Source organism: Alicyclobacillus sp. ALC3, from assembly GCF_028751195.1.
In the GTDB taxonomy this organism is placed as follows: domain Bacteria; phylum Bacillota; class Bacilli; order Alicyclobacillales; family Alicyclobacillaceae; genus Alicyclobacillus_L.
The window spans coordinates 865,072-922,742 of the sequence record NZ_CP066784.1; the positions used below are offsets into that span (position 1 = coordinate 865,072).

53 protein-coding genes, 1 tRNA gene, 5 pseudogenes and 2 riboswitches (2 of these 61 only partly in view) are annotated in these 57,671 nt (G+C 51.3%); of the genes and pseudogenes, 17 read left to right on the top strand and 42 right to left on the bottom strand.

Annotated features, from left to right (window positions below):
• The 10 genes from JC200_RS04125 to JC200_RS04170 form a co-directional block, all read right to left on the bottom strand.
• A protein-coding gene (locus JC200_RS04125; RefSeq protein WP_274434912.1) for an ABC transporter permease crosses the window boundary here: on the bottom strand, positions 1-246 show its 5' end (the start). Its footprint begins 720 nt before the window's first position; only the first 246 of its 966 coding nucleotides appear in the window; the start codon lies at positions 244-246; its stop codon lies off the left edge, out of view.
• The gene (locus JC200_RS04130) at positions 243-1,232 is read right to left on the bottom strand and encodes an ABC transporter permease (RefSeq protein ID WP_274434913.1); all 990 of its coding nucleotides are present in this window, start codon (positions 1,230-1,232) and stop codon (positions 243-245) included. Before JC200_RS04130 ends, JC200_RS04125 begins: the two co-directional genes overlap by 4 nt.
• A 91-nt stretch (positions 1,233-1,323) precedes the next feature.
• Positions 1,324-3,006: an ABC transporter substrate-binding protein gene (locus JC200_RS04135; RefSeq protein ID WP_274434914.1), complete on the bottom strand. Its 1,683-nt coding sequence runs from the start codon at positions 3,004-3,006 to the stop codon at positions 1,324-1,326.
• Between the two features lie 525 nt (positions 3,007-3,531).
• Positions 3,532-4,326: an IclR family transcriptional regulator gene (locus JC200_RS04140; protein WP_274434915.1), complete on the bottom strand. Its 795-nt coding sequence runs from the start codon at positions 4,324-4,326 to the stop codon at positions 3,532-3,534.
• Positions 4,311-5,504: an acyl-CoA dehydrogenase family protein gene (locus tag JC200_RS04145; protein WP_274434916.1), complete on the bottom strand. Its 1,194-nt coding sequence runs from the start codon at positions 5,502-5,504 to the stop codon at positions 4,311-4,313. The genes JC200_RS04140 and JC200_RS04145 overlap by 16 nt, the downstream gene beginning before the upstream one ends.
• Positions 5,497-6,678 (bottom strand): CaiB/BaiF CoA transferase family protein, encoded by a 1,182-nt coding sequence (locus tag JC200_RS04150; protein WP_274434917.1) that lies wholly within the window; start codon positions 6,676-6,678, stop codon positions 5,497-5,499. The genes JC200_RS04145 and JC200_RS04150 overlap by 8 nt, the downstream gene beginning before the upstream one ends.
• A gap of 206 nt (positions 6,679-6,884) precedes the next feature.
• Positions 6,885-8,792 (bottom strand): ABC1 kinase family protein, encoded by a 1,908-nt coding sequence (locus tag JC200_RS04155; RefSeq protein ID WP_274434918.1) that lies wholly within the window; start codon positions 8,790-8,792, stop codon positions 6,885-6,887.
• An 81-nt stretch (positions 8,793-8,873) separates the two neighbouring features.
• Positions 8,874-9,107, bottom strand: coding sequence for a hypothetical protein (locus JC200_RS04160; RefSeq protein WP_274434919.1), 234 nt, complete (start codon positions 9,105-9,107; stop codon positions 8,874-8,876).
• A 159-nt stretch (positions 9,108-9,266) separates the two neighbouring features.
• Positions 9,267-10,739, bottom strand: coding sequence for a purine-cytosine permease family protein (locus JC200_RS04165; protein WP_274434920.1), 1,473 nt, complete (start codon positions 10,737-10,739; stop codon positions 9,267-9,269).
• A 173-nt stretch (positions 10,740-10,912) separates the two neighbouring features.
• Positions 10,913-11,012: riboswitch (purine riboswitch) on the bottom strand.
• Between the two features lie 47 nt (positions 11,013-11,059).
• Positions 11,060-11,518: a PaaI family thioesterase gene (locus JC200_RS04170; protein WP_274434921.1), complete on the bottom strand. Its 459-nt coding sequence runs from the start codon at positions 11,516-11,518 to the stop codon at positions 11,060-11,062.
• Positions 11,519-11,554: 36 nt separating this feature from the next.
• Between JC200_RS04170 and JC200_RS04175 the strand changes: the two genes are divergently transcribed.
• Positions 11,555-11,842, top strand: coding sequence for a hypothetical protein (locus JC200_RS04175; protein ID WP_274434922.1), 288 nt, complete (start codon positions 11,555-11,557; stop codon positions 11,840-11,842).
• A 396-nt stretch (positions 11,843-12,238) separates the two neighbouring features.
• Positions 12,239-12,460: a CLC_0170 family protein gene (locus JC200_RS04180; RefSeq protein WP_274434923.1), complete on the top strand. Its 222-nt coding sequence runs from the start codon at positions 12,239-12,241 to the stop codon at positions 12,458-12,460.
• Here the strand turns inward: JC200_RS04180 and JC200_RS04185 are convergent.
• The 4 genes from JC200_RS04185 to JC200_RS04200 form a co-directional block, all read right to left on the bottom strand.
• Positions 12,457-13,653: a Ger(x)C family spore germination protein gene (locus JC200_RS04185; protein WP_274434924.1), complete on the bottom strand. Its 1,197-nt coding sequence runs from the start codon at positions 13,651-13,653 to the stop codon at positions 12,457-12,459. The two genes, JC200_RS04180 and JC200_RS04185, sit on opposite strands and share 4 nt — an antisense overlap.
• Entirely contained in the window at positions 13,650-14,777 is a 1,128-nt protein-coding gene (locus JC200_RS04190) for a GerAB/ArcD/ProY family transporter (RefSeq protein WP_274434925.1), read from the bottom strand. The genes JC200_RS04185 and JC200_RS04190 overlap by 4 nt, the downstream gene beginning before the upstream one ends.
• A 52-nt stretch (positions 14,778-14,829) precedes the next feature.
• Positions 14,830-16,356, bottom strand: coding sequence for a spore germination protein (locus tag JC200_RS04195; RefSeq protein ID WP_274434926.1), 1,527 nt, complete (start codon positions 16,354-16,356; stop codon positions 14,830-14,832).
• 482 nt (positions 16,357-16,838) lie between these two features.
• Positions 16,839-17,732 (bottom strand): putative bifunctional diguanylate cyclase/phosphodiesterase, encoded by an 894-nt coding sequence (locus JC200_RS04200; RefSeq protein WP_274434927.1) that lies wholly within the window; start codon positions 17,730-17,732, stop codon positions 16,839-16,841.
• 433 nt (positions 17,733-18,165) lie between these two features.
• Positions 18,166-18,252: riboswitch (cyclic di-GMP riboswitch) on the bottom strand.
• 304 nt (positions 18,253-18,556) lie between these two features.
• Here JC200_RS04200 and JC200_RS24315 point away from each other — a divergent pair.
• Positions 18,557-18,832, top strand: coding sequence for an RNA polymerase sigma factor (locus JC200_RS24315; RefSeq protein WP_443111866.1), 276 nt, complete (start codon positions 18,557-18,559; stop codon positions 18,830-18,832).
• Between the two features lie 391 nt (positions 18,833-19,223).
• On the opposite strand, the gene JC200_RS24320 is transcribed toward JC200_RS24315, so the two are convergent.
• From JC200_RS24320 to JC200_RS04215, 4 genes are all read right to left on the bottom strand, one after another.
• Positions 19,224-19,541, bottom strand: coding sequence for a transposase (locus JC200_RS24320; protein WP_443111867.1), 318 nt, complete (start codon positions 19,539-19,541; stop codon positions 19,224-19,226).
• Between the two features lie 6 nt (positions 19,542-19,547).
• Complete coding sequence (locus JC200_RS04205) at positions 19,548-19,808, bottom strand: IS1595 family transposase (RefSeq protein WP_338000213.1); 261 nt, start codon at positions 19,806-19,808, stop codon at positions 19,548-19,550.
• A gap of 42 nt (positions 19,809-19,850) precedes the next feature.
• Positions 19,851-19,964 carry a transposase gene (locus JC200_RS24325; protein WP_443111896.1) on the bottom strand — a complete coding sequence of 38 codons (114 nt, stop codon included), beginning with the start codon at positions 19,962-19,964 and terminating at the stop codon, positions 19,851-19,853.
• A 536-nt stretch (positions 19,965-20,500) separates the two neighbouring features.
• Positions 20,501-21,811, bottom strand: a complete 1,311-nt coding sequence (locus JC200_RS04215; RefSeq protein ID WP_274434929.1) for a helix-turn-helix transcriptional regulator — start codon at positions 21,809-21,811, stop codon at positions 20,501-20,503.
• A 21-nt stretch (positions 21,812-21,832) separates the two neighbouring features.
• Between JC200_RS04215 and JC200_RS04220 the strand changes: the two genes are divergently transcribed.
• The 3 genes and pseudogenes from JC200_RS04220 to JC200_RS04230 all read left to right on the top strand — a co-directional run.
• Positions 21,833-21,955: a hypothetical protein gene (locus tag JC200_RS04220; protein WP_274434930.1), complete on the top strand. Its 123-nt coding sequence runs from the start codon at positions 21,833-21,835 to the stop codon at positions 21,953-21,955.
• A 293-nt stretch (positions 21,956-22,248) separates the two neighbouring features.
• A complete protein-coding gene (locus JC200_RS04225; RefSeq protein ID WP_274436460.1) occupies positions 22,249-22,734 on the top strand; it encodes an IS1595 family transposase in 486 nt (161 codons plus the stop codon).
• Positions 22,626-23,087, top strand: a pseudogene (locus tag JC200_RS04230) (IS1595 family transposase); the annotation flags it as partial. The gene JC200_RS04225 and the pseudogene JC200_RS04230, both read left to right, overlap by 109 nt.
• Positions 23,088-24,204: 1,117 nt before the next feature.
• Here JC200_RS04230 and JC200_RS04235 read toward each other — a convergent pair.
• Positions 24,205-25,548, bottom strand: coding sequence for a radical SAM/SPASM domain-containing protein (locus JC200_RS04235; RefSeq protein WP_274434931.1), 1,344 nt, complete (start codon positions 25,546-25,548; stop codon positions 24,205-24,207).
• A 236-nt stretch (positions 25,549-25,784) separates the two neighbouring features.
• Between JC200_RS04235 and JC200_RS04240 the strand changes: the two genes are divergently transcribed.
• Both JC200_RS04240 and JC200_RS24330 read left to right on the top strand, forming a co-directional pair.
• Positions 25,785-26,672: a tyrosine-type recombinase/integrase gene (locus JC200_RS04240; protein ID WP_274434932.1), complete on the top strand. Its 888-nt coding sequence runs from the start codon at positions 25,785-25,787 to the stop codon at positions 26,670-26,672.
• A pseudogene (locus JC200_RS24330) lies at positions 26,665-27,797 on the top strand (IS91 family transposase). Before JC200_RS04240 ends, JC200_RS24330 begins: the two are co-directional and overlap by 8 nt.
• 298 nt (positions 27,798-28,095) lie before the next feature.
• Here JC200_RS24330 and JC200_RS04250 read toward each other — a convergent pair.
• The 7 genes and pseudogenes from JC200_RS04250 to JC200_RS04280 form a co-directional block, all read right to left on the bottom strand.
• Positions 28,096-28,557, bottom strand: a pseudogene (locus tag JC200_RS04250) (IS1595 family transposase); the annotation flags it as partial.
• Positions 28,449-28,934, bottom strand: a complete 486-nt coding sequence (locus JC200_RS24335) for a transposase (protein ID WP_443111897.1) — start codon at positions 28,932-28,934, stop codon at positions 28,449-28,451. The gene JC200_RS24335 and the pseudogene JC200_RS04250, both read right to left, overlap by 109 nt.
• Positions 28,935-29,063: 129 nt before the next feature.
• Complete coding sequence (gene tnpB, locus JC200_RS24340) at positions 29,064-29,297, bottom strand: IS66 family insertion sequence element accessory protein TnpB (protein WP_443111868.1); 234 nt, start codon at positions 29,295-29,297, stop codon at positions 29,064-29,066.
• A gap of 135 nt (positions 29,298-29,432) precedes the next feature.
• Positions 29,433-29,615, bottom strand: coding sequence for an IS66 family insertion sequence element accessory protein TnpA (gene tnpA / locus JC200_RS04260; RefSeq protein ID WP_274434935.1), 183 nt, complete (start codon positions 29,613-29,615; stop codon positions 29,433-29,435).
• A gap of 562 nt (positions 29,616-30,177) precedes the next feature.
• Complete coding sequence (locus tag JC200_RS04270) at positions 30,178-30,903, bottom strand: hypothetical protein (protein ID WP_274434936.1); 726 nt, start codon at positions 30,901-30,903, stop codon at positions 30,178-30,180.
• Positions 30,904-30,919: 16 nt separating this feature from the next.
• Positions 30,920-32,578: an ATP-binding cassette domain-containing protein gene (locus tag JC200_RS04275; protein ID WP_274434937.1), complete on the bottom strand. Its 1,659-nt coding sequence runs from the start codon at positions 32,576-32,578 to the stop codon at positions 30,920-30,922.
• Between the two features lie 1,024 nt (positions 32,579-33,602).
• Positions 33,603-34,946, bottom strand: a complete 1,344-nt coding sequence (locus tag JC200_RS04280; RefSeq protein ID WP_274434931.1) for a radical SAM/SPASM domain-containing protein — start codon at positions 34,944-34,946, stop codon at positions 33,603-33,605.
• Between the two features lie 223 nt (positions 34,947-35,169).
• On the opposite strand from JC200_RS04280, the pseudogene JC200_RS04285 reads away from it, so the two are divergent.
• Together JC200_RS04285 and JC200_RS04290 are read left to right on the top strand one after the other, a co-directional pair.
• Positions 35,170-35,304: pseudogene (locus JC200_RS04285) on the top strand (transposase); the annotation flags it as partial.
• Between the two features lie 272 nt (positions 35,305-35,576).
• Positions 35,577-36,074: an IS1595 family transposase gene (locus tag JC200_RS04290; protein WP_274436461.1), complete on the top strand. Its 498-nt coding sequence runs from the start codon at positions 35,577-35,579 to the stop codon at positions 36,072-36,074.
• A 732-nt stretch (positions 36,075-36,806) separates the two neighbouring features.
• Here the strand turns inward: JC200_RS04290 and JC200_RS04295 are convergent.
• The 4 genes and pseudogenes from JC200_RS04295 to JC200_RS04310 form a co-directional block, all read right to left on the bottom strand.
• On the bottom strand, positions 36,807-36,980 hold the full coding sequence (locus tag JC200_RS04295) for a hypothetical protein (protein WP_274434938.1): 174 nt from the start codon (positions 36,978-36,980) through the stop codon (positions 36,807-36,809).
• A 55-nt stretch (positions 36,981-37,035) separates the two neighbouring features.
• Positions 37,036-37,254 (bottom strand): annotated as a pseudogene (locus tag JC200_RS04300) (transposase domain-containing protein); the annotation flags it as partial.
• A 626-nt stretch (positions 37,255-37,880) separates the two neighbouring features.
• Entirely contained in the window at positions 37,881-38,447 is a 567-nt protein-coding gene (locus JC200_RS04305; protein WP_274436462.1) for a tyrosine-type recombinase/integrase, read from the bottom strand.
• Positions 38,448-38,517: 70 nt separating this feature from the next.
• A complete protein-coding gene (locus JC200_RS04310) occupies positions 38,518-38,841 on the bottom strand; it encodes a site-specific integrase (RefSeq protein ID WP_274434939.1) in 324 nt (107 codons plus the stop codon).
• Positions 38,842-39,077: 236 nt separating this feature from the next.
• Here JC200_RS04310 and JC200_RS04315 point away from each other — a divergent pair, with 236 nt between their 5' ends.
• Both JC200_RS04315 and JC200_RS04320 read left to right on the top strand, forming a co-directional pair.
• Entirely contained in the window at positions 39,078-39,227 is a 150-nt protein-coding gene (locus JC200_RS04315) for a hypothetical protein (protein ID WP_274434940.1), read from the top strand.
• 412 nt (positions 39,228-39,639) lie between these two features.
• Positions 39,640-40,155: a hypothetical protein gene (locus JC200_RS04320; protein WP_274434941.1), complete on the top strand. Its 516-nt coding sequence runs from the start codon at positions 39,640-39,642 to the stop codon at positions 40,153-40,155.
• A gap of 319 nt (positions 40,156-40,474) precedes the next feature.
• Here the strand turns inward: JC200_RS04320 and JC200_RS04325 are convergent, their stop codons facing one another.
• Entirely contained in the window at positions 40,475-41,599 is a 1,125-nt protein-coding gene (locus JC200_RS04325) for a DUF6788 family protein (RefSeq protein ID WP_274434942.1), read from the bottom strand.
• A gap of 132 nt (positions 41,600-41,731) precedes the next feature.
• On the opposite strand from JC200_RS04325, the gene JC200_RS04330 reads away from it, so the two are divergent.
• A complete protein-coding gene (locus tag JC200_RS04330) occupies positions 41,732-42,229 on the top strand; it encodes a restriction endonuclease (protein ID WP_274434943.1) in 498 nt (165 codons plus the stop codon).
• Positions 42,230-42,444: 215 nt separating this feature from the next.
• Positions 42,445-43,212 carry a hypothetical protein gene (locus JC200_RS04335; RefSeq protein WP_274434944.1) on the top strand — a complete coding sequence of 256 codons (768 nt, stop codon included), beginning with the start codon at positions 42,445-42,447 and terminating at the stop codon, positions 43,210-43,212.
• 25 nt (positions 43,213-43,237) lie between these two features.
• Here the strand turns inward: JC200_RS04335 and JC200_RS04340 are convergent, their stop codons facing one another.
• From JC200_RS04340 to JC200_RS04385, 10 genes are all read right to left on the bottom strand, one after another.
• Positions 43,238-43,798 carry a GNAT family N-acetyltransferase gene (locus JC200_RS04340; protein ID WP_274434945.1) on the bottom strand — a complete coding sequence of 187 codons (561 nt, stop codon included), beginning with the start codon at positions 43,796-43,798 and terminating at the stop codon, positions 43,238-43,240.
• 108 nt (positions 43,799-43,906) lie between these two features.
• Positions 43,907-45,067 (bottom strand): tyrosine-type recombinase/integrase, encoded by a 1,161-nt coding sequence (locus JC200_RS04345; protein WP_274434946.1) that lies wholly within the window; start codon positions 45,065-45,067, stop codon positions 43,907-43,909.
• Between the two features lie 193 nt (positions 45,068-45,260).
• Positions 45,261-45,336 (bottom strand) — tRNA-Lys (locus tag JC200_RS04350).
• 120 nt (positions 45,337-45,456) lie between these two features.
• Positions 45,457-46,407 (bottom strand): ABC transporter permease, encoded by a 951-nt coding sequence (locus tag JC200_RS04355; protein WP_274434947.1) that lies wholly within the window; start codon positions 46,405-46,407, stop codon positions 45,457-45,459.
• A 39-nt stretch (positions 46,408-46,446) separates the two neighbouring features.
• Positions 46,447-47,334: an ABC transporter permease gene (locus JC200_RS04360; protein ID WP_274434948.1), complete on the bottom strand. Its 888-nt coding sequence runs from the start codon at positions 47,332-47,334 to the stop codon at positions 46,447-46,449.
• Positions 47,335-47,410: 76 nt separating this feature from the next.
• Positions 47,411-49,162 carry a peptide ABC transporter substrate-binding protein gene (locus JC200_RS04365; RefSeq protein WP_274434949.1) on the bottom strand — a complete coding sequence of 584 codons (1,752 nt, stop codon included), beginning with the start codon at positions 49,160-49,162 and terminating at the stop codon, positions 47,411-47,413.
• 141 nt (positions 49,163-49,303) lie between these two features.
• Positions 49,304-50,269, bottom strand: a complete 966-nt coding sequence (locus JC200_RS04370; protein ID WP_274434950.1) for an ABC transporter ATP-binding protein — start codon at positions 50,267-50,269, stop codon at positions 49,304-49,306.
• Entirely contained in the window at positions 50,262-51,248 is a 987-nt protein-coding gene (locus JC200_RS04375; protein ID WP_274434951.1) for an ABC transporter ATP-binding protein, read from the bottom strand. Before JC200_RS04375 ends, JC200_RS04370 begins: the two co-directional genes overlap by 8 nt.
• A 416-nt stretch (positions 51,249-51,664) precedes the next feature.
• Complete coding sequence (locus JC200_RS04380; RefSeq protein ID WP_274434952.1) at positions 51,665-52,531, bottom strand: 2-oxoacid:ferredoxin oxidoreductase subunit beta; 867 nt, start codon at positions 52,529-52,531, stop codon at positions 51,665-51,667.
• Positions 52,531-54,285: a 2-oxoacid:acceptor oxidoreductase subunit alpha gene (locus tag JC200_RS04385; RefSeq protein WP_274434953.1), complete on the bottom strand. Its 1,755-nt coding sequence runs from the start codon at positions 54,283-54,285 to the stop codon at positions 52,531-52,533. Before JC200_RS04385 ends, JC200_RS04380 begins: the two co-directional genes overlap by 1 nt.
• A 265-nt stretch (positions 54,286-54,550) precedes the next feature.
• On the opposite strand from JC200_RS04385, the gene JC200_RS04390 reads away from it, so the two are divergent.
• Positions 54,551-54,997, top strand: a complete 447-nt coding sequence (locus JC200_RS04390) for a 3D domain-containing protein (protein ID WP_274434954.1) — start codon at positions 54,551-54,553, stop codon at positions 54,995-54,997.
• Here the strand turns inward: JC200_RS04390 and hepT are convergent.
• Positions 54,973-55,359: a type VII toxin-antitoxin system HepT family RNase toxin gene (gene hepT / locus JC200_RS04395; protein WP_274434955.1), complete on the bottom strand. Its 387-nt coding sequence runs from the start codon at positions 55,357-55,359 to the stop codon at positions 54,973-54,975. The two genes, JC200_RS04390 and hepT, sit on opposite strands and share 25 nt — an antisense overlap.
• Positions 55,360-55,599: 240 nt before the next feature.
• On the opposite strand from hepT, the gene JC200_RS04400 reads away from it, so the two are divergent.
• Both JC200_RS04400 and JC200_RS04405 read left to right on the top strand, forming a co-directional pair.
• The gene (locus JC200_RS04400; protein ID WP_274434956.1) at positions 55,600-57,324 is read left to right on the top strand and encodes a 2-oxoacid:acceptor oxidoreductase subunit alpha; all 1,725 of its coding nucleotides are present in this window, start codon (positions 55,600-55,602) and stop codon (positions 57,322-57,324) included.
• Positions 57,325-57,671: the 5' end (the start) of a 2-oxoacid:ferredoxin oxidoreductase subunit beta gene (locus JC200_RS04405; protein WP_274434957.1), read on the top strand. 520 nt of this gene lie beyond the right edge of the window; the window shows 347 of its 867 coding nt (coding positions 1-347); the start codon lies at positions 57,325-57,327; its stop codon lies off the right edge, out of view.

The following is a 57,671-nucleotide window of genomic DNA, read 5'->3' on the forward strand; positions in this document are numbered from 1 at the left end:
CGTACCAAACAGATGGGCGCGCGATGGCTTGAGAAGGGTGGCAAATGTCGTTGCTTCTGGGTGATACGGCGCGATGACGGGTGCAAACACGGCCAGAATCACGAACACCATGAAAAGTCCAAAGCCTGTAGCCGCGCGGGGGTCCTGAAAGAACCCGCTCCATGCGGATGTCCCTGATCGGCCTTTTTTCGGGCTGCTCTGGACCGGTAAGCTGTCATCCGCAATGACAGGTGTCTCTGCACTCACGACGTCGCACCTCTCCTTCTTACCCTCGGGTCCAACCAGCCGTATAGAATGTCTACGATGAAGTTGAACACCAGGGCGACGACCGCAATAATCAGAAACATACCCTGGATTAACGGATAGTCTTCACTGGACACTGCAGTCGTGAGCGCGAATCCGATGCCCGGGTAGGAAAACACCTGCTCGATGAGAATCTGTCCGCCTATCAGGGTAGACAACGCAATCGCCATCGACGTCAACTGCGGCAACATCGCATTACGAGCGGCATAACTGAAGACCAGACGGCGCGTTGAAACACCTTTTGCTTCCGCAAACACCACGTAGTCCTCGCCGAGGGTGGACATCATGTTGTTTCGCATACCGACAACCCAGCCACTGATGGTACTCGCGAACACGACGATACCGGGCAGGATGCCGTGGTATATGAGACTCTTGATGTAAGGCGCCGTGAAACCGGGTGAGATGTTGTTCGACACGCCATGCGCGAGCGGGAAAAACGGGTGCCGGAAGGCGAGAAAGTAAATCAGCACCAGCCCCAGCCAGAATACAGGAATAGACTGGCCGAACATGGTCACGACAGGCAGAACGTTGTCCGCTACGCCCCCGCGCCGCCACGCGATCCAAATCCCAGCCAGGGTACCTACAATGATGGCGATGACCGTCACGACTCCGAGAAGCACCAGAGTCCAAGGGAGGCTACTGGCGATGATGTTGATAACCGGCGTAGGGAAGTACTGAAATGAGTCTCCCCATCGCCCCTCCACAAGGTGTTGAACATACTGCCAGTACTGGACGATTATCGGTCCATTCGACAGGCCCAATTGCTGGCGGATCGCATTCAAAGCGTTCGGATTGATATTTCCGGCCTGCTTCGCGATCATGCTGGCAGCCGGGTCTCCTGGCATGAGCCGAGGCAAGATGAAATTCAACGTAATGGCGGCCCAGATGGAGAGGACCAAGAAACCGACCCGGTTGAGATAGTACCGCATGAATCCCACTTCTTTCTCCACGAATCATTCGAAGGCGAGGAGGTCAATCGCAATCCGTCTCCTCGCCCACAAGAGAAAAAAACACCACAGGCTACTTTGCAGGCCGTAAATGGTCGAGCACAATGGCGGCAGCTTGATACGTATACGGCGATGGGTCGATCCACAAATTGCTCTGATTCGACCAGCCCGTCCAGCCAGAGTTGTTGTACTCGAACCACAACGCTCCGTTCAGCAGTGGAATGACAGGGAGTTGATTCACCATCACCTGCTGAATTTTGTTTATGACCTGTTTCTGCGTCGCGGTGTTCGTGGTGGCGGAAAACTGGTTAAACAGTTGATCGACCTGGCTGTTGCTGTAGCCCTCCAAGTTAAAAGCGCCCTTCGAATCGAGCATGTCATAGTACGTGCGGTACGGCGTCGGTCCGGTATCGGTATACGACATGGCAAGCTGGTAATTCGGCGTCTTTCCAGAGCCGGGGTTCACCTGTGTGTAATAGGCACTGAAGGTGGGTTCCTGGACGGTAATCTTCATGCCGATTTTGTCCAGCTCTTGAGAAATGAGCAGCTGGTCCTCATTCCAGTCACTCCAACCACTCGGCGCGATTAAGGTGAAACTAAGCTCCTGCCCGTTCTTCGCGTAAATACCATTCGAATCCTTCCGAAAACCGGCATTTTTCAGGATTTGCTGCGCTTTCGCATCGTTCAAGGTAAACTTGAGCGCCGATGAAGGCAAACTGGTGTTGAGCCACGCTTGTTGAGGCGGCAACACCAACCCTGTCGGTGAGGCCGGCATCTCATATCCGCTTTCGCCTTTGGAAGCCAGAGTCTGTCGGTTGATTGCGAGGTTCATCGCCTGTCTTACGGCTAATTGACTGAGCAGAGGATTGTGCAAGTTCGCATACAGCATCACAGGCTCATTGGGTGGAAAGTAGTAGTGGTTATTTTTATTCCGATTTACATAGGTCGTTTGGATGTTCGGAATATCTACGCCAGCCCACTGAACCTGTCCGCTGGCAAGCGCCAAGTCAGCGCTGGAATTACTGGCGAACGCCGGGTAATTGAGCACAGGTACTTTGGGAACCCCTAGGTAATAGTACTTATTGGGGACGAACTTGTAGTCCTGCGTCGAAAAGGAGGAGAGCACATAGGGTCCGGTGCCAATGGCTTTCTTGTAAGTAATGTCAACCTTCGACGGGTCTCCGTACTGGCTCCACTGATATTTCGGTACGATGAAAGTTTCGCCGAGGACGTACTGCTCTGCGAATGGGATGTTGGCCTGCTTGAAATTGAAGACGACTTCGTTGGGGTTCGGAGCTGTGACGCTGGTCAGTTGCTGCCAGAGACCATTTGTGTCGGCGTCAGAATACTTCTTCAGGTCGTTAAAGGTAAACACGACATCTGCCGCACTGAAAGTCTTTCCGTTCGACCACTTGACATTGGAACGCAACTGTACCGTCAGGGTCTTGTTTCCGTTGGAGAACGCGAAGCTCTTGCCTAACAAATTAAATTGCTTGCCCGTGGTGCCATCAAAGTAAAACAAGGTTTCGTAGATATTCCCCTGCGTGCCTGCCATGTTTGTGGAGCCATATGGATTGAAGTTATCAGAGAAACTCGCTGTAACGTTCGGAACAATCGTGAGTGAAGATGCCGTTGTCTTTGCACCCGACGAATTTCCTGTGCCGTTTGACCCAGGATTCGCTCCCGCTGAGCCGCATCCCACAACGCCCAAAATGGTGGTAGCCGCCAAAGCACCAAGCACGTACTTTTTGGACACTTGAAACCCCCCTGCCTATTTGGCCGAATCTGTCGCCATCTCCGAAAACCTTTCCGGAAAAACAGCTAGACACCCCCGTAAATTCCGACATTTGTTACAATGGGTACATCATATAACTAAACTGAAACGCTTTCAAGCACGATTTTTGATATTTTTCTGATGTTTAACCCCGAATATCTACTCTGAAATGGAAAATAAGTATGCTAAAATCGTTTTCGATCATTTTCGAAACACCTGCCCAAGCAGCCCTACACAAAGGCGTTGCGGAAGGTTTTGCAGTGGAAAACGAAGCATTTACATGGAATGTGATCGGAGGATTCAGTCAAATGGCAGACAAAGACGCGGCAGCCCTTGTCCTGCCGGGGTGGTTTCAGTCCTGTACGGGTCTGTAGTGAGGCATAGGCTGCGTCATACACGGCCACGGCGGAGACGATTTCGCAGCTCATTTCGACGCAGCCGACCTCGGCTGTACGCGCAAAAGGCAAAAGGCAAACAGAGGCCAGTCGGTTAATCCACGCCAAGGTGTCAGATTGACCCGGGAGCGATGAGCCGCGCAATGTCACCTGCCGCCCCGAGCACGGCGTCGATGAACCTCCGGCGCGCGGTTTCTGTTCTTCGGAATACGGGTCCTGCGACGGCGACACCGGCCAGAAGGGCCCCACCCGGCGACAACACAGGGGCCGCTATGGCATAGGCCCCTTCATCCAACTCCTCTACACTTTCAGCAAACCCGTTTTCGCAAATCTCCGCAAGCTCCCGCCGCAGCTTTGTGAGTTCTGCCGGAGACAGGTCAATCTGAGCCCGTACTAACACCGCTTCCTGGTCGTGTTGCTCTGCAAAGGCGAGCAACACTTTGCGCGTCGCCCCCCAGTACAACGGCCGGACGCTGCCGACGCGAGTCGTCAGTTTAATCTGCGCCGGGCTGTCAATGGAAGCAATGCACACGCCTTCCAAACTCGCCAGGTCAATCACGTTCAAGCTCACCGTCTCCCCCGTCTGCGTGGCCAGTCGCTCAAGCACCGGATGCGCGATACGACGCAGTTCCTCAGCCGGGTTGGCTCTGAGTCCGAGCAAGTACGCACGAAGACCAAGACGGTATTGACGGGTGACTGGCTGTTGCACCAGGTAACCGGCCTCAACCAACGTGGCGACCAGTCTCGCTACGTTGGTCTGCGGCAGGTTCAGTCGACCCGCCAAGTCTTTAATCCCGAGTTCGCGCTCGACACCTGTCAGGAAGCAGTCAAGCACCTGCAGCCCACGTGCCAGCGTCTGGCTCGTCCGCGCGCGCTCGGACCCCGGCCGATTCACTGCCCGTTCCACGCCGGGAGCATCTTGTTGAGCGGTCTATCTTGGCGATACCCAAGCGCGTACTCAGCCTGCATCACGGTGTGAATTTCTCGGGTGCCCTCGTAAATCACCAGCGCCTTGGCGTTTCGCATGTAGCGCTCGACCGGGTACTCGTTGGAATACCCGTAGGCGCCGTGTACTTGAATGGCGTCAGAGGCACTCTCGAATGCGATGTCCGACGAAATCCACTTAGCAAGCGATGTCTCGCGCGTGTTTCGCACACCCTGGTTCTTCAGCCAGCCAGCCCGATAGACCAGTAGTTGCGACGTCTGGTAGCCAGCCTCCATCTTGGCGATCATCTGCTGAACGAGTTGATGCTTGCCGATCTCGACGCCAAACGTGTGGCGCTCATGCGCGTATTTCACCGACGCATCGAGGCACGCGCGCGTGAGTCCCGTTGCTCCGGCAGCGACAGTGAAGCGCCCGTTATCGAGGGCAGACATGGCAATTTTGAACCCTTCTCCTTCTTCACCAAGCCGATTCGCTGCAGGCACGCGCACATCCTCGAGAATGACCTCGCCGGTGTTGCCGCCGTGAATGCCGAGCTTTCCCTTAATCGGCCTCGTCGTGACGCCCGGAAACTCCCGCTCGACAATGAACGCCGTGATGCCGCGGTGTTTCTTGTCCGGGTCAACTGTCGCAAAGATGAGGAAGTTGTCCGCGTAGTCGGCCATCGAGATCCAAATCTTCGCCCCGTTCAAGATGTAGCTGTCGCCATCTTTGATGGCTCGAGTCTGGAGCGCCCCCGCATCGGACCCTGCGTTTGGCTCGGTCAACCCGAATGCGGCCACCTTCTTGCCTTCCGCCTGCGGCTTCAGGTACTGTTCCTTCTGTTCTTCGCTGCCCCACTGCAAAAGTGTCATGCTGTTGAGACCGGTGTGCACGGAGACGGCCGTGCGGTATGCGGTGTCGCCGTACTCGAGTTCCTCGCAGACAATCGCGAGCGCATTGTAGTCCATACCGGCCCCGCCGTACTGCTCCGGAATGCAGACGCCCATCAAACCGAGGTCGGCCAGTTTGTTGACAACGCCGAGGTCAAAGTGATGGTCCTCGTCCCACTGTTGCATGAACGGCGAAATCTCCGCCTTCGTAAACTTGCGTACCATCGACTGCAGTTCGAGTTGTTCCGCGCTGAGAGAGAAATCAATCATGGACAATAACCCCTTTCGCTTGCATGGACTGTATGTCCGTGTCGTTGAAACCAAGTTCGCGCAGAATTGCCGCTGTGTGTTCGCCATGTACTGGCGGCGGCAGGCGCAGTTCAGGCGGTGTCTCAGACAGCTTGAGCGGACTACCGACGAGGCGAATTTGTCCGGACAGTGTGTGCACCGTTTCCCAGATTAAATCCCGTTCGGCGGTCTCTGGCGCTGACAGTGCCTCTGCGACAGTGCGCACAGGCCCACATGGAACGCTGGCCCGTTCCAGTCGCGAGAGGACGTCGTCTGTTTCAAGCGCTGCGATGTGCGACTCAAGCAGAGGACAGAGGTTGTCGCGGTTTGCCACCCGGGCAGGGTTGGTGGCGTAGCGCTCGTCTTCGTAGAGCTTCGGCAAATCCAAGTGATCGCAGAAACTGCGAAACTGCCTGTCATTCCCGACCGTCGCAATCACAGCGCCGTCCTTCGTCTGAAACAACTGATAGGGGACAATGTTTGGGTGTCCGTTGCCAAGCCGCTGTGCGTCTTTGCCACCGATGAGAACGTTGCTTGCGACGTTGGCGAGCATCGCAATCTGCGCGTCGTAGAGCGCCATGTCAATCGCTTGGCCCATCCCCGTCTGTGTGCGGTGAATGAGCGCTGCTTGCACGGCAACGGTCGCGTACAGCCCGGTGAACAGGTCAGTGATAGCAACGCCGACTTTCATCGGCTGTCCAGCGGGATGTCCTGTGATGCTCATCAGTCCTCCCATCGCCTGCAGGATATAGTCGTAACCTGGTCGGCTAGACGCCTGCCCATAACCGGAAATGGCGAGGTAAACGACATCAGGGCGGATACTGCGGACTTGTTCATACGAGAGGCCCAGCTTCTCTGCGGACTTCGGTAGAAAGTTGTGCAGGACAACATCAGCTTCTGCGATCAATCGACGCGCCACAGAGTTCCCTGCCTCTGTCTGGAGGTCGATCGCGATTGAGCGCTTGTTGCGATTCACGCATAAGAAGTAGGCGCTTTCCCCACTGGCGAACGGCGGGCCCCAACCGCGTGTCTCGTCGCCAGCGAGAGACTCCACTTTAATCACGTCTGCCCCGAGGTCCGCGAGGTTCATGGTGCAGAATGGCCCGGCCAGTACGCGGGTAAAATCCAGAACACGCACCCCTGACAGTGGAAGCAACCGTTTCCACCCCTCTCCAGTCTGCTCGTCTTCCTTTTTAATTCCGATAATCGGAACTAAATTCCTATAATTAATGTTAGCTAAATTTCAGATAGATGGCAAGAGAAACATGTAGTACGTCCTCAACGCAAAAACTCGGCGGTGTAAAATCCGCCGAGTTAACATAAATGCGTTTCAAAACCTCATTCGGGACGACTGCGCGTCGTTTATGCCTGGTCGCCCGTCGATGCCGAATTCGTCTCCGTGCGCTCGCCCTGTTCCATTGAACTCGCACTCGCAGCATCCTGCCTAGCTGAAGTCCGGTCCGGACCATTCCCGTGCGGTCGCCTGCCACCGGTCCGCCCAGGACCGCGGCGCTGGGCAGAGTTCATATTGCGGCCGCGCGCGCCGTGCCTACGATTCCTGCGTGCGCCTTCTGTGTTACCTCTGCGAAGCCAAGTCCCAAACCAGATGACAACACCGACGCCGGTCAGCGCCCACGCCACGTCGGCCTGCCAAAGCCACGCCCGATGTTGCAGCCACGCAGCCGCAAGCCCGGCCACGACGCTGAACAACAGCCACGTCAACCGAGCGAACAGCCGCTCCATACTCTCCATCCGGGACAGCGCATCATCGAGATCGAGCCGGACCTGTAAGTTTCCCGTTTCCAGTTTGTCCAAGGTCCGGTCGAGACGTCCGGGCAGACGCAGTCCGAGGCGCGCCAGGCCCCCCGCTTGATTGACAACCAGTTTCAGCCCTTCAGAAGCTGCTTGTCCAAAGGTGTCCGCGACCCAATCCGCGATTGGCGTCAGCCAACGCGGGGTCTCGGCGTCGCCGTCACGGCCAAGGCGTGCGACGAACGGCAGAGCGCGTTCGCGCAGCAAGGGTCCCCATTCAAGGTCAGGCGCCAACGTGTTGATGAGGCCGATGACCATGCCAAGCGCACGGCCGAGGAACATGTACTTTGACGGGATCTGGATGGGCTCATCGAGAAGGAAGTCGTTGAACTCTTCCAGGAAAGCGTCAAGTTCCGGTCCTGCGTGCAGCTGCACGTTGTTGAAGCTGTCGAGCATGAACGCGAGCGCCCGCTGCAAAAACGCGCGGTCGGCGTGTGGCTGAAGAAAACCCAGCTCGTCCACCGCGGTGACGGCACCTGCAAAATCTCGCTGCAGGAGACTTTGCACAAGTCGAGCAAAAGACTTCGCATCCGCCTTGGGGAGGTCAGTCATCATCCCGAAATCGAGAAAACACAGCCGCCCGTCAGAGAGCACCAAGAGATTGCCTGGGTGCGGGTCGACGTGGATGAGCCCGGTTTCAAGCAACTGCCGCAGGTAGCTGTCCAGCAGCATTTCGACAACCCCGGTCGGCGCGACGCCCCACAGGGCTAAAGCATCCGTATCGTTGGCCTTGACACCTTCGATGAACTGCATCACTAAGACGCTGTCTGTAGAAACGTCCTCGTACACGCGCGGCACAACGATTCGTGGGTGAACTGCCACGTTCTCGGCGAACCGCTTGAGGTTGCTTGCTTCGTGCTTGTAATCGAGTTCTTCGTAGACCATCGACGTAAACTCGAGGTAAATCTGCCACAGGTTCATACGCCGACCGAACTTTGTAAACCGGTGCAACACCCAGACCACTTTGCGCAGCGCTGACAGGTCAACTTGCGCAAGGCGTTCGATCCCAGGGCGCAACACCTTCACAGCGACGTCTGCGCCATCCGGCAGCTGCGCTCTGTAGACCTGCCCAAGTGATGCCGATGCAATCGCTGTCGTGTTGAACACGGGAAACACATCTTCGATGCGACCCTCTAGCTCACGTTCGAGCAAGATTCGCACCGGTTCAAACGCAGACGGCGGCACTTCGTCCTGAAGTTGCCGCAGTTCGCGCGTAAAGGCTGCGGGCAAGACGTCTGTCCGCGCACTCAGAAACTGTCCAACTTTCACAATGAGCCCTTTGAGGTCAAAGGCTGCGGCGCGTACGCGGCGACCTGCCCGACCGTACGCCTCCGCTAAACGCTGTGACCGCTCGGCGCCTTGGAAACGGCGGGTCACCCTGCGAATTCTGCGGTAGTCTCGATAGAGTCCGAGCGCAAGCGCAAAAATCCGCAGGGTCCGCCCTAGCTGTGTGGCCACGACGATGCTCCTCTGGTGATCACTCCCCATGCCTAAAGGCGAGCTAAAGCAAGGGGTTTTACGGCGCATTTGATAAACACGTCAGTCTTTGTCTTGCTGTTCGTCGGTCCCGGTCGACTCCTCAGCATCTGCTTCCTCGTCGTCCCATACCGCATACGCTTCTCTCATTTTCGTTCGGAACCGGCGCGCCTTCGCTCGGTACTCTTGGCGCCCCTCGTCTGTCAGGTGGGGACGGGAATGCGTCACAGCCTTCACGCCCAAGAGCAACAACAGCAGTTGAAACAGGCCGCAATGGCGGCGGCGACGAAAGAACATGTCAATCACCCTCCCACATCTTTCTGTCACTAAACTACCTCTCTATTGCGGCGGTGTCAAACGCTTCTTGACCCAGTCCAAGTAGACCACAGACGATACGCAAAGGGCTCCACCGCTACGACGCGGCAGAGCCCACTTGCAAAACGGAAACTCCTCTACTCACTCCTGCACAGGTTTCGCGAATGCGGCACCCGCGCGCTGCGGGCGACCTGCAATCAAGAAGTAGACAATGCCTGTCACAATCGGAGCAGTGAAGGCTGTCAAATCGGCGCCGCCAAACACCACGGTTGACAATGTATATTTATTCAACTGCGCGATGGAACTGTTGACCGTCAGTGCAGTGGCGACGACGCCAATGAACCAAGCAATCATTGCGCGCCAATTGACCCCGTTGGTGTACCAGTAACTCGATGAAGGACCATCTTCGGCAAGTCCAGCAGCGTCGTACTTACCGCCGACGAGGCGGTGGTGAATCAGGTATATCGCGGCCCACGGGCCGATGAAGACAATCATCAGGTCGAGGAAGTTCTGGAACTTCGACACGAAGTCCGTCGCGAGGAAGTAAATAGCGAGCACGGTGCAGATGGCGCCATCAATCACAACTGCCCAGTACCGATTGATCTTAATGCCCATTGACAAGAAGCTCATGCCAGAACTGTAGGCGTTCAAGTAGTTGGCAGTAATGTCGCCGACAACAACCGCGATGAGGAACGGAACCGCTGCCCAAGTCGGGACGGCTTTTGCAATGGCCATGACAGGGTTCGCGAGGAACGCATTCCCATTGATAAACGTACCGAGCAAGATGCCTCCGCCCATCATCACAAAACTTGCGATGCCACCGCTCGCGAACGTCACGCCGACAATTTTCTTTGTTGGTGTCTTTGTCGGCAGGTAACGCGAGTAGTCAGCGGAGAAGTTCACCCAACCGTAGAATGTCGTGGCAAGCCCAATCGACAGCGCGAACAGCGTAGTCCATACCGGCCCTTGAGCCCACATGTCCTTCACCGGCGGAGCAAACGACCAGTTGACGTGTGGGAGAATCGCGACAACGACGAGCAGGACACAGATGCCGAGTAAAAACGACAACCACCGTTGCATCGTAACCAGCGTCGCGTGGCCAAGGAAAGGCACGGAGTACGTGAGCAGGAGCGTGATGACAATTGCGATGGCAGTCGGACCCGCGCCAGAAGACGGTAGCCCGGCGAACTGTGCGAGACTCAAGAGCGCTAGCACCGTGAGTACCATGGTGACGCTCTCCCAGCCGACGGCCGTGATCCAGCTGAAAAACGCCGTGACGCGCGCGCCACGGACGCCAAACGCTGCTTTGGAGATGGTCAGTGTGACCGTGCCGCCGCGAGGTCCAGTGGAAGACGCATAGCCGAGCGCAGCGAACGACAAAGAACAAAGGACTGCGACGAGCAGACTTTCCCAGACGTTCAGGCCCATCGCGGTGAACAGTTGGCCTGTGACGACGCCTGTGTAGGTAAGAACCGCTGCGAACCAAACGAAGAATAATTCCCGTGGTACCCCGTGCCGCCGACTTTCAGCGATGACCCCCGTACCCTCGGTCTCAAGTTGAAATGCGCCGTCGCGCTGCTCAACTGAGGCCTGCGAGGCAACAGCCTTGCCCATTTTGGTCTCTCCCCTCGAATAATAAAAAAACACTCGATAACTCCAGTGGCGACAAGGACGCAGACTGGAGGCGCCGAGTGCATGGTCAGGGAAAACCGTGATGTCAAGGAATCGCCACCGCCTCGAGGCTTGGACCTGCCACAAGTGAAGGCAAATTGCCCTGTTCTCCCAACTCATGAACCGAACGTCCTCGTAGTCAAGCGATTCCGGTCGCCTGGTAGAGACTGCCGAGCCAATTCCCGGCACTATACGAGGTCTCTTGGATTACGACAAAAGCATACAGGACTCGGCAATTTTGGTCAACAGCTTGTCTAGCAGGGTTATGGCAGGTTCGCCAGCCCCATTTCCTGCCTTTGCTGTTCAGACAAAATCAGCATTCTGGCCTGCGAACATGCCTTCAACTCGCCATCCACGGCGTAAACAAAAGCCTCTACTTCAACCACTCGCCGCGTCACCTTTGTCGCGTGCGCCGCTACCTCGACGTGTTCGCGGATTCGTATCGGATCTCGAAAGTCAACCTGCAACTGTGCAGTCAACGCTACAGTGCCCATGAAAGACGTCACATATGCTGTCGCCTCGTCGAGAATGGAGCTAGCGACGCCGCCGTGAGTGATTCCCCTACCAAATATTCGTTCCCAGAAATAAGGCGATCGTCCAAGCGTCATTAGACTGGCGTTCATATGATCGGACATCACGGTGGAGGGCAAGGGCGAGGTGCCTCCCGGGTACAGTGGCGGCACATTCGGGGGATACAACCTTAGCGGCTGTCTTTTCGCCAACGACAGCCACCTCGTCCGACGAAAGGAGGTCAATTGATGGTCACACGTGGACACTGCTCGCGCTTTATCGGACAGCATGTTGTCTTTCGGACCAGTGACGGGATGCACCATGGCATCCTACATTCGATGACGGATGATGGCATTGTCGTGCGTCCGGTTGGACGGACGACGAGATTGGCGAGTTCTACAGTCGATACCGACGAGATAAGTGTGCTCTGCGACAACCAAGTTCCTGACAATGACGTGGTTGAAGCATGGTTTCCATTCGCTTTCTTTCCACTTTTCGCGCTTTGGTGGTTATGGCCGTGGGGGTACTGGTGGTAAACGGGAATGTCGAGCGCGGGACGACAAGACCAGTGAAGGTGTGAGGGAAAGCAATCGAGGCCGGAGTTGCCAATGACAGCACCTCCGGTCCCGTAGGTTACCCAGCGGTCGCTATTGTGGCAAAAAGGGAAAACACTATAGCTGTCGGCCCCAATGCCGACGGTTCGTCGTATACATGTCTGTGGTATCAGCCGACGACATTCAGAGAACACTGAACACGCTGAGCCATAGAGGAGCAGATTCAGAACAGAAGCTACCACAACAGATGAAAACTCAGGACCTTGACTGTTTGCAGCAGAACCTCTGCAGGCAAACTAGATTGTTGAGACGATGGTGCAGTGTGCACATGGTGTGGCTCGAGTTTGCGGCATATAATGCATGGAAAGGGAATCCGGGATGGACTTTGTCATACAATTGTTCTTGATGAGCGATGCCAACCTAGTCGCATTGATATTTCTAATCACAGGAGTCGTTGTGTATTTCGTCGACTATAAGATGTTCAAGCAAAAGTCCGCTCACCACCGCGAAGCCAAGTTCAGCCGTGGGGCGGCTTATGTGTACATGCTCGGCGGCGCTGTCCTGATGATGGGCTTACAAGTTGTCGATTGGCTCTCTTAGTGCGCGGACATTCCCTGTCGACGAATGTACACTTTGACATGGGTTCGAATCGGCAAGCGGGCATAAACTGCGTCCCACTGCTCACGAGTCTTGATGTCGTGAAGCCAGTATTCAGGCTGTTGGCCCCGCACAAACTCACCAATGCCAAATATGTCTGCCCCGAGGTCCTGCGTTTTCTGAATCAACTTGTCCTGGCCCTGTGTAAGAAACTTACTGGTCTCAGCGGAAACTTGTGATATCACAGAATCTACGGCGACATTCCCGGTTCTTTCTTCAATATTCGCTTCCATCCGAGAGTATACATCGACCGATAATTTGTGATGCGCGACACGTAGCTTGATCTTTGTTTTACGGTCGTAACCTTTGATGATTATACTATGCGCTTCATCCCCAGGTACTGGGATGGCAGCACCGTAGCCTGCCTTACGTTGATCCATGATTTCCATGAATGCAGCACTTTCAAGCGGTCCGAGGTTACCAACCATCTTGGTCCCTCTAAAGATAGCTAAGCCTTCCGTTTCAATGCGGTCTTCCCCTCTCACAGAAATGATGGGCAATACGGGCTCTTGCCCTTTAGACGACAGAACAGACCAGAAATTCCCCAGAAACACATTTGGCAATTTGCCCATTTCAACGGCGTGGTCCATTGTGCCCACCAAGTACAAAGTCGGCACCCGTTCCAATTTCGGGGCAGCCTCCATCGCTTCGTTTGCATCTCCTGTGGATAACAGGAGCCAAGCCAGTCTCCGGATTTCGGCGTTCCTGCGTAAAAAATCTTGTATGTCTTGTAAACCCGGTGACTTCGCCAAAGATTGGTTCACGATAATAACTCTCAGGTGTCCTAGAAACAGTTTATCCGCCAGTTCCTTTTGCATAGCGTTCATGGCGTCACTAATGGTTTTCCCAGTGGTACTGACCACCCACACGGGGCGTTGTGATCCTGATCCCGAAGTTCCTTCCCCAGGTCCCAGTGGAATACGTCCAGGAATCGCGATTTGAGCTGTTAATTTGTACCCGGTTCCTTCTCCTTGCGCATAACTTCCGGTGGCACTCTCCACGTCATTTCCAGCGGGGTCGATGGCCAACCCCAGAATGGTTCCCCGGTCTTCAATTTCAAGCCGATCCCAACAACCAGTCACGAAGGGGCTTAGGATGAGGACTGCGCCGACGAGACGTACCCAATGTTTCATCATGCGGCGCCAACCCCTCTACGCTTTGATTGCGGTTGATGGGTTTTAAACCGCGAGAGCACCGTCAAAACGAGTGGATAACCTAGGGTTAGCGGCAATCCAGCCAGGCCAATATTCTTCACGACTGTATACAACTCCACGATGTTTGATGGCTGCCGTGACAAGACAAGTGCAACAGGCAGCCCCATGAGAGCCAATGCACGGTGGTCCTGAAAGCGAAAGATATGACTGAAGGCTTTGATGGACAGATAGTAAGCCGCAAACATCGCGCAGAATACTGCAGTTACCCACACGGCGAGAAACACGGGGTCCAACCGTTCGACAAAGAAAGCAGGGAGTGCGGCAGTCTTGGCCAGTTCAAGCGTGGGCCACAGTAGGTTCTTTATTTCTTCCAGTCCGAACACACCCAGAGTTGAGTAAATGAGGATGATGTATAACGAGCCTGCGACGACAATGCCGAGAGTTGTGCTTTTCCAGGCTCTTTTTGGTTGATACATGAACGGAATAATCAATCCAGTAATCATGAAGTTTTGAAACAGGGCCGTCACGACACCCGTAGACACCACGATGTTTTGGAAGCTAACACCATGAAATAACCCTAGTACGGGCATGACGTTCTCTACCCGGGCACTCTTTAAACTAAGCACTACAATTACTAAAGCTGGGAAATAGACAATCGGCATGTAAAAAGTCAGGATGCGCACAAATTTGGCGATGTCATTGCGTGACGCAATCACTACGAGGATGAGAATGACGAGAATCGTGACTGGAACTGGCGTCCTCGGAAGTACGGAAGTGACAACAACTTCGCCGAATTCACGGGCAGCCAGCGCAGTAAGTTCCAAGAAATAGCTGCCTATTAATAGGAGAACGATGGATCCAACCCACTTTCCGACGAGGTGGTCCGCATACTCGTAAATGGTTTCATCCGGATACCTATTCCCCAAGTACGCTAGCATGAGTCCGCCAAGAACCGCCGCAAACACCGCAATGAGCGTGGTCAACGGCGCGCCTGTCGACACTAAGGTCACCGTGATCCGCGGGAAAGCAAGAATGCCTACACCAATGATCGCAGTACCGATGCTCATCCCCAACTGAAGTTGGGTGACAGTCTTCGGCTTGTTCACGCTCAGGACTCCCTTCCCAAGACATTCAGGTTCCGGCCTGCGGAAAACGCGGCTAGCGTTGCCGATTTCTGCGAAGGTTCCGTTGCTGTTCGCTTTTATCACGAATGGGTGACAACGGTCTCCCATGCCCCCCCTGCGGGGCCGGGTCCACGCGTGTTGTATCTTGCGTATGGAGCTGCTGCGGACGTTTTTTCATTGACCACACCGGCATGCGCACAACCGTGTCCTTTAAACCTGATGCGGAGGTTGGAACAACGGGGCTCAAGTACGGGACGCCAAACGACTCCAAAGCATTGAGGTGATTTGTAATGAGAATCAATCCGGCCATGACACCGTAGAGCCCAAACATGCCTGCTAATATCATCAGCGGGAAGCGCAGCATACGTAATGCGATGGCTGCATTATAGGCTGGTGTGGCAAAAGACCCAATCGTAGTGAGGGCGACAATGACGACAGTAATCGGGCTCACGAAGCCTGCCTGCACAGCTGCCTGGCCGATGACGAGGACACCTACGATAGATAATGCGCCGCCAATCTGCTGGGGCAGACGGATGGTCGCCTCACGGAGAATTTCCATGATTAATTCCAACCCGAAGATCTCTGCAATGGCCGGAAACGGCACGCCCGCACGCCCACCTGCGACTGCTACCGCAAACTTTGTCGGAATCATCTCGGGATTAAAGGAAATTAGCGAAACGTACAAGGAAGGGAAAATCAAAGAAAACAGGAGCGCAACCACCCGAATGACTCTAATCATGCTCGCCATGAGAAAACGTGTATCGTAGTCCTCGGTAGTTTGATAAAACTGGGAGAACACAGCTGGGACGATGAGGCTGAACGGTGTGCCGTCAACAATAATTACGACGCGCCCCTCGAGCAGGGCTGCAATCGCCTTGTCCGGCCTTTCGGTGTTTTGTATTTGTGGAAACGGTGAGTAATGATTGTCTTCGATAAACTGCTCCAGGTATCCAGCTCCATATATCGCGTCAGTTTTGACGCCCTGCAAGCGACGCTGGACTTCATCCACGAGGTCAGGGTTCACGATGCCTTTCATGTAACAGTAGACGACGTTCGTTGCAGTTTCTTCGCCCAACTGTATCAGTTCTATGTGAAGGTTACTTGAACGCATTCGTTTTCGAAGTAAGGACACATTCGTACCGATTGACTCAATGAAGCCTTCCCTGGACCCCTGAATCACTTGTTCTGTCTGTGGCTGTTCGACGGACCTTTCTTTGAAAGCCTGGGTACTCAGACCGATGGCAGAAGCAACGCCGTCTAGGAAGAGCACTGAGTTACCTGACAGCAACCAATTTGCAGCCCCTACAGCAGTGTCCTTGATTGCGACGTCAGCGTAAGGAATGCACTGTGAAACAACTATGTTAACTACCGAGTCCTTTGACTGAATACTCGTGTCCATCCCAATCATGAGTGCACGCAGAATATCATTCAGGTCCGATTTTGAAGAGGCCCCGTCCAGATACACTAATCCACAACTTATCTTGCTTTTGCGCACCTGAATCACAAATCTCCGTATTAACAAATCGACATTGCCGCCAAGTGCGTCTTCGAAAATCGCCAAGTTTTTCTCCAAATTATTGCAAAGTTCCGCACGATCGAAGCGAACAGTCGACGTTTGACTTCGACCGTTATCTTCATTCGATTGCCCTTTGTAACGACTCATATTCGCTGTAGGTTTTCTGTATTTAAGATTCCAGAACGGGTTCATCTCGTCACCTTGAGTCTGACATTTGGAATTAGACTCACCATTTGTCGGCTTCCGTATTCAGACCCGGAGTTGATTCAACAATTTCGCCACTTAGGCGAAATCTGTTTAACCGGCGCCGTCCCCTGGCTCTCTGGGAGATGCGACCCTAGTCTGGGTGTTTTGAACGAGTGAAAGAACGCACTGATAGGGGCTTTGCAGGCAGGGGCTGCATGTTAGGTATGCACATGCAGAATGCAAAGTGCTCGATGCGGGTTGGACAACGGCGTCGGGGTCAGCGTACTTCGCGAGTTGCCGGATTCCTCACACCTGCTTGTCGTCGAGCGTGAGCCTCGCTCTCAGCCAGAGGTTCCATCGCTCGATGGAGGATCGCTCGTCAGTTTAAAGCGTCCTACGATGTGCTCGAGTGAAGTCGGACGGCTGTAAATGTAACCTTGTACCATATCACAGTGGTCACGAACAAATTCTAATTGCTGCGGAGTCTCCACTCCTTCAGCAGTCACCGACAGCCCCAATCTCCGACCTAAAATAGCAATAATTTCAACTATGGCGGTCCCCTTCTGGTCACTGGGGATTGATGATATGAATGAGCGGTCAATTTTCAACATATCTACCGGGAGGTCCTTTAAGTAACTGAGCGAAGAATAACCAGTGCCAAAGTCATCAATGGCAAACTTCACCCCCCTCGAACGCAAGGTATGTAGAATATCACGGGCGGTGTCGATATCCTCCATCAGCGCGCTCTCCGTAATTTCGATTACTAACTGTTCAGGAGGGAGCCGCACATCGGATAGAACCGCATTGACATCGTCAACGAAACCTCGCCTAAGCAGATGTTGCGCTGACACATTCACCCCAACGTGAAGTCGAGGCGTTCCAGCCTTCTTTACTGCACTACAAGCTTGATACATCATCCATAAGTCCATTTCTACCAAGCACCCCAACTGCTCTGCAGCTGGCACAAACGCTACCGGCGAGATGAGTCCCACATCCGGGTGATTCCATCGAATCAGAGCTTCAACGCCTTGTACTGACCCGGTTTTAGGAGAGATCAGTGGCTGGTACTCTGCAAACAGTTGATTGCTCTGCATGGCGACCCTCAGTGTCTGGTCGGTTACATGAATTTGATGGTTGCCGTGTTGAACCCGAGCTATTCGTTCTTCAGTGTTACTGAACAGCGACTCTAAAATTCGACGCGCACCTTGGATCCGTTGCGTTGTTGCCTGATCCATCTCCTGAGGTATCTCTGCGATTAAGTACTGACATCTACCTGAACTATCAAGGATCGGCATGACAATCGCTTCTTGGACTAGCGACCCAGCATCGGATTGTAGGATGTCCCTAAATATGACTGGCCTTTTGGTTTGAACGGCATACAAATACTTCTCGCGTAGAAATGACGCGTACTCTGGAGTGTGCACCTCTGACACTAATTTCCCGATTTTGTTTTCCGAAAACATACCCTTCCAGTATGCAGCCCTACTCGCATGTTCATATCGAAACCGTTGATGAGCCTCCACCTTAAGTAGCACCATCACATCGGATAAAGAGTCAAAGAAATCGTGCAACGTCGAAATTCCCATCACTATCCAATCACCACCTATTTGGACAAAATAATACCCCTTATGGCATGCATGGCCAAAAGAGGTCGGTCTTGATAAAGAGCTTTGCAACCCGGCTATCGTGAACGAACCCGTCTTTAGACCCGTGGCTTTGCGTCTCCGCCTTTCGGCGAATTTGCCATATGCTGTTGTTATATTCATTACTATAATTGTTCTTAAATTCCTTGTCACCTCTGCAGCAAATCTCTCAGCCTAATCGGCACAAAACAAAACCGTTCTTTCATAGCTGTGCAACCAACAACGGGTCTTTATGACTCACACTACTTGTTCTGATCCCGAAGCCACTCCGCCAGCTCCTCTGTGCAACTCCACCATGCGGCGGCCGTACATACGTAACTTTATCACGGCATGAGTGCGTCTAATGCGTGAGGAGGTGACACATCATTCCCACAAACTCTGAGGCAGTTCTAAACGAACAAGATACTATCTGCCAATTGGAGAGACTGGCTTCAGATGATTACCATCGATTTGTCAAATTTGCTTATGTCACGGTAAGAAACGTCCATTCAGCTGAAGATTGTGTACAAGAGGCATTTTTTACTGCTATCCGGAAAGCTCACCAGTACCGAGGAGAATCCACTATAGACACCTGGTTTACGACCATATTATTAAACACCTGTCGCACCTTTCGACGTTCGAAAATTCCAAAAACGGGCCTAAAATTTTTCCGACCGCAATTCTGGCCTACTTTGGAAAATATTTCTGCGTAACAGTGGCCTGATAGTGGTTTTTTGCAAATATAGTGACCGGGATATCCTCCCGTGTTAATTTATGGGTTTTGAATTGTTATCCGATATGTTCAACCTTACTGTGGCTTAAGAAACAATCATGGGATAATTTAACTTGTGGTGACCAGTAGAATTTAGAAAACCCGTAGTTCCAGGCTTTTTAGGCCTTCGAGCCGAAAGTTGGGTTAACGCATTCGCACTGCTCACGAGAAAAGGATGACGCAAGGTATTCCATACCTCTACCAACTTCATCTTATGGGCGGCAGAGGTACCTACAGTCAAAAGGAACCGGAACAATCCCCCCAAGCACGCATCCCCAAAATGCACCAACAAAATGCTCATCATACATCTCAAGCCTCGTAAGTGACTTGGGTCAGGTCCCCACTTTCAAGGAATAAGGGGAATGGGCGAGGGTTGTTTGTGCACTGGCCTTGAAGTTGCTGATTGCCTTGTCCAGCCATTGGAATGTCTCATTCTTGTTCCCGTCTCTTGACCGGGTTATCAGGTGACTTTGCACCCCTAAGTCCTCTGCACAACTGGCGTAGGTCGGCCATCCGTCGGTCTCCAAGATGACGCCTCTGGTGAGTCGTCCAGAGAGAACCTCCAGTACGGAGTGTTTGCTGAGATCGTTCACCAGATCCATGAACAGATATTCCGGCTTCCCCTTTTTCATGGAGACACCGGTCACCACAGGGACCTAGTCCGTTCCCCTCCCGCGTTTGCCTTCGCTCTCACCGCCGAGATAGAAATCGTCAACCTGGACAATGCCCTCGAGTCTGTACTTCGCATTGCGATCTGCCATTGCGACGCCAATCTTGCGCAACGTCAGCCACGCGGTCGGATACGACACACCCAACGCCCGTTCCAGCGTTGTAGCGGCGATACCGCTTTCATCATTGGCCACCAAATAAATGGCGACAAACCACTTCGTCAGCGGCGTTTGATTCTTGTGAAAGATTGTACCCGACGTGACGGACGGTTGACGATGACAATCCTTACACTAGGAAAGGGGCACCCGGTTCACTGCGTTCCTTCGATGTGCTGCTTGCACCCGCATTGCGTTACGACTGCCACACTTGGGGCAGCAGAACCCCGACGACCACCGAAGTGCAATCAGGTGTTCCTGCTGCAGATTCACTGGAGAAACGATTCGTGAAATCGACCAAGTTCATCTATGACCGCCCCGATGCGAACGTATGTTCTTAATCGAGTTTACGACTCATTCCCCACTTTGACTACAGAACTTACGAGGCTTGAGATGTATGTATTCAATTTCATCGCCCTTGGCAAAGAGGTGGTATAGTCGACCGTCTGCCTTCACGTGGTCGCAAACAGCACGCTTCAATACGATTGTCACTCTGTCGCCGCACGTTCTGCGTATTCACATCATTATGCCACACTTGCCGAGCATCGAACTCACTCTAGTGGACAGACGCGTGACGGTCTTGTGTCGAGACCCGTTTGAAATCGTATGTGATATTTACATGAAATCCAATCCATTTTCAACATTATGGATATTATTAATGCACTCGTGGACTGCGCGAATTTCGTCGCTGGTGCTTCGTACAACTGGTAGAAGTTGAGGCAGTTCGGCGGACGGAAGCTACACTCAGCTGGAACACGAACGTAAAAATCCCAGAAAACGATGCGTCACTCGTTTTCCCTATCTATAGCGGTGAATTCTAAAGCCTTGCTGAGCGAAATTTCTTTACTGATATACGCTCTATAAGAAATCATTGCCTCATTCCGGAGGTCGTCTGCGTGCGGGAGGTCTATATGGTATTTGATATAAAGCGTAGACAGTATTTCACATGCAAGAGCATGTTGTAACTCGTAACAGCTTATTGTTACATCGTATGCTCTGCGGGCACTTGCTATTTTCTGTTCAGGGGTTGGGAGTATCCCCGAGGCCAATATATACGTCATTGCGATTGTACGGGGGTCATTCGAGAGGTCAGCTGAGTCACAGGCCTGCCGCATGTGATGGACGGTAAGGAATGAATTCCCAGTCCCTAAATTCACTCGAGCCAGAATGCTGTGCAACGAGCTTCTTGTCATGTCATCAGTATCTCTCCCCAATGCCATCTTGCACCATGTTTCCGCCTCCTTGCTGGCGTTTAACGATTCACAAACGTTGGCCAGGTTGAGCTCCATGCGTGCCAATTGCTGGTCAGTGGAACTACACTTCAACATAATCTCATAGGCACCTTCGAATGACTTCTGTGCGTCCGGATGACGACCGAGACGGGATTGAACCGTCCCCAATAGCCCTAATGAACTTGCGTACCCCGGGAGGTCGGACAGTTGCAAGAATTCGCTCTTCGACTGTTGGACGTACCACATCGCGGCCCCATAGATGTCCAATTGACAGTATATATAACCGAGACTATAGAGCAGTCTCGCCCGCATTCCATTGCTCAGGGAGGACATATTGTGTTCGGCTTGAGATAGGACAGATAATGACTTCGTATTATTGCCCATAAACAGGAGTGCAGTTCCGTGGTAATAGAGAAAAATCGGCCCCCAAGTCTCATCCAGTCCATTAATAATGGCAGCCTCCGACAGAAAGCCTAGAGCTTCATATTGATCCGTGGCATAATAGTGTTCACAGAGTTGTGATGCAAGTTGCAGATGCCCGTTTGTCCAGGCGGTTTTGTTGGACGTGAGGAAACAAGCAAGTTCTTCATTTTCCTTTGAAGAGAGCAATTCCAAGTCCATGTTGCCTGTTTGTAACATCTCGACGTACGTGTTTAGAATGGGGTCACTTAACCGTTCCGAAATGAGTCGCAGTGTTTCAACGCTAGGCAGTTGCCTCCCACTTTCAATCTGGCTCATCATGGATTGCCCAATGATGCCATGAGCTATTCGGGACTGGGATAGGTGCCTAGTTTGGCGTATCTCATGAATCCGGTGACCAATTATGACTGCGAGTAGGCTCTGACTTGTGTTTATCTTTGACACCTCACCGAAAGGAGAATCTTTATGAAGAAAATTATACCACTGGTGTTAGCTGTTTCAACGGTGCTGTTGTTTGTTGTAGCTATTACTCCTGCGGATAATTCCCTGCCGCCGTTGCCGGTGAAGGGTATCGTAAAACTATCGTGAGTACATGTTTTGCGTGACTTTTTAGTGCCGAAGACGGGCACTCGACGCGGTTGCGCGAAAGGAGGCCAGAGGGCCTCTTTTTTTGCTCACACTCACCACTACGTTTGCAAAAGGAAAGACAAAATAATTTTTCATACATATCGACTCTCGTAAGTTGGCCTTGAAAAGTGGGGACTGAGTGGTAAACTCGGAACAGGAACAAACGTTCGTGTGCCGAGGTGATACTCATGAATCTCCTGGAATTTGCGCAACGGTTCTCTGATGAGAAATCCTGTGAGGAACGTCTTATTGAACTGCGATGGAAGGAAGGCTTCACCTGCCCCAAGTGTAATCATCCAGAAGCCATACTGGTTCATGCGACTCACAGGCGTGACGCCGACCGCAGAGTTCCGCTGTTCGAGTGCAAACAGTGTCACCGTCAGACTTCCGTCACCTCTGGAACCATCTTTCATAAGACCAAAACGCCGCTCTATAAGTGGTTCCTAGCGATATACCTGGCTAGCAATGACAAGCGTGGTGTTTCTGCGAAAACACTTCAGCGTCACATTAGCGTCTCCTACGATACGGTTTGGAATATGCTCCATAAAATCCGTCATGCGATGGGGGAGCGCAACGCCAAGTACAACTGGAGGGCATCGTTCAAGTCGATGACTTCTACCTTGGTGGTAAAAGCAAAGGCAAACGGGGACGTGGCACAGCACAGTCACCCATGCTCATGGGCGTTTCACTCAAGAAAGGCAAGCCCCAATACTGTTTTGTTGAAGCAGTTGACGACCTGAGCAAAAATTCGATACTGCCTGTTCTACAGCGCAATCTGGGGGCTGATGTCGTCTTAGAAACGGACGGGAATTGGTCGTATGGCACCAGTGCAAAGGAAATGGATATCCCGCATGTGGTGACGTTGTCCAGTGACGAAAGCGCTCATGAAACGTTCCACTGGGTCGATACTTTGATTAGCAACCTAAAGGCGTTCATTGACGGCACATACCATGGACGGGAGCAGTACAAGCAGCTGTACGCTGCCGAATTTACGTACCGATTGAACCGTCGTCATATGGGGCACAACCTCGTAGAGCGTCTGCTCAAAACCTGCGCGTTGGCACACCCAGTAAATGTTAGCCAAACTGCCTAAGTGGGGGCTCAGCCCAAGTCACTTACGAGACTAGATATGTGGGTTTTTTAATATGAAGAATAGTGTTCTTACATTAGTCCCATTCATATACATTCAGCCCCGTCTCGCCGTAAGGGTAGGACTAGAGGGTTCCGTGAAGAACCCTCCAGAGCAATGCTTGCATTAACCGTAGATATTGCACTGATGCCCCACATTGATAGCACATACGTAAACTTCGCCGCACCCGACATTCGGAGTGCAATAATTATATTCACATCCTGCATTCCCATTACAAGCAAGTCTGTCTGGTGACACAGCATCAGAGGGATACAATTCTTCCATATCGTCACCCCACTAGTATACGATTGTAGCGGTCTACAGCACCCACTCTGCAACTATGCATTTTAGGAACTAGGCGAGGCTCGCGGTGAGCCCCGCTAGTCTCAAAAACAGTCAGTTAATGCCGCAGGCGGTATTGTGTACGTTAACGCCACAAGTGTACTCCTGGGCGCACGCGTTATTGACGTCGCAGGTATTGTACTCACACCCATAGTTGCCTCCACATACAATCCTGTCTGGCTGGACCAAATCGGACGAGTGTAACTCTTGCATATTCTCACTTCCTTTCACGAATGGATGTTACAGCCATTGTATGCATTGTAACCACATACGACTTCCTGAGCACATGAATTGTTAGCAACGCAATAATTGTACTCACACCCATAGTTGCCTCCACATACAATCCTGTCTGGCTGGACCAAATCTGATGAGTGCAACTCTTGCAAATTCTCACCTCCTTTCCAAAAATCAGATTGTATCATTGTGTGCAATCTGGATTTGAAGTCAAACCACTAGATAAGCATGCACACCAACGCCCCGTTTTCCTTGCTACTATACCGGCCAATTTTGTCCACATCCTAAATACTCATTCAAAACGCATTCAATGCAAAGTTCAGTATCCGAGAACATTTATCCTCAGATCTGTGGCAAGCAATCGGTCCAACAGAACCACAAACATGCGGTTCTTCCGGAAAGAAGACCACACTTCCGTGGTAGAGGAATTGAGTCCTTGTTCCCGTGTCTAAAACGTGGTCGGGAGTATTTAATTAGAAGATAATTTGTCAGATGGATGATAAATTCAACAACTTTCTATCAAGTGATTTGCTGACTCATCTAATGTCCCAGAGAGTTTCTCTTTTATCCATACAGATAACGCCTCATGTAAGCCAAATTTCCACTCCGAACACTCCGGTTCACCGTTTTCTCTGTTGAACGCCACGTGCGCACATCCCCCCATGCACAATGGCAACACTTTACACTCTCGGCACTTTGAGAACATCATCGGCCCCCAAGAGACCCATTTGTCAATTGCTTGTTCATTGAACTCCATTCTATTAATATTCCCTACGGCTTGATCCGCTTCATTAATTGTATCCCAGCACTTGTGTAAATCACCGTTAGGTGCAATCACCCAGAAGTTCGCTTGGGGGACACCGCAGAAGGCACGAATGGCGGCTGGGTAGTTGAGAACGCGTGCACCGTGCACTAGTGCTTCTTTATGAAGATCAACCTTATCTCTCATGTAGTCTTTTTGTGATTTGTAGGTCTGCTCCCAGGACACGTCACCATCATCCCTCATGACTGCTGGATAGATATACAATTTCCCTTTCATACCATATTCATCGTTTAATTTACGAACAAGTGGGACGTATGTGTTGCGATTTTCCTTGTCGACGTTGACACGAACAGTTATCGACAAAATGTCACAGCTTTCCTTTAGATTTGAGACAATTTGCGCAAACGTTGGGTGCCCACCTTTTCTAAACCTGCGTTGATCGTGATGTTCTGGCATTCCATCAAGCGTGACCTGAGCGGAGACAACACCCAGAGATCTGAGTTTCAAGGCAATTTTTTGTGTCAGTCCATATCCATTAGTAATAATTCCAGCTGAATACTGATTGATCTGGTTCGGTATTAGGATTTCTTGTTGTATCAAATCCGTGAGATGTTCGATTTGGGGAAGACCTAGCAGTGGTTCTCCTCCAAACCAAGTGATATTCAATCTGTGGGTAGATTCGGTAATCATTGACTTGATGAATGAGATGACCGACCTCATTGTTTTCTCACTCATCCGCAACTTAGGTTTGTCGTCTCCCTCAAAACAATAGGGACATCCAAAATTACAATCAATTGTTGGAGCAATCGTAAGGGAAATAACAGATTTGTCGGATGTCACCGACTCTCTCTCCTGCATCAGGGAAGTATGCTCATTCAAGTCATCGTCGATTATAAATCCATTCTTTTTCAGAGTGTCAATGTGACTATCCTCGATGTTTGAATCCCACCCTGCGTCACCACACTCCAATGCTTTTAATGCATCGATTACTTCCCTCTCTACCTTAAACAGTCCGCGATGATAAGCATTGAAGATAAATGATTCTTGGTCTACATCGAAATAGTGATTAAAAACCGAAGTTTTCAAACCATCCCCCACCTTTCGCTGAATGGTTATATTGTATTTATTATGAATAGATTTTCAATTCATTTCCTGTATTATTAATAAATACTATAGGACTAAACCGCTGCGCGGTGGTAAAAGAGCGTGCCTTCCGTTGACCTGTGCCCGCTGAATTTACTTTCTTTGCATCTTGAGTTCCCTTAAGATTCGCGCTATGCAGCCCTATTTCGACTGCAAATGAATCTTGAGGAGAATGTGAGATGGACGAACAAAGACAACGAGTGTTAAAACGGTTGGCAGAGGATATTCGGCTTCGGGGGTTATCGGCGAATACACTGGTGAGCTATACCTCGCATGCACGAATTTTTCTGGAGTTTGCCAGCCGTCGATCCTTGGAACAACTCAATACGGAAGATATCCGCCGATTCCTGTTGCACTTAGTCCATGAAAGAAAGTTGTCGCCCGGAACCGTAAACGTCTATAGCGCTGCGATTCGTTTTCTCTTTGCTGTCACGTTAATTCGCACGCTAAATTACCTCCAAATTCCCCGTCAGAAGAAACGCAAGACACTACCTGAAGTGCTCACCAGAGATGAGGTGCACTCGATTCTGGAGGGTTGCCAAAATATCAAACACAAGGCCATGTTGACGGTAATCTATAGTTCAGGGTTGCGGGTCAGTGAGGTTGCAGCCCTCAAAATACAGCACATTGATTCGAAAAACAGGCGTCTGTTTGTGCAAAACGGTAAAGGTGGTAAAGACCGCTACACTTTACTGTCAGACGCCTGCCTATACGTCTTGCGTGAGTACTGGAAGGAATACCGGCCAAGGCACCCCGCGGGGTGGCTGTTTCTTGGCACGTACAATGTGACCCATATTACCCCTGACGCCATCGGAGATGCTTTCAATAAAGCGGTCCAAAGAGGTCACATTGCCAAACAAGTGTCCATCCACGCACTAAGACATTCCTTCGCCACGCACCTACCGGAAGACGGCGCCACACTGTTGCAGATCAAATCATTGCTCGGACATGCCAGTGTCCAGTCCACGACAATCTATTTGCATCTAGCGAATATGCCATCTGGTATCGTGAGTCCGCTGGACAGTCATTCCACAGACGCTCGGTTTGAGGTTTCTTCACATGCCTGAATTACAAGACGTCTTCGCACAGCATGGAGACGCGTATCAAGTCGAACACCGCCTTCCACCTGACCAGCAGAAAGTAATTCTTGCGATTCGAAACTGTAGAACTGCTGCGTTAGGCGGACATGTGGATGAATGTGACGAATGTGGATTCGTGCGGATCTCTTACAATTCGTGTCGTAGTCGTCATTGTCCCAAATGCCAAACGCTCACCAAGGAACGTTGAATTGAGGCTCGAAAAGACGACTTGCTCAATGTTGGCTATTTTCATGTCGTGTTTACTCTGCCTGACCTACTAAATTCCGTTGCGTATCAAAATCCCAGGACCATCTACAGCCTTCTCTTCAAGGCGGCAGCCGACACCCTGTCCGAACTCGCCGCCGACCCCAAATATTTGGGTGCACAAATTGGTTTCGCAGCAGTCCTCCATACGTGGGGGCAGAACCTGATGCATCATCCGCATCTGCACTGCATTGTGCCTGGCGGCGGGCTGAGTTCTAATGGCAGATGGGTGAACTCGAGAAAGAAGTTTTTCATCCCAGTGAAAGTGATGTCTCGGAAATTCAGGGGCAAGTTCCTACATTATTTAAGACGGGCCAAACTTGAGTTTTACGGCTCCATCGTGCATTTTCACGAGCAGAGTCAGTTTCAGGATTGGATGTCTTCTCTGTACCAAAAGGAATGGGTGGTCTATTGCAAACCGCCTTTCAAAAACGCTGGACACGTTGTGGAATACCTTGGGCGCTACACTCACCGTGTGGCTATTTCCAATCATCGTATTGTCAATTTGCAAGCGGGAATGGTGACGTTCAAGTGGCGGGACTACAGAGATAACAACCAACAGAAGGAGATGAGTCTCACCGCGGATGAATTCATCCGTCGTCTTTTGGTTCATGTGTTACCTACCGGATTCACGAGGATTCGGCGCGCTAAAGGCTACTCAGTCCCAGAAATAAAGCAACCAAGCTGAAACTGTGTAAAAGACTTACTAAGACAGCCGTAAGAATCACTCCACTCCCCAAGCTGTCCGCTCTGGACTTCTTGGAGAAGCTCACTGGCAGAGATTTCACCGTTTGTCCTTGCTGCGGTATTGGCCATCTCAGAGCTTCGCCAGAACGAGGAATTGCATAGCCATGCTCGAACGCCTCTTGATTGGGGAGGGGGAAACTGTGTCCACTTGTCATATTATGCAGCCAATCATCACCTGTTCCCGCCAATTAGCTTCTCTGAACCTGCAACATCGGTTTATCAAGACGCCATGAGCCTGTTTCTTTCCCCATAGTGGCTAGCGACCGCAGTTTAGTCCAATAGAATTATCCAAAATCGGCGTTCCTTCACGGAATGCCACCTCTTTTTACTCGATTTTCGATAATTCTCTATTCATTACCAACATATCTAGTCTCGTAAGTGACTTGGGCTGAGCCCCCACTTAGGCAGTTTGGCTAACATTTATTAGGTGTGCCAACGCGCAGGTTTTGAGCAGACGCTCTACGAGGTTGTGCCCCATATGACGACGGTTCAATCGGTACGTAAATTCGGCAGCGTACAGCTGCTTGTACTGCTCCCGTCCATGGTATGTGCCGTCAATGAACGCCTTTAGGTTGCTAATCAAAGTATCGACCCAGTGGAACGTTTCATGAGCGCTTTCGTCACTGGACAACGTCACCACATGCGGGATATCCATTTCCTTTGCACTGGTGCCATACGACCAATTCCCGTCCGTTTCTAAGACGACATCAGCCCCCAGATTGCGCTGTAGAACAGGCAGTATCGAATTTTTGCTCAGGTCGTCAACTGCTTCAACAAAACAGTATTGGGGCTTGCCTTTCTTGAGTGAAACGCCCATGAGCATGGGTGACTGTGCTGTGCCACGTCCCCGTTTGCCTTTGCTTTTACCACCAAGGTAGAAGTCATCGACTTGAACGATGCCCTCCAGTTGTACTTGGCGTTGCGCTCCCCCATCGCATGACGGATTTTATGGAGCATATTCCAAACCGTATCGTAGGAGACGCTAATGTGACGCTGAAGTGTTTTCGCAGAAACACCACGCTTGTCATTGCTAGCCAGGTATATCGCTAGGAACCACTTATAGAGCGGCGTTTTGGTCTTATGAAAGATGGTTCCAGAGGTGACGGAAGTCTGACGGTGACACTGTTTGCACTCGAACAGCGGAACTCTGCGGTCGGCGTCACGCCTGTGAGTCGCACGAACCAGTATGGCTTCTGGATGATTACACTTGGGGCAGGTGAAGCCTTCCTTCCATCGCAGTTCAATAAGACGTTCCTCACAGAATTTCTCATCAGAGAACCGTTGCGCAAATTCCAGGAGATTCATGAGTATCACCTCGGCATACGAACGTTTGTTCCTATTCCGAGTTTACCACTCAGTCCCCACTTTTCACGGCCAACTTACGAGAGTCGATATGTATGATTCATTATTATGACGTCGTAATAACTGCAGGATCTTGACCTTGTCTCGTTGACGATTGCAGAAGACAAAGACACAAGGCGAGAACGGGTCCAACTCAAACCCCTGCTGGACCAGAATAGCCAACCCGTCGATGGACTTACGCATGTCTGTGTACCCTGTGGCCAGATATACCCGCTGTTCCGCTGTCAGTTCGTTTAACACAACTCACTCAACACCTGAACGACGCGTTGCAGCGCCTGCGGATTGAAGTTGTCTGGAACTTCCACACGCCACTCCCCAACGCAAACGGAGAGGCGAGATGAATCGTGGTTCTTAGGCGAAGGTGATTCACGCACGTCAACGGACAGCCACCGCACTGGCGTGGACGACGGAGCAAGGGGAAGGAAATTTCCGCATCCAGTAACGAAGCTGATGGATGTTGAAATGCTGTTCACTGCACCACGTCGTGGCAGACTGACCGCTCTCTCGAAACGCACGAACTCGACCTTCCCACAGCTGACGCAGCCCTACTCTCGACATGCTGAACACGCTCCCCGATTCATGATGGGGAGATTATCTCGCCACTACCAACTCAGATCGAGATGGGTTTGGTTTGACGCTTACACTTCAAGAAATTCATCGATGGCACATATCATGGTCGTCAGCTCGATGACCAACGTACATAGAGGAATATACGTATCGGTACAACCGCCGGAACTTTGGTCACCGACTGGTGGAACGCCTGTTAGTAGCCAGTGCACAAACAACCCTCGCCCAGTCCCCTTATTCCTTGAAAGTGGGGACCTGACCCAAGTCACTTACGAGGCTTGAGATGTATGAAACTTATATCTCCTCTGTTTTGGGGTGTCCGTTCTATTGACTTAATACCACTCGCACAGCTGTTGCTATGGTCGGACACGTTACCTGATTCAGTGCGGACGCCGCTCCGATAGCCTCACCTGCAAGTACACATGCCGCTCCCCACTGAGAAAGACAGGTGGGGACTTTTTGACGCTTACAAATTACCAACTCAGACCCTGCCAGAAGGAGCAGAAGATTCCTGAACATCAATTATCGGACAACTCACTTCAGTGTCCGAACGTTATTCGATAACTGTAACAGAATATCTTTCAGCTAGAACTCTAATAATGTTCCCCCAGCTTGACTGGGGATTTCCAATTATAACTTTATACATATCGTAGGCTCGCTTGGATTTTTCTCTTAACTCTTCAACAGTTGTCACTTCAGTGATATGGGAAGAAGTCACGCAAAAACAATATAGGGTTGCCAGCCTCAAGTCATGAATCACATCAACATCGGATTTATCAACAGGAATGTTCTTTTTAATTACATAATACCAAAATCCTCGTGCAATAATTTGTCCCACAGCGGATAAATCTGTGTGCAATCCGGGGAAGCCAAAGCTTAAGAAAATTTCATTGCTCTCTTCGTTTAGAAATCCAACCCGTCCAACCTGGTGCATCAGCGAGGGAAGTGCTAAGGAGACAACTAAGTTCATTTTTGTTGTCTCTGGTTTTTCACCCCACAGTCTATTGGGAAAGTCCCAAATGTATTCAAGTTCCAATGAATGCAAGCCTGACTTATGCAACATCTCATTGTCCGAAAGGGAAAGTTCATGAATATGTCCCAAAGCTAGGACGAGACCTTCCTTCCCTGACTTGGAGCCTAAAATATTTAACAATTTTAATTGTTCACTTCTATGTACATTTTTAATAATCTCTTTGCGCTCTCTTAAGAAACTGTACTCGTTGCACCATCCGCACACAAATGTCGCATAATCATATGCACTATAAAAGAGAATTTCCACAAATCTCTCTCCTTGTTTAATTGTTAAGTGCGACCGGTGGCAGACCTTCACCACCGAAACATAGTTCTGAGTCCTTGAACGGAACGAGGACTTGATCTGAAAAACGGATTGTTTCATCCGGACCCCAGAGGTTAGGGTAGTGGGTTACCGCGACAACTAATCTGAACCTGTCCTTAATGGCTTGAATAATTGTGTCAGGTTTATCAAGACCGGACTCTATTTCGTCCAAAATGATTACATTAGCATTAGAGAGGAAAGCTCGCGCAAGCCCTATTCTCTTTCTTTGCCCTCCTGACGGGGGGGAGGCCGAAGCGAATTCTTGTTCCAGGTTAAGTTCCCCAGTCCAACCTAACATCCTTAATAGCTCCTCAATATTCTCACACATTAAATCATGACCCAGTACGATGTTATCGTACAAAGAGCAGTTAAATACCGGAACATTCTGTGGAACATAGGCTATACCTCCATTCTGTTCGATTGCCTTGTTCCAAGTCACATAACCCTTGTCCAAACGCTGAAGTCCGACTAAGCATTTCGTCAAGGTCGATTTCCCTACTCCATTATCCCCCGTCACGATTACAGTCCCTGAGTCAGGAATAGACAAATTTGCTTCCTCTAGTAGCACACGTTCCCCAATCTTAACCGTCACATTGTGAAAATCCACTGACGCTACTTTTGAATTTTGCGAGTACGGAAATTTAAATGGTTTAAATTGAATGTGCTCTCTCAACCTCTCAAGTGAAACCTGTATGGAAGTAAAAACATTTGGTGATTCAGCTGCGACCGATGCAACTCCGCGAATTCTATCAGTGTATAGAACAAACGCCAATATTTCCGAGACTGAAGTAGTTCCGTGTTTTGAGATCAGGAGTCCAATCAGCACCAAGCCACAAATTGAGCTATAATTCAGTATCTGCTGAACAAGCGAGAGGTAGCCACGCGCAACTGTAAATTTGACAGTAATTCTGGACAAGTCATTCCACTTATCCTTCGCGTTACTATTCATCCACGACGCTGACGTTGTGGAGAACAACTTGGTGACTTCAAGTCCTTCAAGTAATGAGCCCACAAATGAAATTGCACTGGCCCTCGAGTTTTTTAATGATTTTTGAATTCTGTAGAATTTTCTCCTAAAAATAACCGGCATTAATAGGTATAACAGAACGTACCCTATTAAAATTAGACAAAGGATATAGTTGAAGTGATATGATAAAACAATTAGAGTGACTATTGCGGACATGATAGACAGTACAATCTCAAATACATTTACAAGATTCACTATGAGGGTAGCAGTATCCTCCATCAGTCTAGTTATGACTTGCCCACTAGTGTTCGAATAATCAACAGTTTTCGGTTCGCCGAATGCAATTTGGTTTGTAATCTCGGTCCGCAAGTTAACTGAAATTCTGTTCGCCATTATACTCTTCGTAATGTTTAGAACAAACGCAGATAATGTGGATATTGTACCAAGAGTCATCACGGTAAGAACCGAGGTAGATATGTTGTTAGCCGGTTCACCTAGGGAAGTTATCATTGCGGACATGGCAAACGGCAGGTATATAGATGATGCAGAATGTACTGCAAATAAAATGAAGAGTAGCACAAAAGTTCGCCAGTATGGAACGAAGTGTTTTTTTAATATGAAGAATAGTGTTCTTACATTAGTCCCATTCATATACATTCAGCCCCGTCTCGCCGTAAGGGTAGGACTAGAGGGTTCCGTGAAGAACCCTCCAGAGCAATGCTTGCATTAACCGTAGACACTGCACTGAGCATTGATAGTACATACGTAAAGGTCGCCGCACCCGACATTCGGAGTGCAATAATTATATTCACATCCTGCATTCCCATTACAAGCAAGTCTGTCTGGTGACACAGCATCAGAGGGATACAATTCTTCCATATCGTCACCCCACTAGTATACGATTGTAGCGGTCTACAGCACCCACTCTGCAACTATGCATTTTAGGAACTAGGCGAGGCTCGCGGTGAGCCCCGCTAGTCTCAAAAACAGTCAGTTAATGCCGCAGGCGGTATTGTGTACGTTAACGCCACAAGTGTACTCCTGGGCGCACGCGTTATTGACGTCGCAGGTATTGTACTCACACCCATAGTTGCCTCCACATACAATCCTGTCTGGCTGGACCAAATCGGACGAGTGTAACTCTTGCATATTCTCACTTCCTTTCACGAATGGATGTTACAGCCATTGTATGCATTGTAACCACATACGACTTCCTGAGCACATGAATTGTTAGCAACGCAATAATTGTACTCACACCCATAGTTGCCTCCACATACAATCCTGTCTGGCTGGACCAAATCTGATGAGTGCAACTCTTGCAAATTCTCACCTCCTTTCCAAAAATCAGATTGTATCATTGTGTGCAATCTGGATTTGAAGTCAAACCACTAGATAAGCATGCACACCAACGCCCCGTTTTCCTTGCTACTATACCGGCCAATTTTGTCCACATCCTAAATACTCATTCAAAACGCATTCAATGCAAAGTTCAGTATCCGAGAACATTTATCCTCAGATCTGTGGCAAGCAATCGGTCCAACAGAACCACAAACATGCGGTTCTTCCGGAAAGAAGACCACACTTCCGTGGTAGAGGAATTGAGTCCTTGTTCCCGTGTCTAAAACGTGGTCGGGAGTATTTAATTAGAAGATAATTTGTCAGATGGATGATAAATTCAACAACTTTCTATCAAGTGATTTGCTGACTCATCTAATGTCCCAGAGAGTTTCTCTTTTATCCATACAGATAACGCCTCATGTAAGCCAAATTTCCACTCCGAACACTCCGGTTCACCGTTTTCTCTGTTGAACGCCACGTGCGCACATCCCCCCATGCACAATGGCAACACTTTACACTCTCGGCACTTTGAGAACATCATCGGCCCCCAAGAGACCCATTTGTCAATTGCTTGTTCATTGAACTCCATTCTATTAATATTCCCTACGGCTTGATCCGCTTCATTAATTGTATCCCAGCACTTGTGTAAATCACCGTTAGGTGCAATCACCCAGAAGTTCGCTTGGGGGACACCGCAGAAGGCACGAATGGCGGCTGGGTAGTTGAGAACGCGTGCACCGTGCACTAGTGCTTCTTTATGAAGATCAACCTTATCTCTCATGTAGTCTTTTTGTGATTTGTAGGTCTGCTCCCAGGACACGTCACCATCATCCCTCATGACTGCTGGATAGATATACAATTTCCCTTTCATACCATATTCATCGTTTAATTTACGAACAAGTGGGACGTATGTGTTGCGATTTTCCTTGTCGACGTTGACACGAACAGTTATCGACAAAATGTCACAGCTTTCCTTTAGATTTGAGACAATTTGCGCAAACGTTGGGTGCCCACCTTTTCTAAACCTGCGTTGATCGTGATGTTCTGGCATTCCATCAAGCGTGACCTGAGCGGAGACAACACCCAGAGATCTGAGTTTCAAGGCAATTTTTTGTGTCAGTCCATATCCATTAGTAATAATTCCAGCTGAATACTGATTGATCTGGTTCGGTATTAGGATTTCTTGTTGTATCAAATCCGTGAGATGTTCGATTTGGGGAAGACCTAGCAGTGGTTCTCCTCCAAACCAAGTGATATTCAATCTGTGGGTAGATTCGGTAATCATTGACTTGATGAATGAGATGACCGACCTCATTGTTTTCTCACTCATCCGCAACTTAGGTTTGTCGTCTCCCTCAAAACAATAGGGACATCCAAAATTACAATCAATTGTTGGAGCAATCGTAAGGGAAATAACAGATTTGTCGGATGTCACCGACTCTCTCTCCTGCATCAGGGAAGTATGCTCATTCAAGTCATCGTCGATTATAAATCCATTCTTTTTCAGAGTGTCAATGTGACTATCCTCGATGTTTGAATCCCACCCTGCGTCACCACACTCCAATGCTTTTAATGCATCGATTACTTCCCTCTCTACCTTAAACAGTCCGCGATGATAAGCATTGAAGATAAATGATTCTTGGTCTACATCGAAATAGTGATTAAAAACCGAAGTTTTCAAACCATCCCCCACCTTTCGCTGAATAGTTATATTGTATTTATTATGAATAGATTTTCAATTCATTTCCTGTATTATTAATAAATACTATAATACTTGTGCGAAATAGCATTACGCAGCTCAAATACATACATACATATCGACTCTCGTAAGTTGGCCTTGAAAAGTGGGGACTGAGTGGTAAACTCGGAACAGGAACAAACGTTCGTGTGCCGAGGTGATACTCATGAATCTCCTGGAATTTGCGCAACGGTTCTCTGATGAGAAATCCTGTGAGGAACGTCTTATTGAACTGCGATGGAAGGAAGGCTTCACCTGCCCCAAGTGTAATCATCCAGAAGCCATACTGGTTCATGCGACTCACAGGCGTGACGCCGACCGCAGAGTTCCGCTGTTCGAGTGCAAACAGTGTCACCGTCAGACTTCCGTCACCTCTGGAACCATCTTTCATAAGACCAAAACGCCGCTCTATAAGTGGTTCCTAGCGATATACCTGGCTAGCAATGACAAGCGTGGTGTTTCTGCGAAAACACTTCAGCGTCACATTAGCGTCTCCTACGATACGGTTTGGAATATGCTCCATAAAATCCGTCATGCGATGGGGGAGCGCAACGCCAAGTACAACTGGAGGGCATCGTTCAAGTCGATGACTTCTACCTTGGTGGTAAAAGCAAAGGCAAACGGGGACGTGGCACAGCACAGTCACCCATGCTCATGGGCGTTTCACTCAAGAAAGGCAAGCCCCAATACTGTTTTGTTGAAGCAGTTGACGACCTGAGCAAAAATTCGATACTGCCTGTTCTACAGCGCAATCTGGGGGCTGATGTCGTCTTAGAAACGGACGGGAATTGGTCGTATGGCACCAGTGCAAAGGAAATGGATATCCCGCATGTGGTGACGTTGTCCAGTGACGAAAGCGCTCATGAAACGTTCCACTGGGTCGATACTTTGATTAGCAACCTAAAGGCGTTCATTGACGGCACATACCATGGACGGGAGCAGTACAAGCAGCTGTACGCTGCCGAATTTACGTACCGATTGAACCGTCGTCATATGGGGCACAACCTCGTAGAGCGTCTGCTCAAAACCTGCGCGTTGGCACACCCAGTAAATGTTAGCCAAACTGCCTAAGTGGGGGCTCAGCCCAAGTCACTTACGAGACTAGATATGAGGGAATACATAAAGCTCATCTTTGACAGCGTTGTTGGCCTAGCAAGGTATTGTAGGTGGGATTTTGCCCTACAGCTCAAAGAGTCCCAGAATGTAGGGCTCAATCAGGAGCGATTCTCGCTAAACGAGTGTGCCTGAGGATGTGTCGCGCAGATGAATTGCCTTCGCCGGTAGCGGGATGGCTAGTGCCGTGAGCACCGCGCTCAGAGTCTGCGACTGAAGGGGAACACTAAGGAAATCTTCCCCAAGAAACTCGGCTTCATTACATGCCACCGAGAGATGTCCTTCATGATTCGCTTACCAGTGTACTAGCGGTTGTTCAACTCTTCGAGTCGCTGATCACGTTCCAAGTCGTCTTCCATCTAAGCAACTTCAGCTTCATGTTGCTCCCACCAGCGGCGGTTCATGATCTGGACCTCTTGCTAAAACAGATATGCAAGCACGCAGACAAAGATATGACCGCGAATACGTTTCTCGTTCCAGTGGTGCACCGGACCGTCATCCGGAAACTACGTGCATGAGTGTTTTGTCGTGGTGACAACCTGGTCAGGTAGTTCCGCGTTGGTCGTAATCACGAACTTCCCATCACGGAGCGCTTCCTTGGCAAGAGCGTCCTCATTGCGCGTGTATGAGATCCTCAATTCGCTAGACTCGACTTCTAGAAACGTCTGCACACCTTTTCTCGTGAAGATGTCACTGACTTTGAGCAGTATTGGGCTGAGTGACGGGCTTGCGTCCGCGGTGCGCCTTTTCCAGCCACGCTTGGTATTGTGTCTGTGCTTTCTCCGCCTCTTCGGGTGCTGATACACGGAAGGCTTCATCTGCTTCCACCTTGTGCGGGTTGTAACAGAGGATGGTAAGCGTCAAAAAGTGCCCACCTGTCTTTCTCAGTGGGGATCGGTATGTGTACTTGTAGGTGAGGCTATCGGCGTGGGGTCCGCACTGAATCAGGTAACGTGTCCGACCACGGCAACAGCTGTGCGAGTGCTTCGGGGTCCTTTGTGTTCACGTTCGGCATCCGTGTAAACAGGTACTCGAGATACGCGAATGGTTTGTTCTCTTTCGCTGTTTCGACGATGCTGTAGGTGATCGAATTCGCCCTTGCTCCACGTGGCGTGTTGCTGAATATCCAGTTCTTCCGATCATGCCCGCGCGAACATAATCGAAATGATGCTGTCCACATTTGTTGGTTGCGTGTCAGAAATATTGCCTATATCAGAGAGCCGAATGCACAACACCTTTTGTCTGACTGGGTCAAAACTATAGGGATACAAAGATGTTTTATCGCCATGTAATGCGGCCAATATTGTACCAAAGTCTGCATGCAGCAAGGTGTCTGACTCAATGAGGATGCACGGGACAGATTGGCTCTCTGCATTTCAGAATATAGGCATTCATTATTCCATGTTGGCTGTAGACTCTCATGATTTGTCCCGATCAACTTCAGCGGGCAATCTACCTCGTATACATCTAACGGCTTCACGTTGTTCACTGAGTTTCCACGCTGACTCCCACCTTCCCGCGTTTCAAGCAGCATCTGTCACAATCAGTTTCCTCGCCTCACACCTCACTGGTTTCCCTCAGTGGTGGTCAAGGTGTGCTTGACGAATCTCTGAATGTCCGCATCCGTGATACGGTGTCGGTTCCCGAACCTAGCCGCACGAAATTTTCCCATGCGTATGTATTCATAGATGTGTGTCGAAGTTCAACGCAGTTTCTGTGCCACTTCCTGTGGCGTATAAAACTCGACATCCACGAGGTCACCTCCTACAGTCCCACCTGTATCGCCATCGCCGGGTTGTTCTTCATGCGGTCGGTGACATGCGCATAAGGGGCTGTCGTCTTAGGTTCGGCGTGTCCGAGCATTTCCTGCACACCGCGCAAATCTTGTGTGTACTTGTATGCCAGTGTGGCAGCCGTATGGCGTAGAGCATGGTCTGAAATGCCAATGCGCTTGACGTCGGCTTTCTTGAGGTAGAAGTCCACCACTTGCCGAATGCCACGACGCGAGATGCCATTGCCACCGGCGCGATTCCCGCACGCAGTGAACATTGGCAGCCCATTGCTGTCTGCGAACGCATCTTTGCGAGTGGCCAGATAGGCACACAAGATGACTGCGACATCTGGACGCAAGTAGATGACGCGGTCATGGTTCTTGCCTAGGACTAACAACGACGCCGTTCCACCGCTTATCTTGAGGTCATCCACGTTCGCACGTTCAATCTCGACCGTCCGCAGGCCTTGAAGCCCCATCATGGCGATGGTGGCCCTGTCTTGAAGGCTTTTCTCATCCGTTCCTTTGCCAATGGCACGAATCAAGAGCGTATAATCCACTTCGTTCAAGTAGTGAAAGTCGTCCTGTGCTCGCTTTTCTTTCGGCGGCTTGATGCCTACAGCTGGATTATCAGTGCGCAGACCGTTGCCTGCAGTTGCGGCATAAGAAACGGCGAATAATGGTCAGCTTGTGCGCGATGCTGGACGCCTTGTATCCGTTCTGGACCAGGTGCAAACGGTACGCCTTCACATAGGCCGGCATTGCGTGTACCGGGTCGATGTCACTTGTGCGGCACCATTCCACCCACTGAGTGACCTGTGTCTTGTATCCCCGAACGGTGTCCGCTGGTGCATTTCCGTTCGCCACATCCATCCGCAAGAACGCCGCGAACGCATCCGTCAGGCTAGGTTGCGCGCTTGTCACTTGCTGCTCGACAATCACCAATTCGTCCACTCATCCGCCCCTTCCTCTTACTTCTATTGTACATTTACGTGTATTGAGTTGCGAATAGTTTCATTTAGTTTTTAATACCGACAATTACACTTGTGGGAATTAGGACGTTTGCAGGTCATATCTGCACCTTGAAGCTACCTTCGCGAGATATGCAACATTCAACGACCATTCATTTTTCGTGCTAATGTCAGAGGCGTGACAACCAGAATCATGAAGAAAGAGAGGTGAAAGAAACCATGAGTGTAAATGCGCTTGGACTCTTGGCGGTGTTCGGCGGCGCGGCCATTGCAAACGAACTAGCCACCACACCACGCCAACAGCGATTGGTGGACGTGGCCATCAGGGGATTGAAAGACGGCCTACGCGAAGCGACCAAAAAGCAATAGAGGTGTCTGGTACGCCGGTAATCCAAAAGTCACTGTCAGAACGCAAAAGTGGAGCGGGGACGCCCCCACTCCACCTCAGCGTTTCCATGTCCTACAGCAATGTCATCGCAGTCTTGCGTGACGCTGCGTCGTTCAATGGATGAAACGAGACTATGTGGCTTCCGCACAATACCACTACAAAGTCTGGAACACCGTTCTTTGTGCCAGCTATAGCCCGACAGCCCGATGGAACCCTCCACGGGGCTGTCATGACCTTGTTGGATAACATGCCGTCACCCCCTTCGAAATCGTACACGCATGCAACACCGCCTGCAATCTCAAGTTAACCGACGTCCGTGTCACTAGCGACGCGAATCAAGATGTTTACAGGCGAAGGAACTCAATTGATAATGACCGTGGAGGTGAGAACATCATGGGACATTCAAGTTTGATTCACTGGTACTACGTCGCAGGTGTGGCAACGCCGATTGTTGGTGTACTTGGATTCGTGTTCCTTGCCGCACAAAATATATTGATGGGGCGACAATTGCGCGTTTCAAGAGAGCAATTCACCCGCCAACTAGACATCCAGCGCCGTGGACTCATGCCGTTGCCTCGGATGGTCATTGATAATTGCACTGACGATGAATCAACCGAGTACCTAACCTTCAAGGTCACCATTTTCAATGACGGGATGGGTCCTGCGCGAAGCGTGAGACTGTACGTAGAGTCCCTGGACGGTGAAACGGTGGTAGATACCCAGTCTATCCCGCGCCTTGCTATTGGAGCTAACACTTCTGATTCGCAGTTTGGTTTCTTCAGTCCTACCACGGATATCCGAGTCACTGCATTCTGTAATGACTTGCTAGGATACAGTTATAGAACCATATGGATCGCACGAAGAGAGTCCTTACTCGAAATTCACGAAACCATTCTCGCTGAAGCGTGAGTAGACAGGTGATGATATTCACTCGTGCTCGCCCCTTGCGACAGCGTCCCCGACAGTCCCATTTTCTACTTAGCGCGGCACCAATCCTCCGAACAGTCTCAACCGAGACTTTTCAGTTCGGCCTCGACAAACACAAACTGTTCCTGGAGTTCGCCTAAAGCAGGCATCCACCCCAGCGGCTCTCGACGCCAAAACGACGGAAACAACCCGCGCACGCGTCACATTCGGCGGGACTAACATTCTCTAACATCTTCGCATGTACGCAAGAACTTCAACATTTCTCAACAATGATGAAGGGGCGTCGTTAGAAGCACACTGCTCAACGGCGTTCCTCCACCACTTCGTTTATCAGCTTCAACTGTTCCTGCAACTCTGGCATGCTGAGTGTCCACCCGATTGTGTTGCCAGAATGGATCGATGTCTCCATGCGGTCTTTCAATTGCAGTAAAGCAGGCATGGACATGTTCATGTACCGTCGCTTGTGTTCCTCAATTTTGTCCGCTATGCGCTGCTTAGACTGATTCATGTGCTGCTGAGTGTGCGCGGTTGTTTCTATGAGCCACGGCACGACCGTGCGTACTAAACGTTCTGCGCTTACAAACGTACGATGGGCGCCACGACCTGATGAGCGAAACGGGCATACGTATGGACGCTGGCCTGAACCAGTCTCTAATCCTGTATGCTCATCTTGTGCGTTGCGGAACAAGCCTCGGATGAAACTGTCCTGAACTGCCTGTAAAACATCCTGGTTGGCGTCAATCAATGCGCTCTCTTCGGCCCATATCGCTTCTACCTGGGCTCTCGTCAACTCTTGTGTGTCATCCGTCACCTGTCCAGACGCGACGATTCCGGCAGTCTCACCTTCGTCAGAATTCTGCCGAGGCTTGAACTTGTTACGCTCTATTTCCTCTGCGTACCCAAGCGTTGCAAGCCGTCTCAGAACGGGCAGTGTGTGACTAGACGCTGACTTGTTGGGATACCCCATTCTGCGCCCAAGAGACAGCGCAGTGACCCATCTATCACCCTGACACTCTTGTCTGAGCGCCAACAACACCGCCTGCTGATTGGCAGTTAAGCCGTGAACGTCGTCATCCTGTGCGGTTTCAATCGAATCCACGGTTGTGTCCGCGACTTCCATATCCTCTTCAAATTCGATGAGCCCAGACGGGCCACGCTTAGCCAATTGCCCCCGCAGTTCTTCGACCAAGGCACGCAGCCTTGTGTTCTCACTGCGCAGAGTAGCCATTTCGGCACTTGTGTTTTCTTGTGTATCCTCGCCAGGTGCGTTCTTGCCAAAGTAGCGGCTCACACGACGCCCATCTACCGTCTTTGTGCCGTAGTAGTAAGGCCCGTGCCCGCGTCCTTCTGCGCACACCTTACAGCCATTTTTGCCGCACTTGCGATACTGCGCGACAACACTCCACCCGTCGTGTTGGATCGCCACGTTCACACCTTCATGTGTGCGTCTTGTATGTTATCAGTATATCTATATCACGTGGGAACATTCAAGCTTCCATCCATAAAATGGTTGTCACGCAGTACAGAAAGTGCAATATTTAGAAAGAGGGGTGATGAAATGCTTACAAATATCCTTTACGTACTCTTTCTAATGGCTGTCATCGGCTTCATTCTATGGCTTGGATTTGCCCGACTAATGAAAAGAAGCGTAGAGTATCAGAATAGGGCATTTCGTTCCGGAATGCATGAAGTAGATCAGATGGACGGTCGCACCTTCGAAACGAAGTTGGGTCTCCATTTTGCCCAACGGGGCTTTGAGGTCGAGACCACACCAACATCCGGTGATTACGGAGCTGACCTCGTCCTCACCGACGCAAACGGAAACCGGACCGTAGTTCAGGCGAAGCGATACAGTGGGGCTGTGGGTGTCAAGGCTGTTCAAGAAGTTTCTGCAGCACGAGCAATGTATGGGGCTACTGGTGCAATCGTCATCACAAACTCACACTTCACGAAGAACGCGATGATCCTAGCCGCCAATACTGGGGTGTATCTGTGGGATAGAGAACGGTTGATCGATGAGTTCAGTCTAAATACGGGCTCTGCAAACACCCTATAACAGCCAGACAACGGATGCATCATCGACGTTTTCCTCTTCTGGCATGCTATGTGTATGTCTATGTGTGAAGGGTCAACGGACACCCCGTCGCTCTCACGATCGCGCGTTGCATCAAAGACTACACCATTCCAGAGGTCGCTAAAAGCGCCCTCCGCAAGCAACTCTTCATCCCTGATGTAAATTTGAACAAAAATCTCCCCAAGGGGTGACAAGTGGTGCGGGGTTCTAACAGAAAATATGTGTCTCCGAAATTCACCTGCTGGTCGTACCACGCCATGTCTGAGGCAACTCAAAATGCAATTGAAAAAATAAAGAAAAATACCAGACATGGTCAAAAACCCAACTTCCCGTGGAAGAGCGCAATCGCCTGCTTTGTCATTCTGATACTCGCACGATTCATCATTCCACTGCCGGGAGGTTCTACAAGCACGGGCAACATCGAAACCATTTATATAGCCGTATTTTCTTTCGAAGGAGCTATAAGTCTTGGATTGATAGCGGCAGCCCAACTAATTAGCCAAATCCAAGTTACTCTCATAGTCGTTTTTTGGGGGCGTTTAGTGGAAGTTGGATTCATCCGCAACTACACAGGCGAAGTGGATGAAAAGGGCTCACCAATCCCGTTCCTGCTGTCCAAATCTGAGAAGGACAGGTACTCCATGGCCGTCCTGACCAGCAAAAACGTGGGTTCTGGCATTGTCTTGTTACTAGGTTCAATCATTGCGTTGCCAATGTCAATTTGGCTCTCCACCCGTTGGCAAATTGCTGTCTTGGTCATGTATCTGTTTGTTGTAATAATGACTCTAACATCATTGCTTTGGATAACAGTTCTCGCCTACTTTGAAAGCTTCACTACACGAGTTCTCCGGACGCTTGTGGTGAAGCACCATAGGTACGAGAAATCAAAGACATGTCCCCAATGCGCGCTATCAAACCGCGCCTACCTTAAAGAAATGACGGGGTATGTCTCGACACATGAATAATTATGCCCTCTGAGGCTTGACGGTATTAGACTCGAGCGAACATTATCCATGATTTGTCGTCTTGTTCCAAAACTCTGAACTTGAGCTTCGTGTAGAACTGAACTAGCCGCTCTCGTTCTTGGGAGACTCTCTCATTAGTCCAACCCTCTGTGTTTTTGCTAGGGGGTTGAGCAATCAACAATACATATCGAACCCGAAGACGTTTTAGCCATTGGACCACTTGCTCCATGCAGGTTTTACCCACGCCACGGCCGCGTAACTCCGGTTTGATCTCAATAAGTTCAATGTATGCCGTTGGCTCTTCTCGTTTGTTCTGGGTGTTTAGCCAACTACTCAAGGTCTCGTAGGCAACTTGGCACTCTCCCGAGTAGCAATCCGCCGCGTCCCCCAGACCATCATGCACTTGTCGAGGGTCCAATATCGTTACTAACGCCTCTCCAATTTCCGACTCGTCATACATGAAACTGACCCTCATCAGCACTACACAGCAATTCTCGTCCCAGGTGGCATTGACCTCGGAATAGATCAAACCTGGTTCTATTGAATCACTTGCCGGTACCGAATCCCTATCTTCGAATTCGTACATGTCCTTATACTCCTTTTGCAAAGCGGTATCAATCCGTCTTGCCTCTCATTGCGTGTGATCTTCGCCCTCACTTGCAGTCGCGTTTTGCTTCAGATTTGGTTGTCGCGTTCACTCTTGTCCCGCATCCGGGAGTGGCCCATTTGGTGCCCCGGTTTTGGAGTCTTGAAGTGCGGCGTCCAGTGAATCAACAGCCTGTCTCGCCAAACTGCGATGCACATGTAGGTAACGGTTAAGCGTCATGGTCGCGTTCGCATGCCCCAACCGGTCGCTCACGGTCTTGATATGGACGTTTTCCTCAAGTAGCAGGCTCCCATGCGAGTGGCGAAGGCTATAGAGAGGCATGGGCGGCAATCCGGCCCTGTTCAGGACCGTCTTCAGGTGTTTACGCACCGAACAGATGTCTACAGGCGTCCCACGATGCGTTGTAAACACGAAACCGTTGTCCTCCCACTCGTCCTTCAGGACCCAACGAAGCCGTGCTTGTTCTTCCCTGTGCGCGCGCAACACGTCCGCGAGTAAGCGCCCGATGTCCAACTGACGTCGCGACTTTACGGTCTTTAGGTCAGTTAGTTCCCATCCACCGCCAGGTTTCTTCTTGTGTGCCTGACGAATGTTCACAGTACGCGCATTAAGGTCGACATCTGCCCACTTCAAGCCGAAGGCTTCTTCTGGGCGTGCTCCGGTCAACAATAGGAATGCGAACACGGAATAATATCGGTCAGATTTCGCGGTCTCGAGAAATTGCAGGCTCTGCTCCTTATTGAGGAATGGCCTCTCTGCCGTGCGGTCGCGTGGCTTCACAACGTCTTCCATGGGGTTCTTAGCGATGTATCCGAGTTGACGCGCTTTGCGCAGCGCCTTCTGCATGATGAGGGCCACCATGACTGCGGTGCGCGTCTTTCCATCTGAAGCGATGCTGTTTATGAGTTTCTGGCACTCCATGGCATTTAATGTGGTCAGTTTACGTTCTCCGAATGATGGGATGATGTACTTCTTCACTCGGCGTGTATCTTCGACGTGACTTATCGCGCTTACCTCGTTACGGTGATAAACCTCAAGCCACTCATTAATGTACTCCGCAACTGTGGACTTCGATAGTTGCACAGAGTCCCCTTGGTCACGCCGATTCTCGAGCTCAAAGGCAAATTTCTGTGCCTGACGCTCGGTACCGTGGAATGTCCGTCCCACTTGTTTATCGTTGACGAATACCCGGACCAGCCATACGTCCTTCCCCTGCTTGTCCTTCCCTCGATGCTGCAAGGTGGCCACGCTACAAACCGCCTCCTCATGGGCTGTCCAACTGATTTGCACTCAGTATAGGTAAATATATGGCAACGTACAATGCACGAACTGCGCCGTGACTAGATCAAAACTAGATCAGATACCTCATATATGCGCAGAAAAGGCCACCCATTAAAGAGTGACCCTTCCCGCTAACCCTTGCTACTATTAGGTTTTCCTTTGGTGAGCCATGCTGGACTCGAACCAGCGACACCCTGATTAAAAGTCAGGTGCTCTACCAACTGAGCTAATGGCTCATGCCCCAGTCCCCACATGAGTGACAACGCGATTCAATATACCACACATTTCGTCTTCCCGCAAATCAAAAGACGATGGTCGCCTCCACGAAACGCACGTGGAGGCCCGAACGTCTGCCACTAGTACTGAATACGCGGGTCGACAATGCCGTACAAAATGTCTGCTAAGAGGTTCCCAAGCACAGTAATGACACCCAAGAACACAATCACACCCATGATGATGGGGTAGTCGCGCTGATTAATGGCATCCCAGTAGAGAAGACCCATGCCCGGATAATTGAAGACTTCCTCTACGAACAGGGCCCCGGCCAGCATAGCGGGTAGAGTCATGCCGAAGAGTGTGATGAGCGGCAACACCGAGTTCCTCAATGCGTGAACGAATACAACGCGAAACTCTTTGGCGCCCTTCATTCTCGCCGTACGAACATAGTCCTGGAGCAACGTTTCCCTCGTCGAGGACCGCATATACCTCGCCCAGGCCGCTAGTGACACGAGGAACAGGGTGGCGATGGGCAGTACTAGATGATTCGCGTAGTCTAGGAATCCTTGGTTCGCGACATTGCTGTTCACGATGCCCCCGGAAGGAAACCAGTGCAGGTTAATGGCAAAGAAAATAACCAATAGAACCCCCAACCAGAACTGCGGCATCGAGTACAGAAAGTAATTGATGACAGTCGCCACGCGGTCAAAAACGCTGTCTTGATAATACGCCTGGAGAGCACCGAGCAGAACGGCAAACAAGTGTGCCGCCAGCACGGCAACCACTACGATGGCCAACGTGTGCGGTAATGCCTGCAAAATCATCTTTGTTACCGGCGCGTTGTACACGTACGAGTAGCCCATCTTTCCCCTGACTAGATTACCAAGCCAAATTACGTACTGGTCGAAAAGCGGCTTGTTTAATCCAAACTGTTTGTTCAGCTCCGCCGCCCTCTGAAGCGTATAATGATTTCCCAGCAAGATGCGCGCCGGATTACCGGGCACGATGTGTATCAACACAAACGAAATCACCGTGACTCCGATGAGGGTAGGGATTGCCTCCAAAATCCGGCGAACGATGTACATTAGCATGCAACGGCCCCCCTATACCCACTTCGATTGCCTCATGGCTCAAGCCTTGCGGGTCTCAATGGCATCGCGCATACCATCGCCGACCAGGTTGACTGACACCTGCGAAATGAGGATGGCGAGCCCCGGTGGATAGATAAGCCACCATGAGTTCTGGAAGATGTAGTTCATTCCGTCGTACAGCATACCGCCCCAGTTCGGCGTCGGGGGTGGCAACCCCAAGCCAAGGAAACTCAGTCCTGCCATGATGAGGATGGCATCGGCCACTTGCAGAGTAGCGGTCACGAGAATTGTGCCAATAAAATTTGGCACAAAATATCGACTCATAATCCGCCACGTCCCGGCACCCAACGCGTGTGCAGCTTCCACGTACAGTTGGTTCTTCAGGCTCAAGACTTCGCCTCGTGCCAAACGACTGACACCCAGCCACGATGTCGAGGCAATGACGAAAATCATGATGACCAGATCGGGTTTGAACGCGACATTTAAAAACATCAAAATGAAGATGCTCGGAATGGACAAAAAAATATCAACAATTCGCATCATGATGGTGTCTGCCCAACCACCCAGCATGCCGCTAATCATGCCATACAGTGTCCCAAACACAACCGCCACAAAGGCCGCTGCGAAACCAACTTCCAAGGAAGACTGCCCACCCACCATCAGTTGAGCGAAAACGTTGTGCCCTAAACTGTCTGTGCCAAGTGGAAACCTCAGCGACGGTGTCGCAGCTGTGTCAAGGATGTGCGGATTGGTCGCACTGTGTCTGTAAATCAGCGGACCCACGAACGAGAACAGAACCAGCAACACCAACATCAACAGGCCAAGCTTGGTTGTCCACCCTTGCCAAAAGCGCTGCAAAAAACCTGGTCGTTCGCTGATGTCGGTCATGTTCCTCTGCGCATCGCGCAGCGCTTCCTGGTTTACCATTGGGTCTCCTTTCATCCAGGGCGTGCAAGGCACGCCCTGGAATCAACCGCATCAACGGAGTTCTGGAGTTATCTGCTTATGACACCCACCAGTACTGCATCTGTGGCAAGCCAGCGGAACCATCCAGGTACTTCATCACGTTATGCACTGTCGGCGCCGTGACATAGAGAATAGCGCTATTCTGGCCCCAGAGGAACGGCAGAATCTTGGCGGTATAGTCCTCATAGGCGAAGAAGTGCTGCATTGTCTGTTGTTGTGTTGCATATGGCTGATGCGTCGCGGCAATCAGAGCGTCCTCTTGCGCGTTGCTAAACCCTGTGCCACTCGGCGCACCAGTGGCAAACAACTGACCTCCAGATGGATAGAAGCCCGGTCCGTTGTAAATCCAACCAGATCCAGACGCGAGGTCCCACGAGGTATTCGACGGGCTACTGGTCGTGCTGATGTACGTACTGAACTGTTCAGGCTTCAGAGCGACTTTGACACCAATCTGTGCCCAGTCATGCTGCATGAGTTCTACGGAATCCGTAGTGGCAGTCTGTCCGCTAGGATATATCATGGTCAGGTCCATCTTCTGGGTGCCCTTTGTCATCACACCGTTGACCTCATGCCACCCGTGCGACGTCAGCAATGCCTTGGCCTTCTGCAGGTTGTATGGATACGGGTTCTTTTGCAACGTCGGATCGATGAACTGCGTGCTCGGCTGTGTTGGAATTGGCCCATCGAGTGGGACAGCGTATCCCTTGTAAATGTGCTTCGAAATTCCGACGTTGTCCATGCTCATCTGCAAGGCCTCACGGACATACAGTTGGTCAAACACGCTCTTCATGGGAGATTTTGGCCACATGTTCATTTCAGTCCAGTAGATACCAAATTGGTAGACTGGATTGACTTTGTATCCCTGTGAGGTCAATGACCCTTTAGACCCCAATTGCGTCGGGTCGATGTAGCCGACATTCACGGTACCGCTCTTGATAGCCGCAAATTCGGATGTGGATGACGCTTGATACCCAAAGACGACTTTGTTGACAAGGCTCTTGTGGCCATCGTAGTTCTTGTTCGGGACCAGCACCCAAGACTGGCTCGGATTAGCGCTCTGCGGTTTGAAAGGGCCGTCCACGACCGAGTCGAACATCAGGTTCCCTGCGTGTTGGCCAAGGTACGTGAGTTCCTGGGTCATATTGCTCTTGACATCCCAGGCATGCGCCGGCATCGGAGGCAACTGAATCAAGCCGTTGTATTCAAACCACTGCTGGTTCGCAGGTTTCTTCAACGTAAAGGTCAGTTCGTAGTTGTTGTTCGCCACTACGCTCTGAATGCCGTTCGGAATATCACCTGTACCGGCGCCAACAAATGGCCACGGCGTTGGTGCGTTTGAAGCGGAAGCGGCCTTGACCACGTTCCACGTGAACATCACGTCCTTGGACGTGACGGGTACTCCGTCCGACCAGTGCCACTTCGGATTCAAATACACGTGATACACAGTGCCTTGCTTGTTATACGTAATCTTTTTAGCAATAGAAGATTGCCAGTTGATTGTGTAGTTGTTGTTCATCCACAACAGCGGCTTATACATTTGTACAACCAATTGGCTGTTATACAAGCTGTCGTCTGCCGCGTTCGTAATCGGCAAAAACCAGTTCAGATTCGTCTGTGGCGGAAGCGCATAGTCAATGGTTCCACCGGCCTTTGGCGTCGCGGCACTCGTTCCCGTGCCCGTCGTGCTGTTGGTCGAATTACTCGGTGAGCTCGTTCCGCAACCGGCAAGCAACATTCCGAGTCCAGCAGTGGTAGCAACCACCGCAGCAATAGATTTGGTCAATGCCATCCATAGATCCCCCTTTTACCTATCGTTCGTATCGTGCTTCACATTCAGCAAAACGCCACCCTATCCCCTTGTCGCGCGAGTTGTCGCGTTTACTTACGCGACCCGCGATGCATTCCCCCTCTCCATGTGTTGCATTCCAGACTACGCGTAGTGACAAGCCACAAGGTGGCCATTTGTTACCTCGCGCCACTCGGGAATTTCCTGCGTACACCTTTCCTGCGCTACAGGACAGCGTGTGTGAAACACACAGCCTGTTGGTGGATTGGCTGGACTTGGCAGGTCACCCTTCAAAATGACTCGCTCCCGTTTGAGGGTAGGGTTTGGGATGGGCACTGCCGACAACAGGGCTTTCGTGTACGGATGAAGTGGATTTTGAAACAACTCGTCCGATGTCGCCTGCTCGGCCATGTGGCCCAAGTACATCACGAGGACGCGGTCGCTGATGTGCTTGACCACCGACAAATCGTGCGCTACGAAGATGAACGCCAACCCGTACTCCGCTTGAATGTCTTCGAGGAGGTTAATCACCTGCGACTGCACAGACACGTCCAAAGCCGCAACGGGTTCATCCAACACCATCAGTTTCGGATTGAGAATCAGCGCGCGGGCGATGCCGATACGCTGGCGCTGTCCTCCAGAGAACTCGTGTGGGAATCGGCTTGCATAAGACGGATCTAACCCGACGCGTTCGAGAATAACCTTTACCAGGCGCTTACGCTCACGTGCGTCGTGAACACCGTGAATCGCCAAGGGCTCGGTCAGTGTTTGCTCAATCGTGTAACGCGGGTTGAGGGAGGCATACGGGTCTTGGAAGACAATTTGCATTTGCCGGCGCATGTTTCGCATCTGGCTCTTCGACAACTTCCGGATGTCGACGCCATCAAACTGGATATCTCCGTTGCTAGGTTCAATGAGACGAAGGATGCTGCGGCCCATGGTCGACTTTCCGCAGCCGGATTCTCCAACCACACCGAGGGTTTCCCCCGCGTGAACGTGGAAAGAGACACCATCCACTGCACGCACAGCCTGCGATGTGCCGCCAAGAAACCCTCGGCGAATCGGAAAGTACTTTTTCAAATCACTCACTTGCAACAGTGGTTCACTCAACGGTGCGCACTCCCTCCGATTCATTCAACCAGCATCTTGAAGTATGACGGTCATGTACGGTAAATAGGCTCGGAGCTTCATCGACACACTGCTGTGTAGCGAACGGACAACGCGGTGCGAAGTGGCACCCCGTCGGCATCTTCGTCAAGGAAGGAACGGTACCATCAATCGGCTGGAGTCGCTGTTTGGAGGTAGCGTCAATCTTTGGGATGGCGTTTAGTAGCCCTCGAGTATACGGGTGTTGGGGTTCGAAGAAGATTTCTTCGACCGTACCCTCCTCCACGATTTGACCAGCGTACATGACAGCGACGCGCTCACACGTCTCGGCAACGACACCAAGGTCGTGCGTAATCAACAGCGTTGAGGTCCCGAAGCTTTCGGATACTTCCTTCATGAGTTCGAGAATCTGAGCCTGAATGGTGACGTCCAACGCAGTTGTCGGTTCGTCCGCGATTAATAGACGAGGATTACACGCCATTGCGATGGCGATCATAATGCGCTGCCGCATGCCACCGGACAACTGGTGTGGGTATTCTTCGAGGATTTCTTTGGGCCTCGGGATGCCGACCTTTTGGAGCATCTCCAAAGACTGATTGAAGGCCTCGCGGCGTGAAACGTCCTTGTGCAGGAGTATGACCTCGGCAATTTGCGCTCCGATTTTGTAGACCGGATTCAGTGACGTCATGGGTTCTTGAAAAATCATGCTGATCTCGTTGCCGCGAACTTCTCGCATGGCGTCCTGTGGAAACGTCAAAAGGTCCTTGTCGTCGTACATCACCTGTCCGCTAATCCGGGCCGACCTTGCGAGCAGTCTTACAATCGCCAGCGAAGTCACGCTTTTACCACACCCGGACTCGCCGACCAACCCCAAAGTCTCACCTGGCCGAATGTAGAACGACACGTCGCGAACCGCGTGAAAGTACGTCCCATTGACGTTGAATTCCACATTTAATGATTTGACATCTAAGACGTTAGCCAATGGTTTGCCTCCTACGAAGCCCGCATTCTTCTAACACAAAAAACGACAATCAATCCAATCGCAATTTTAATAAGTCCTCATATAATTGTAAATGTCAGCTTTTACACACGGAGTGTTTTTTGAACATGCAACCTGCATGTATATACATATTGAAGGACAGTGAGTTTCGTACTAATGTTCACCTTCTACGAGAAAATGTCAATATTAAATCGACATTTTTCTAGTTCTCACAGTCGCATGATAGCACTTTCTGGAGCAACTACAATCGTCATCTAGAATAAATATTAATATTAGACAATTTTCTCAAGTGCGTTCAAAAAGTCTGCAAAACGCACATCAATGCCGTGCAAAAGGAAACCGACAGGCGCTGATGACTGCTCAGAGCCAGTCGGTTCCTTTTTACATTTTTGGAGCAATTAACGAAAAGTATCCAAAATATCTTGATAATCGTCCTGAGACAACGTCCAGTCCTCGTGCGCGATTGGAGTCTCCGGGTACCCGTGGGCCGTCTCCTCGTAACTTAGCCGCTCGGCGTCTTCGTACACGAGGCCAGTGACGAGGTTGTTCGCCTGTGCAACCTTCGTCAAAGCGTGTACACGGTCGTGCGGGTTGTATTCCGGTTCTTCATCGAGATTCACTAGATTGCTCTTGTAAAAGTCATACGTCTGGGTCTTGTTGAACGTCACGCAAGGGCTGAAGACGTTAACCAACGAGAACCCTCTGTGCTTGATAGCGCGCTCGATGAGACTAGTCAACTGTTTGATATTTCCAGAGAACGCTTGGGCGATAAAACCGCAGTTTTGCGCCAGCGCCAGTTGCAGCGGCGCGATTGGTTGCTCCACGGAGCCCTCCGGTGAGGTCTTCGTCCGCGATCCGATATCACTTGTCGGCGATGCTTGCCCCGTCGTCAAACCGTAGATATGGTTGTCCATGACGACGTACGTAATGTCGACGTTGCGACGCATGGCGTGGATGAAATGCCCCATGCCGATGCCGTAGCCGTCTCCATCGCCACCTGCCGCCATTACCGTCAGACTCCGGTTTGCGAGTTTGACCGCCTGTGCTGTTGGTAGAGACCTGCCATGCAGAGAATGTAGCCCATAGCCGCCGAAGTGCTGCGACATCTTGCCTGAACAGCCAATTCCAGACACAACGGCCACGTCTTCGGGAGCGATGCCCAGGTTCACAGCCGCCTTTTGCATGGCGTTCAGAACACCAAAGTCACCGCATCCTGGGCACCAAGTCGGGCGCTCGGATTGAAAGTCCTGAATGGATACCGCCATCAGTTCAACACCTCCACACTCTGTACTTCCTGAACACGCGTGAGAATTTCACGCAGAGTCAAAGGATCACCGTCGTACTTAAGGCAAGAGACCAACTGCCTATGACAGTTGACATGTTTCTTCATTAATTCGGCCAACTGGCTTGTGCTGTTCAACTCGACGACAAGCGCGGTCTGAACCCCCACCAGCGCCTCTGCAAGTTCTGCAGCTGGGAACGGCGCAACACGCGAGAAGTGAATGTGTTTCGCCATGAGACCATGGGCTTCCAGCGCCTCTCGCGCTTCTTCAAGCACTCCCCAGGTACTGCCAAAGCCAACGAGCGCAAACTCTGCATCTTCGTGCCCATCGACTGTGAGGCCGCTCTCATGCCGGAAATTGGCAAGCTTCTTGTGTCGCTTCTCGACCTGCGCCAGCCGGGTCGGCTGGTCTTCGACCTCCATGCCAATCCCATTGTGTTCGTTGCCAAGCGCGACGTATCGAGCATTGCGCTGACCTGGCAACGCGCGCGGCGACACGCCGTCGTCTGTAGCAGTGTCATAGCGCTGATAGGAAAAGCGCGCAAGTTTGGCGAGTTCGTCGTCAGTGAGCAACTTCCCACGGTCAATCTTCACACGGTCGAGTGGCAGGTCGTCGACTGACTGAGAGGACATACCGGTGTAGAGGTCGGTCAAGACAATCACCGGGACTTGGTACTTTTCCGCCAAGTTGAAGGCTTCAGCTGTGTAGTAAAAACACTCTTCGACGGTGCGGGGCGTGAGTACAATGCGCTCTATATCCCCGTGTGTACCGTGCACCGCTTCGTTGAGGTCGCTCTGTTCCGTCTTGGTCGGAAGTCCGGTAGAGGGACCGCTGCGCTGTACGTCGACGATGACAAGCGGTGTTTCGGAAATCCCGGCTAGCCCTAGCGCCTCCATCATCAAGGAGAAGCCAGGCCCCGAAGTCGACGTCATCGCGCGGACGCCTGCGAAGTTCGCGCCAATGGCCATGTTCACAGCCGCAATCTCGTCTTCTGCCTGCAGCACCAGACCACCGTGCTTTGGAAACTGCGAGATGACCCAGTACATGATTTCGGTCGCTGGGGTGATTGGATACGCGGCGAGCAGACGGCACCCCCCTGCAAGCGCGCCAAAACCAGTTGCCTGGTTGCCGGACAAGTACAGGTGCTCACCACGCGCTTCGGGCCGTGCCGGGGCGGAAAGAAAGACGTCGTGGTGCTCCAGGTAGTAGCGATACCCCGCGCGCAAAGCGTCCATGTTGCTGTCTACCACAGACTGTCCTTTGCGCCCGAACTTTTCTGCCACGACGGGGGTAAACTCTTCTGCATCAAGCTGAGCGATAGCCGCACTGACTCCAATCGCCACCATGTTTTTCATAATCGAGTTTCCGGCGGACTTCGCGATGTCCGTGAGTGGCACACCGTACAAGTGCACGTTGCGGTCATCCGGAGCTTTCGCGGTAAACGCTGTGCTGTCGCTAATGACCACGCCGCCGTCCACCATCTCATGCCAATTGACGTCAACCGTAGTCTGATCAAAGGCCACGAGAACGCTTACACTGTCACCATGATGACGAACCAGTTGGTCAGCTATGCGGATTTTGTAGTTCGTGTGCCCGCCCTTAATGAGCGACATAAAGTGACGGTACGTGAAGGTGTAGTACCCCATGCGGTGCAGTGCGATGGCAAAAATGTCACCCGTACTGTCGATGCCTTCCCCCTGCTTCCCTCCGACTTTCCACCCGAAGTCTCGCATCATCGCGCCCTCCCTTTCTCCTCGTCCACGCATAATCCAGTGCAAACAGAGTAGCCTGTCAGGTATGGACAAACCATTCAGAACCGCGGGTTTGGTCTGCGTGCTGATGCTGTGCCTTGCGCTCCCGTTTGCTGCACGACCTAACTCTGCAGCGGAGACGCAAGCCCAACCCGCCCTCAGCAAACTGAATATGAATATGGTAGCACAGTTTCAGAATTTTGCATATGACAGTCAGCGGAATCCAGGCTCATCAGGAGATGAAATGAAGGTGCGGCAAGGGTTTCAACACAAATCACCTGTATCAAACACACAGCAAAACTGTATTAATACAGCTGACAGGACAGCCACCCGACCGACCTCGAAAACTTCCCCGCTGGCGCTGCAGAAGTCACTTCGTCACGTCATTGGCGACTTCACATTAACCGCCTACACACTCGACTACCACTGCACAGGGAAGCGCCCATCCGAGCCCGGTTTCGGGATTACCGCAAGCGGTACGCACGCGCTCGTCGGACGCACTATCGCAGTGGACCCGCGGGTGATCCCGATCGGCAGCCGGGTATTTATTGAAGGAATTGGGTCAAGAATTGCAGAGGATACGGGTGGAGGGGTCAAGGGCCGACACCTCGACATCCTGTTTCCATCGGAACATGCTGCCGTAACCTTCGGCGTCAAGCGACACGTCCGAGTCTATCTGGAGGAAATACCGAGGTAATCCCGCACGGAATGGACAAATGGAGCAAACAGCGGCGCGCAGGTTTGGACGGCGCGTACAACGTCAGCAGGCTGTAGTTGATGGTATTCACGCACAAGTTGATTTCGGAATGTGAGGGCGTCGGAGAATTGTTCAGGAAAAGTTCGATCGACGACGCCCTCCTCCGCAATGACTCGGACAATGTCCGCGTAACTGCCGGGTTCCCGCATCACCAGGGCATCGATAATCAAATTGGCAGCGTCCGTCACACACTCGATAGCTACGTGCAGTGCCCGTTCCGCGGCCCAAATCCGCGTTACGTCCTGCCAATCAGCTTCATTCCAATTGAGTGCTGCCGTCAAAAAGCGCGAACGTTCGTCCACGGTTCGGAGCCTCAGATCGACTGCCTCCCTGAGCTCATCGGTCACAAACACTGTGAAACACCTCGACTTTGCGGACAAATTCCGCGAAATTGTGGCCCATCTGTTTCTTTGACGATCCTAGTTAAGTATAATGGACTGTGGCGTGGAACCAAAGTCAGGAACTACGCCCGCCGCGTGAACCCGCGCGGCTCAGAAATGATCACATCACACCGTGTGTGGTCAAGAGGAGTGGACTGCTGCATGCTAGATCAACTTTCGTGGAAAGTTGGCGGGCAACAAGGCGAAGGTGTAGAAAGCACTGGCGAAACGTTCGCGATCGCATTGAATCGGCAAGGGTACTACGTATACTCCTTTCGGCATTTTTCCTCCCGCATCAAAGGTGGGCACTCAAACGACAAGGTTCGGGTCAGTCTTCAGCAATTCCGTGCCGCCGCGGACTACACAGACGTTCTCCTAGCGTTTGACCAGGAATCTATCGATTTGAACGTCGGAGAGGTCCGAGAGGGCGGCATCGTTATTGCAGACGCTAAGTTCAATCCGACAGCGCCAGATCACGTTCGATTGTTCGTGGTGCCGCTGACGAAACTAGCGGAAGAAGCCGGATCGGCGATTATGAAGAACATGGTATCGCTCGGCGCTTCTGCGTGTGTTCTGGGTCTCCCCATCGACATCTTCAAAGATGTCGTGGAAGAACGGTTCAGCCGCAAAGGCCAGCGTATTGTCGACCAGAACATGCAGGCCATTCAGGCTGGATTTAACCATATTAGAGACCTCGGCGGTGAAGACCCAAACTTCGCCTTGAAGCCGGCTGATGGAACCAAGCGCTTGTTCATGATGGGGAACGACGCTGTCGCACTTGGGGCGCTGGCTGCCGGCGCGCGTGTGATGGCTGCCTATCCGATTACTCCGGCGTCGGACGTGATGGAGTATCTCATCAAGAAACTGCCAAAAGTTGGCGGTGTGGTCGTGCAGACGGAAGATGAAATTGCGGCTATGACGATGACCATCGGCGCTGCGTATGGCGGGACTCGCGCACTGACGGCGACATCCGGCCCTGGTCTCGCTCTGATGATGGAAGCCATCGGCCTCTCCGGTATGACCGAGACACCAGTCGTCATCGTTGACACGCAGCGCGGCGGACCCTCGACGGGACTACCGACAAAACAGGAACAGTCCGATATGCTCGCTGCACTGTTTGGGACGCATGGCGAAATTCCGAAGATCGTGCTTAACCCCGCAACGCCGGAAGAGTGCTTCTACATGATGGCGGATGCATTTAACCTCGCCGAACACTACCAGTGCCCGGTCATTGTCATGACCGACCTCCAACTGTCACTCAGCAAGCAGTCAACGGAAGTCTTGCGCCTGGACAACGTTGACATTGACCGCGGCGCCTTGATTCAGTCGTCGACAATTGACACCCCAGCTGGCGCGGAGTTCAAGCGCTATGAAATCACTGAATCGGGCATCTCCCCACGCGCCATTCCTGGCACAAAGGGTGGTTTGCACCACGTCACAGGTGTCGAGCACGTCGAAACTGGTCGGCCGAACGAGACGGCTCACAACCGTAAAGAGATGATGGATAAGCGCATGCGCAAACTCCACGGCGTTGAACTGCCGGGCAGTGTGAAACGCTCTGGCGATGCGGATCCGGACATCCTGCTGATTGGCATCGGCGCCACCTACGGCAGCATTAGCGAAGCGGTTGGCAAGCTCCAGGAAGATGGACTCAAGGTGGCTCATGCGCACATCCATGCGCTGCTGCCGTTCCCGGTCCACTTGCTTGAGGAAGCGATGCAAGGCGCGAAACAGGTTGTCGTCATTGAAAACAACGCAACTGGCCAACTGCGCAGCCTGTTGTCGTTCAACAACGTCCACCACGACCACATTACCAGCATGTTGAAGTATGACGGAACCCCATTCCTGCCGGTCGAAATCTCCCGGCACTGCAAGGAGTTGGTATAAATGGCCACAGTCAAGGATTTTCGTAACGATGTCCGGCCAAACTGGTGCCCTGGGTGTGGAGATTTCTCTGTCCAGGCGTCTCTGCAGCGCGCGCTCGCGTCGATGGGTAAAGAACCGCATGAAGTCGCCATTATTTCTGGAATCGGTTGTTCCGGCCGCATCTCCGGCTATGTGAATACGTACGGTTTCCACGGTGTGCACGGTCGCTCACTGCCGACTGCGCAGGGCGTGAAGCTCGCAAACCGCGATTTGACAGTGATCGCCTCCGGTGGCGACGGCGACGGCTTTGGCATCGGCCTCAACCACTTCATGCACGCCGTTCGCCGCAACATCGACATCACGTATAT

Coding starts and splice junctions, on each gene's coding strand:
- JC200_RS04130 (WP_274434913.1), bottom strand. CDS start 1,232: ATGCGGTACTATCTCAACCGGGTCGGTTTCTTGGTCCTCTCCATCTGG.
- JC200_RS04145 (WP_274434916.1), bottom strand. CDS start 5,504: ATGATTGATTTCTCTCTCAGCGCGGAACAACTCGAACTGCAGTCGATG.
- JC200_RS04160 (WP_274434919.1), bottom strand. CDS start 9,107: ATGTTCTTTCGTCGCCGCCGCCATTGCGGCCTGTTTCAACTGCTGTTG.
- JC200_RS04165 (WP_274434920.1), bottom strand. CDS start 10,739: ATGGGCAAGGCTGTTGCCTCGCAGGCCTCAGTTGAGCAGCGCGACGGC.
- JC200_RS04175 (WP_274434922.1), top strand. CDS start 11,555: ATGGTCACACGTGGACACTGCTCGCGCTTTATCGGACAGCATGTTGTC.
- JC200_RS04180 (WP_274434923.1), top strand. CDS start 12,239: ATGGACTTTGTCATACAATTGTTCTTGATGAGCGATGCCAACCTAGTC.
- JC200_RS04185 (WP_274434924.1), bottom strand. CDS start 13,653: ATGATGAAACATTGGGTACGTCTCGTCGGCGCAGTCCTCATCCTAAGC.
- JC200_RS04200 (WP_274434927.1), bottom strand. CDS start 17,732: ATGGATCAGGCAACAACGCAACGGATCCAAGGTGCGCGTCGAATTTTA.
- JC200_RS04220 (WP_274434930.1), top strand. CDS start 21,833: ATGAAGAAAATTATACCACTGGTGTTAGCTGTTTCAACGGTGCTGTTG.
- JC200_RS04240 (WP_274434932.1), top strand. CDS start 25,785: ATGGACGAACAAAGACAACGAGTGTTAAAACGGTTGGCAGAGGATATT.
- tnpA (WP_274434935.1), bottom strand. CDS start 29,615: ATGTCGAGAGTAGGGCTGCGTCAGCTGTGGGAAGGTCGAGTTCGTGCG.
- JC200_RS04275 (WP_274434937.1), bottom strand. CDS start 32,578: ATGAATGGGACTAATGTAAGAACACTATTCTTCATATTAAAAAAACAC.
- JC200_RS04315 (WP_274434940.1), top strand. CDS start 39,078: ATGAGTGTAAATGCGCTTGGACTCTTGGCGGTGTTCGGCGGCGCGGCC.
- JC200_RS04320 (WP_274434941.1), top strand. CDS start 39,640: ATGGGACATTCAAGTTTGATTCACTGGTACTACGTCGCAGGTGTGGCA.
- JC200_RS04330 (WP_274434943.1), top strand. CDS start 41,732: ATGCTTACAAATATCCTTTACGTACTCTTTCTAATGGCTGTCATCGGC.
- JC200_RS04340 (WP_274434945.1), bottom strand. CDS start 43,798: ATGTACGAATTCGAAGATAGGGATTCGGTACCGGCAAGTGATTCAATA.
- JC200_RS04355 (WP_274434947.1), bottom strand. CDS start 46,407: ATGCTAATGTACATCGTTCGCCGGATTTTGGAGGCAATCCCTACCCTC.
- JC200_RS04360 (WP_274434948.1), bottom strand. CDS start 47,334: ATGGTAAACCAGGAAGCGCTGCGCGATGCGCAGAGGAACATGACCGAC.
- JC200_RS04365 (WP_274434949.1), bottom strand. CDS start 49,162: ATGGCATTGACCAAATCTATTGCTGCGGTGGTTGCTACCACTGCTGGA.
- JC200_RS04380 (WP_274434952.1), bottom strand. CDS start 52,531: ATGGCGGTATCCATTCAGGACTTTCAATCCGAGCGCCCGACTTGGTGC.
- JC200_RS04385 (WP_274434953.1), bottom strand. CDS start 54,285: ATGATGCGAGACTTCGGGTGGAAAGTCGGAGGGAAGCAGGGGGAAGGC.
- JC200_RS04400 (WP_274434956.1), top strand. CDS start 55,600: ATGCTAGATCAACTTTCGTGGAAAGTTGGCGGGCAACAAGGCGAAGGT.